This is a genomic window from Pseudomonas sp. JC1203 (assembly GCF_056175065.1).
On the sequence record NZ_JBWCAM010000028.1, the window covers coordinates 1 to 55,770 of the forward strand.

50 protein-coding genes and 1 pseudogene (1 of these 51 only partly in view) are annotated in these 55,770 nt (G+C 66.0%); 24 read left to right on the top strand and 27 right to left on the bottom strand.

Going from position 1 to position 55,770, the window contains the following annotated elements; genetic code table 11:
• The 6 genes from AC0SZ7_RS29320 to AC0SZ7_RS29345 form a co-directional block, all read right to left on the bottom strand.
• A partial coding sequence (locus tag AC0SZ7_RS29320; RefSeq protein WP_475507698.1) for a DUF1329 domain-containing protein occupies nt 1-484 on the bottom strand: 484 nt, incomplete at its 3' end.
• A gap of 24 nt (nt 485-508) precedes the next feature.
• Complete coding sequence (locus AC0SZ7_RS29325; RefSeq protein ID WP_475507479.1) at nt 509-2,182, bottom strand: DUF1302 domain-containing protein; 1,674 nt, start codon at nt 2,180-2,182, stop codon at nt 509-511.
• A 78-nt stretch (nt 2,183-2,260) separates the two neighbouring features.
• Nucleotides 2,261-3,391: an FAD-dependent oxidoreductase gene (locus AC0SZ7_RS29330; RefSeq protein ID WP_475507480.1), complete on the bottom strand. Its 1,131-nt coding sequence runs from the start codon at nt 3,389-3,391 to the stop codon at nt 2,261-2,263.
• A 34-nt stretch (nt 3,392-3,425) separates the two neighbouring features.
• Entirely contained in the window at nt 3,426-4,433 is a 1,008-nt protein-coding gene (locus AC0SZ7_RS29335; protein ID WP_475507481.1) for a fumarylacetoacetate hydrolase family protein, read from the bottom strand.
• A 108-nt stretch (nt 4,434-4,541) separates the two neighbouring features.
• Complete coding sequence (locus AC0SZ7_RS29340; RefSeq protein WP_475507482.1) at nt 4,542-4,874, bottom strand: Rieske (2Fe-2S) protein; 333 nt, start codon at nt 4,872-4,874, stop codon at nt 4,542-4,544.
• A 3-nt stretch (nt 4,875-4,877) separates the two neighbouring features.
• The gene (locus AC0SZ7_RS29345; RefSeq protein ID WP_475507483.1) at nt 4,878-5,816 is read right to left on the bottom strand and encodes a VOC family protein; all 939 of its coding nucleotides are present in this window, start codon (nt 5,814-5,816) and stop codon (nt 4,878-4,880) included.
• Between the two features lie 224 nt (nt 5,817-6,040).
• Between AC0SZ7_RS29345 and AC0SZ7_RS29350 the strand changes: the two genes are divergently transcribed.
• From AC0SZ7_RS29350 to AC0SZ7_RS29360, 3 genes are all read left to right on the top strand, one after another.
• On the top strand, nt 6,041-6,964 hold the full coding sequence (locus AC0SZ7_RS29350) for a LysR substrate-binding domain-containing protein (protein WP_473002340.1): 924 nt from the start codon (nt 6,041-6,043) through the stop codon (nt 6,962-6,964).
• A 160-nt stretch (nt 6,965-7,124) separates the two neighbouring features.
• Complete coding sequence (locus AC0SZ7_RS29355; protein ID WP_475507484.1) at nt 7,125-8,474, top strand: metal-dependent hydrolase family protein; 1,350 nt, start codon at nt 7,125-7,127, stop codon at nt 8,472-8,474.
• Nucleotides 8,471-8,914, top strand: coding sequence for a GlcG/HbpS family heme-binding protein (locus tag AC0SZ7_RS29360; protein WP_475507485.1), 444 nt, complete (start codon nt 8,471-8,473; stop codon nt 8,912-8,914). Before AC0SZ7_RS29355 ends, AC0SZ7_RS29360 begins: the two co-directional genes overlap by 4 nt.
• Here AC0SZ7_RS29360 and AC0SZ7_RS29365 read toward each other — a convergent pair.
• Together AC0SZ7_RS29365 and AC0SZ7_RS29370 are read right to left on the bottom strand one after the other, a co-directional pair.
• Entirely contained in the window at nt 8,905-9,831 is a 927-nt protein-coding gene (locus tag AC0SZ7_RS29365; protein WP_475507486.1) for a LysR family transcriptional regulator, read from the bottom strand. The two genes, AC0SZ7_RS29360 and AC0SZ7_RS29365, sit on opposite strands and share 10 nt — an antisense overlap.
• Nucleotides 9,832-10,035: 204 nt before the next feature.
• Nucleotides 10,036-10,407 carry a BRO-N domain-containing protein gene (locus AC0SZ7_RS29370; RefSeq protein WP_475507487.1) on the bottom strand — a complete coding sequence of 124 codons (372 nt, stop codon included), beginning with the start codon at nt 10,405-10,407 and terminating at the stop codon, nt 10,036-10,038.
• Between the two features lie 548 nt (nt 10,408-10,955).
• Between AC0SZ7_RS29370 and AC0SZ7_RS29375 the strand changes: the two genes are divergently transcribed.
• Nucleotides 10,956-12,005 (top strand): FUSC family protein, encoded by a 1,050-nt coding sequence (locus tag AC0SZ7_RS29375; protein ID WP_475507488.1) that lies wholly within the window; start codon nt 10,956-10,958, stop codon nt 12,003-12,005.
• Here the strand turns inward: AC0SZ7_RS29375 and AC0SZ7_RS29380 are convergent, their stop codons facing one another.
• Entirely contained in the window at nt 12,006-13,166 is a 1,161-nt protein-coding gene (locus AC0SZ7_RS29380; RefSeq protein WP_475507489.1) for an MFS transporter, read from the bottom strand.
• A gap of 112 nt (nt 13,167-13,278) precedes the next feature.
• On the opposite strand from AC0SZ7_RS29380, the gene AC0SZ7_RS29385 reads away from it, so the two are divergent.
• The 3 genes from AC0SZ7_RS29385 to AC0SZ7_RS29395 all read left to right on the top strand — a co-directional run bounded on the left by AC0SZ7_RS29385 (nt 13,279) and on the right by AC0SZ7_RS29395 (nt 16,870).
• Nucleotides 13,279-13,875: a TetR/AcrR family transcriptional regulator gene (locus AC0SZ7_RS29385; protein ID WP_475507490.1), complete on the top strand. Its 597-nt coding sequence runs from the start codon at nt 13,279-13,281 to the stop codon at nt 13,873-13,875.
• 502 nt (nt 13,876-14,377) lie between these two features.
• A complete protein-coding gene (locus tag AC0SZ7_RS29390; RefSeq protein WP_475507491.1) occupies nt 14,378-16,333 on the top strand; it encodes a DNA topoisomerase III in 1,956 nt (651 codons plus the stop codon).
• A gap of 57 nt (nt 16,334-16,390) precedes the next feature.
• Complete coding sequence (locus AC0SZ7_RS29395; protein WP_475507492.1) at nt 16,391-16,870, top strand: DUF2938 family protein; 480 nt, start codon at nt 16,391-16,393, stop codon at nt 16,868-16,870.
• 209 nt (nt 16,871-17,079) lie between these two features.
• Here AC0SZ7_RS29395 and AC0SZ7_RS29400 read toward each other — a convergent pair whose 3' ends face one another.
• From AC0SZ7_RS29400 to AC0SZ7_RS29430, 7 genes are all read right to left on the bottom strand, one after another.
• Nucleotides 17,080-17,391: an AzlD domain-containing protein gene (locus AC0SZ7_RS29400; RefSeq protein ID WP_475507493.1), complete on the bottom strand. Its 312-nt coding sequence runs from the start codon at nt 17,389-17,391 to the stop codon at nt 17,080-17,082.
• Nucleotides 17,388-18,086 (bottom strand): AzlC family ABC transporter permease, encoded by a 699-nt coding sequence (locus AC0SZ7_RS29405; RefSeq protein ID WP_475507494.1) that lies wholly within the window; start codon nt 18,084-18,086, stop codon nt 17,388-17,390. Before AC0SZ7_RS29405 ends, AC0SZ7_RS29400 begins: the two co-directional genes overlap by 4 nt.
• A 104-nt stretch (nt 18,087-18,190) precedes the next feature.
• A complete protein-coding gene (locus AC0SZ7_RS29410) occupies nt 18,191-19,543 on the bottom strand; it encodes a carbohydrate porin (protein WP_475507495.1) in 1,353 nt (450 codons plus the stop codon).
• 512 nt (nt 19,544-20,055) lie between these two features.
• Nucleotides 20,056-21,396 carry an OprD family porin gene (locus AC0SZ7_RS29415; RefSeq protein ID WP_475507496.1) on the bottom strand — a complete coding sequence of 447 codons (1,341 nt, stop codon included), beginning with the start codon at nt 21,394-21,396 and terminating at the stop codon, nt 20,056-20,058.
• 83 nt (nt 21,397-21,479) lie between these two features.
• Nucleotides 21,480-22,463 carry an ABC transporter substrate-binding protein gene (locus AC0SZ7_RS29420; protein ID WP_475507517.1) on the bottom strand — a complete coding sequence of 328 codons (984 nt, stop codon included), beginning with the start codon at nt 22,461-22,463 and terminating at the stop codon, nt 21,480-21,482.
• Nucleotides 22,464-22,537: 74 nt separating this feature from the next.
• Nucleotides 22,538-23,842: a Rieske 2Fe-2S domain-containing protein gene (locus AC0SZ7_RS29425; RefSeq protein WP_475507497.1), complete on the bottom strand. Its 1,305-nt coding sequence runs from the start codon at nt 23,840-23,842 to the stop codon at nt 22,538-22,540.
• 40 nt (nt 23,843-23,882) lie between these two features.
• The gene (locus tag AC0SZ7_RS29430; RefSeq protein ID WP_475507498.1) at nt 23,883-25,001 is read right to left on the bottom strand and encodes an FAD-dependent monooxygenase; all 1,119 of its coding nucleotides are present in this window, start codon (nt 24,999-25,001) and stop codon (nt 23,883-23,885) included.
• 214 nt (nt 25,002-25,215) lie between these two features.
• Between AC0SZ7_RS29430 and AC0SZ7_RS29435 the strand changes: the two genes are divergently transcribed.
• Entirely contained in the window at nt 25,216-25,860 is a 645-nt protein-coding gene (locus tag AC0SZ7_RS29435) for a TetR/AcrR family transcriptional regulator (protein ID WP_475507499.1), read from the top strand.
• A 142-nt stretch (nt 25,861-26,002) separates the two neighbouring features.
• Here the strand turns inward: AC0SZ7_RS29435 and AC0SZ7_RS29440 are convergent, their stop codons facing one another.
• Nucleotides 26,003-28,408 carry a membrane-bound PQQ-dependent dehydrogenase, glucose/quinate/shikimate family gene (locus tag AC0SZ7_RS29440; RefSeq protein WP_475507500.1) on the bottom strand — a complete coding sequence of 802 codons (2,406 nt, stop codon included), beginning with the start codon at nt 28,406-28,408 and terminating at the stop codon, nt 26,003-26,005.
• A gap of 377 nt (nt 28,409-28,785) precedes the next feature.
• Between AC0SZ7_RS29440 and AC0SZ7_RS29445 the strand changes: the two genes are divergently transcribed.
• Nucleotides 28,786-29,787 carry a LacI family DNA-binding transcriptional regulator gene (locus AC0SZ7_RS29445; protein ID WP_475507501.1) on the top strand — a complete coding sequence of 334 codons (1,002 nt, stop codon included), beginning with the start codon at nt 28,786-28,788 and terminating at the stop codon, nt 29,785-29,787.
• Nucleotides 29,788-29,797: 10 nt separating this feature from the next.
• Here the strand turns inward: AC0SZ7_RS29445 and AC0SZ7_RS29450 are convergent, their stop codons facing one another.
• Nucleotides 29,798-31,297 carry a CoA-acylating methylmalonate-semialdehyde dehydrogenase gene (locus tag AC0SZ7_RS29450; protein ID WP_475507502.1) on the bottom strand — a complete coding sequence of 500 codons (1,500 nt, stop codon included), beginning with the start codon at nt 31,295-31,297 and terminating at the stop codon, nt 29,798-29,800.
• Nucleotides 31,298-31,421: 124 nt separating this feature from the next.
• Between AC0SZ7_RS29450 and AC0SZ7_RS29455 the strand changes: the two genes are divergently transcribed.
• Entirely contained in the window at nt 31,422-32,357 is a 936-nt protein-coding gene (locus tag AC0SZ7_RS29455) for a LysR family transcriptional regulator (protein ID WP_475507503.1), read from the top strand.
• Between the two features lie 181 nt (nt 32,358-32,538).
• Here the strand turns inward: AC0SZ7_RS29455 and AC0SZ7_RS29460 are convergent, their stop codons facing one another.
• The 3 genes from AC0SZ7_RS29460 to AC0SZ7_RS29470 are packed head-to-tail and all read right to left on the bottom strand — an operon-like array spanning nt 32,539 to nt 35,365.
• Entirely contained in the window at nt 32,539-33,699 is a 1,161-nt protein-coding gene (locus tag AC0SZ7_RS29460; protein ID WP_475507504.1) for an L-talarate/galactarate dehydratase, read from the bottom strand.
• 14 nt (nt 33,700-33,713) lie between these two features.
• On the bottom strand, nt 33,714-35,078 hold the full coding sequence (locus AC0SZ7_RS29465; protein WP_475507505.1) for an MFS transporter: 1,365 nt from the start codon (nt 35,076-35,078) through the stop codon (nt 33,714-33,716).
• Complete coding sequence (locus AC0SZ7_RS29470) at nt 35,075-35,365, bottom strand: hypothetical protein (RefSeq protein ID WP_475507506.1); 291 nt, start codon at nt 35,363-35,365, stop codon at nt 35,075-35,077. Before AC0SZ7_RS29470 ends, AC0SZ7_RS29465 begins: the two co-directional genes overlap by 4 nt.
• Here AC0SZ7_RS29470 and AC0SZ7_RS29475 point away from each other — a divergent pair.
• The 7 genes from AC0SZ7_RS29475 to AC0SZ7_RS29505 all read left to right on the top strand — a co-directional run bounded on the left by AC0SZ7_RS29475 (nt 35,346) and on the right by AC0SZ7_RS29505 (nt 43,006).
• On the top strand, nt 35,346-36,413 hold the full coding sequence (locus AC0SZ7_RS29475; protein ID WP_475507507.1) for a LacI family DNA-binding transcriptional regulator: 1,068 nt from the start codon (nt 35,346-35,348) through the stop codon (nt 36,411-36,413). The two genes, AC0SZ7_RS29470 and AC0SZ7_RS29475, sit on opposite strands and share 20 nt — an antisense overlap.
• Nucleotides 36,414-36,526: 113 nt before the next feature.
• Nucleotides 36,527-37,447 carry an ABC transporter substrate-binding protein gene (locus AC0SZ7_RS29480; protein ID WP_475507508.1) on the top strand — a complete coding sequence of 307 codons (921 nt, stop codon included), beginning with the start codon at nt 36,527-36,529 and terminating at the stop codon, nt 37,445-37,447.
• A complete protein-coding gene (locus AC0SZ7_RS29485; protein ID WP_475507509.1) occupies nt 37,444-38,568 on the top strand; it encodes a phosphotransferase enzyme family protein in 1,125 nt (374 codons plus the stop codon). Before AC0SZ7_RS29480 ends, AC0SZ7_RS29485 begins: the two co-directional genes overlap by 4 nt.
• Nucleotides 38,565-39,434 carry a sulfurtransferase gene (locus tag AC0SZ7_RS29490; protein ID WP_475507510.1) on the top strand — a complete coding sequence of 290 codons (870 nt, stop codon included), beginning with the start codon at nt 38,565-38,567 and terminating at the stop codon, nt 39,432-39,434. The genes AC0SZ7_RS29485 and AC0SZ7_RS29490 overlap by 4 nt, the downstream gene beginning before the upstream one ends.
• Nucleotides 39,435-39,534: 100 nt before the next feature.
• Nucleotides 39,535-41,688, top strand: coding sequence for a TonB-dependent siderophore receptor (locus AC0SZ7_RS29495; protein ID WP_475507511.1), 2,154 nt, complete (start codon nt 39,535-39,537; stop codon nt 41,686-41,688).
• Nucleotides 41,689-41,699: 11 nt separating this feature from the next.
• Nucleotides 41,700-42,290, top strand: a complete 591-nt coding sequence (gene pnuC, locus AC0SZ7_RS29500) for a nicotinamide riboside transporter PnuC (RefSeq protein WP_475507512.1) — start codon at nt 41,700-41,702, stop codon at nt 42,288-42,290.
• Nucleotides 42,287-43,006: a UTRA domain-containing protein gene (locus tag AC0SZ7_RS29505; protein WP_475507513.1), complete on the top strand. Its 720-nt coding sequence runs from the start codon at nt 42,287-42,289 to the stop codon at nt 43,004-43,006. Before pnuC ends, AC0SZ7_RS29505 begins: the two co-directional genes overlap by 4 nt.
• Nucleotides 43,007-43,103: 97 nt before the next feature.
• On the opposite strand, the gene AC0SZ7_RS29510 is transcribed toward AC0SZ7_RS29505, so the two are convergent.
• Together AC0SZ7_RS29510 and AC0SZ7_RS29515 are read right to left on the bottom strand one after the other, a co-directional pair.
• Complete coding sequence (locus AC0SZ7_RS29510; protein ID WP_475507699.1) at nt 43,104-43,664, bottom strand: methyl-accepting chemotaxis protein; 561 nt, start codon at nt 43,662-43,664, stop codon at nt 43,104-43,106.
• A pseudogene (locus AC0SZ7_RS29515) lies at nt 43,644-44,423 on the bottom strand (PAS domain-containing protein); the annotation flags it as partial. The gene AC0SZ7_RS29510 and the pseudogene AC0SZ7_RS29515, both read right to left, overlap by 21 nt.
• Before the next feature lie 136 nt (nt 44,424-44,559).
• Here AC0SZ7_RS29515 and AC0SZ7_RS29520 point away from each other — a divergent pair.
• From AC0SZ7_RS29520 to AC0SZ7_RS29530, 3 genes are all read left to right on the top strand, one after another.
• Entirely contained in the window at nt 44,560-45,195 is a 636-nt protein-coding gene (locus tag AC0SZ7_RS29520) for a LysE family translocator (RefSeq protein ID WP_475507670.1), read from the top strand.
• Between the two features lie 98 nt (nt 45,196-45,293).
• Nucleotides 45,294-45,620: a hypothetical protein gene (locus AC0SZ7_RS29525; protein ID WP_475507671.1), complete on the top strand. Its 327-nt coding sequence runs from the start codon at nt 45,294-45,296 to the stop codon at nt 45,618-45,620.
• A 167-nt stretch (nt 45,621-45,787) separates the two neighbouring features.
• Nucleotides 45,788-47,710, top strand: coding sequence for a tyrosine-protein phosphatase (locus AC0SZ7_RS29530; protein WP_475507672.1), 1,923 nt, complete (start codon nt 45,788-45,790; stop codon nt 47,708-47,710).
• Nucleotides 47,711-47,732: 22 nt separating this feature from the next.
• Here AC0SZ7_RS29530 and AC0SZ7_RS29535 read toward each other — a convergent pair whose 3' ends face one another.
• Nucleotides 47,733-48,704: a helix-turn-helix transcriptional regulator gene (locus AC0SZ7_RS29535; RefSeq protein WP_475507673.1), complete on the bottom strand. Its 972-nt coding sequence runs from the start codon at nt 48,702-48,704 to the stop codon at nt 47,733-47,735.
• Nucleotides 48,705-48,912: 208 nt separating this feature from the next.
• Here AC0SZ7_RS29535 and AC0SZ7_RS29540 point away from each other — a divergent pair, with 208 nt between their 5' ends.
• The 3 genes from AC0SZ7_RS29540 (at nt 48,913) to mapR (ending at nt 51,444) form a co-directional block, all read left to right on the top strand.
• Complete coding sequence (locus AC0SZ7_RS29540) at nt 48,913-49,161, top strand: ParD-like family protein (RefSeq protein WP_475507674.1); 249 nt, start codon at nt 48,913-48,915, stop codon at nt 49,159-49,161.
• Entirely contained in the window at nt 49,158-49,949 is a 792-nt protein-coding gene (map, locus tag AC0SZ7_RS29545) for a type I methionyl aminopeptidase (RefSeq protein ID WP_475507675.1), read from the top strand. Before AC0SZ7_RS29540 ends, map begins: the two co-directional genes overlap by 4 nt.
• A gap of 85 nt (nt 49,950-50,034) precedes the next feature.
• Nucleotides 50,035-51,444, top strand: coding sequence for a GntR family transcriptional regulator MpaR (mapR, locus tag AC0SZ7_RS29550; RefSeq protein WP_475507676.1), 1,410 nt, complete (start codon nt 50,035-50,037; stop codon nt 51,442-51,444).
• Between the two features lie 66 nt (nt 51,445-51,510).
• On the opposite strand, the gene AC0SZ7_RS29555 is transcribed toward mapR, so the two are convergent.
• On the bottom strand, nt 51,511-53,235 hold the full coding sequence (locus AC0SZ7_RS29555; protein ID WP_475507677.1) for a phospholipase D-like domain-containing protein: 1,725 nt from the start codon (nt 53,233-53,235) through the stop codon (nt 51,511-51,513).
• A 101-nt stretch (nt 53,236-53,336) separates the two neighbouring features.
• Here AC0SZ7_RS29555 and AC0SZ7_RS29560 point away from each other — a divergent pair, with 101 nt between their 5' ends.
• Nucleotides 53,337-54,224 carry a hypothetical protein gene (locus tag AC0SZ7_RS29560; protein ID WP_475507678.1) on the top strand — a complete coding sequence of 296 codons (888 nt, stop codon included), beginning with the start codon at nt 53,337-53,339 and terminating at the stop codon, nt 54,222-54,224.
• A 34-nt stretch (nt 54,225-54,258) separates the two neighbouring features.
• Here the strand turns inward: AC0SZ7_RS29560 and AC0SZ7_RS29565 are convergent, their stop codons facing one another.
• Together AC0SZ7_RS29565 and AC0SZ7_RS29570 are read right to left on the bottom strand one after the other, a co-directional pair.
• Nucleotides 54,259-55,263: an alpha-xenorhabdolysin family binary toxin subunit B gene (locus tag AC0SZ7_RS29565; RefSeq protein ID WP_475507679.1), complete on the bottom strand. Its 1,005-nt coding sequence runs from the start codon at nt 55,261-55,263 to the stop codon at nt 54,259-54,261.
• A protein-coding gene (locus AC0SZ7_RS29570; RefSeq protein ID WP_475507680.1) for an alpha-xenorhabdolysin family binary toxin subunit A crosses the window boundary here: on the bottom strand, nt 55,260-55,770 show its 3' end. Its footprint extends 689 nt past the window's final position; only the last 511 of its 1,200 coding nucleotides appear in the window; its start codon lies off the right edge, out of view — the gene reads right to left on this strand; it ends in the stop codon at nt 55,260-55,262. Before AC0SZ7_RS29570 ends, AC0SZ7_RS29565 begins: the two co-directional genes overlap by 4 nt.

Consider the following 55,770-nt stretch of genomic DNA (forward strand, 5'->3'; position numbering starts at 1 on the left):
TCTTCGGAATCGGGAACGGAATACCGCCCTGGGCGTTCTGCGGCATGGGGCCGGCGGCGCCGTCCACCAGCGTGCCGTTGATGGCGTTCTTGTAGGTGGCGTCGTACACCGCTTGCGGCGCGGCGGCGGTGCGGTGCGTGGGGTACACGTCGAGGTGGTAGCTGCCGGGGTATTTCTTCAACATCGCCAGGGTGCCGGCCGAGAGCTTGTCGGCGTACTGGGCGGCGTTCTGCGCGGTGATGGTGAACAGTGGCTTTTCCGTGGCGAAGGGGTCGCCGCGCTTGCCACCGTCTTTGTAGGCCGGGTCGGCCTGGGTCAGGCCGCCGTTCCAGGCCGGGATGCTGTTGTCGGCGTTGCCGGCGCGGGTGGCGCCCAGGGGCGTGAGGGTGGTCTTCAGGGTGTCGGCTTCGCTGGCGGGAACGGCGGCCATCACGCCCTGGGCCAGCAGCAACGACGACGCCAGGGCAGTAAGCAGCAAGGTCATGGGTTTCATCGACTGATCCTCGGTTCAGAAAGTACGGCTGACGCTGAAGGCCACGAAATCCCGGTCCTTTAGCGACTGTTCGAAGGTGTAGTTGTTGTTTTCATCGAGAAAGGTGTTGGCCGGCCCGTAGTAGTGGGTGTAGGTCAGGCCCAGGTTCCAGGTGTTGAGGTAGTTGCCCTTGATACCGATGTTCATGTCACCGCCGCGGTTGCTGCCAAACTGCGTGCCCAGCGCCTCGGAGGCGCCATGGGTGTAGCTGATGCCCACGGGAATGCTCACGTCCATGCCTGGGAAGAACTGCCGGTACATGGGCTCGTACACGGTGCGCACACTCCAGGCGTCGCGGGTGGCGTTGGGGTCCACGGCGTCGGGGTTGCGGGTGACGCTGAGGGTGCGGTTCCACGCCAGCTCGCCGATAAAGCTCGACTCCAGCGCCACGAACGTCGGCCCGAAGCTGGCCAGCCACGACAGGTTGGCGTGCAGGGTGTGGCCGGTGGCGTACAGGGCGTCGTCGGCGTCGTTGGAAATGCTTTCACCGGCCAGCAGCGTGCGCTGGTTGGTGGAGGCCAGCGGCTGGTGCCAGCGGGTGGACAGCTCGCCCGCGATGTTGAACTGGTCGACGGTGGTGGAGAAGCTTGCGCCCAACGCCTCGATGCCTTCGGGGTATACCCAGTAGTACTCGCCGGCCTGGCCGGTGACCGGGTTGAGGTTGGCGAAGTCCGGGCGCACCAGCAGCTGCGGGCTCTTGTCATGGAAGCGGATGGCGTACACGCCATAGTCCACGGTTTCGGTGCGCCACTTGATCTGCACACCGCCCTGCCCGGAGTCCTGGGCGTTCTTGTTGCCGCCGCTGTAGAACGCCAGCGGCTGGCCGCCGGGTATCACTGCGTCGCCTGCGAACAGGCGCTCGTTGCCGCTGCCGATGCTGTCGAAGCTGGAGAAGTAGCTACCGGCCGCTGGCAAGCGGTTGGCCTCCCACTCGAACTGGTAGTAAGCGCCCACCGACACGTCCGGGGTCAGCTGGAACTGCCCGGACACCTGCCGCACCGGCCGAATCAGTTCCTTGAACTGGGTGTTGGGCACCGACAGGCCCTTGACCACGTCGATGGGGGCCATGCCGCCGGCGATGCCGTTCATGCCGTAGAACAGGCTTTCGCCCCACTGCATGGCGTACTGGCCGATACGCCCGGACACCGGCATGTCGCCCCAGTCGGCCTTGCCGTAGATGAAGGCGTCGAGAATCTCGCCCTCGCGGCCGTGCAGCTTACGGGTCTGGTCGGTGAAGTGGTCGTAGTCCACCGAGGTGCTGTTGTTGGTGCCCGGCGAGTTGTTGTCGTTGCTCTTGTTGTAGACATCGTCGTACCAGGCCGCGCCGCTCACCCGGGCGCCGACGTTCTTGTAGCTGATGTCGAACTCGGACAGCAGGTCCAGGCGGTCGGAGATCATGCCGCCGCTGAAGTTGCGGTCGCCGTCGTCACTGTTCACCGCGGCGGCGCCGGTGGTGAGCTTGTCGCTGCGGCCCTCGGTGCGCCAGGCGGCGCTGTACTTCAGGGTGTTGTCCCAGCGGGTGCTGATGTCGGGGTTGCCGCTGTCGAACTGAAAGGCCTGGGCGTTGCCCGCCAGCAGGCCGAACATCATCAGGCTCAAGGCGAACGGCGGGTGCGCGCGGTGCGGCACGGTTAAGTGCAGACGTACCATGGGAAAACCTCATCTGTTGTTCTTGTTATCAGGTTCGCCGCGCCCAGCGTGGGGCGCGGTCGTGTCACAAGGCGGCGGTCAGATCTCTTCGGCGGTCAACGCCAGCATCTTGCGCACCAGCCCCACGCGGTCAAAGCCGTGGTCGTGCTCGATTTCCTTGTCGCCGGCCAGGATCGAGCTTTCGCTGATGAACTTGCAGCGCTCATAACGGCGCTGCATGAATTGCTGCAGCAAGGCGTCGACACCTTGCCCGCCCTGTGCACCCAGCAGCTCGCCCAGCACCACGGCGTCCTCGATGGCCATGCCGGCGCCCTGCCCCAGGTGCGGCGTGGTGGCGTGGGCAGCGTCGCCGATCAGCAGCACGCGGCCGCGGTACCAAGGCTCGCTGACGAACACCACTTCCATGGGCTTGTAGACCACCTGGCTGCTGTCGGTGATTTGCTCGCGCAGCTCACCGATCAGGCCGGTAAAGGCGCCCAGGCGCTTGCGCATCTCGGTGGCCAGGGTGGCGCTGTCCATCCACGGGTTGCCCGGTTCGTAGCTGGTGAGGTACAGGTACATCAGGTCGTCGGCCAGCGGGCACAGGCCGGCGTTACCGTCCGGGCCCAGGTAGTTGGCCAGGTGGTCGATGGCCGGGTCGCGCTTGAAGTTGTGGCGCCATACCGACTGGCCGGTGTGGCGCGGCGTGTAGGTGTCGCCGAACAGCAGGGTGCGCACCTTGGAGAACAGGCCGTCGGCGCCCACCACCAGGTCATAGCGGCCCTGGCTTGCATCGGTGAACGTCACGTCGACCCCTTCGGCGTCCTGCACCAGCGCCTCGACGCTGGTGCCCAGGCGAATGCGCGTGCCCAGCTCCACTGCGGTGGTGCTCAGCACCTGGTGCAGCGCCAGGCGCGAAATACCGACGTTGGCCGGGTACTGCGGGCCGGCCAGGCGCTGCCCGGGAATGCGCGCCAAGGTGTGGCCGCAGGCGTTGTAAAGGGCCACGTCCTCGAACGGGAACGCCGCGCCCAGGTAGCCGTCGAGCACGCCCAGCCGAGCCATCTCGCGCACCACGTTGCACTGCTGGATGATGCCCACGCCGTACACCGTCCACTGCGCCTTCAGTTCCACCAGGTCGACGTCGATGCCCTTGCGGCGCAGGGCGATGGCCGCGCACAGGCCGCCGATGCCACCGCCCACTATCAGGACTTTGCTCACTGCTGTCATGGTTATGCTCCGTCTTGTTCTTGTTGGCGTGCTGTCAGCGTTCGTCGACGCAGGGGTTGCGCTGGGTGCCCAGCTTGGCGATGGTGCCTTCCATCAGGTCACCGGCTTGCAGGAAGCGGTTGTAGTGGGTGCCATTGCCCGAGGGCGAGCCGCTGCAGATCAGGTCGCCGGGCAGCAGTTGCACGCTCTGGGAAATGAATTCGATGATGCGCGCCACGTCGAAAATCATGTCGGCGGTGCTTTCGTCCTGCATTACCTGGCCGTTCAGGCGCAGGGTCAGTTGCAGCTCCTGGGGGTTGCCGACGTAGGCGGCAGGTACCAGGTACGGGCCCATGGGCAGGAAGGTCGGCGCGTTCTTGCTGCTCAGCCAGTCCATGCCCATTTGCGGGATGTCGGGGCGGAACACCTTGGTGCGCTCGGTGAGGTCGTTGACCACCACGTAGCCGGCCACGTGGTCCAGGGCATTTTCGCGGCTGACGCGGCGTGCCGGCTTGCCGATGACCACACCCAGTTCCAGCTCCCAGTCAGGCTTCTTGCTGCCAGCCGGAATGATGATCGGGTCGAACGGCCCGGTAACGCTGGAGGCCACCTTGTTGAACACGAACGGCTTGCCGTCGCGGGCGCGCTTGTTCATCAGTTCCACGGCGTAGGCGCGGCGCTGGGTGTTGTCCATGCCGTCGGTTTCGAACTGCGGGTCGTCGACGATCAGGTCCACCACGTGCTTGTGGTAGTTGGCACCCGAGCAGAAGATCTGCCGCGGCAGGTCCACCGGTGCGTGGTACTGCACCTGGTCAAGCGTGAGGAACTGCAGGCCCTGCGGGTCGGCGGCCAATTGCCGGGCCAGGCGGTCGAGTTGGGCGAAGTTGTGCTCCCAGTGTTCCAGCAGGCCCAGCACGCTGTGGGCGCCGCGCAGTTCGGCCAGGTGCGCCAGGGCAGCCACGGCAATCACTCGGTCGGCGACCACAAGGCCTGCGAAGCGCGGGCTGCCGGCAGCGGAAAAGGTGCCCAGGGCAAACGGTGTTTCGATCGATGGATGAGTCATTATTGTCTCCAAGGTCGTGCAATGAGCTTCGGGGCTGGCCAGGGATTTGACTAATCGCATGTTCGGATGCGATGTATCGCCGATCGCGATACCTGGCCGCCCACGTTTTCAAAATTGTTCAAGCATCAGCCAACCGTCTTCGATGCGGTGCGCCAGGGCCTCCAGATGCAAGCCCCGGCACGGCCCATGCAGGCATTCGCCGCTGTGCGGAGCGAACTGCGCGCCATGCGCATAGCAGATGATTCGCTGGCCATCGGCGGACAGGTAGCGGTCCTTGCGGTACTCCAGCGGCACGTCCAGGTGCGGGCAGCTGTTGCGGTACACCCGCACCACGCCTGCGTGGCGCAGGGCAAATACGGTGTCGCTGCCCGCCCCGTGCGGGTCGAAGCCGCGGGCCTGGCCTTCCAGCAACTGGCCGGCCGGGCACAGGGCAATGGCCATGGCTCAGCCCTGCTTGGCTGGCGGGCCGCCCGGCGCCCATTTCTCGCGGCCGGCAAACAGGAACAGCTGCGAGTTGTCGGCGGACATTGGCGCCTGGCGCGCGGCCCATTCGTCGTCGTGCTTGTCCATGTCGGCGTCGTACTCGATGTGGCAGCCCAGCGGGCTGTTGAAGTACCAGAACCAGTTGGAGCCCAGCAGGTGGCGGCCCGGGCCCCAGAAGCTGGTCCAGCCCTTGGCGGCGAAGCGGGTGCCGGCCAGCAGCACTTCGGTGCCGCTGCCCAGGTGGAAGGTGAAGTGCTCGCAGCCCTTCATGTGCGGCGGGGTCTGGATCATGAACAAACTGTGGTGGTCGTCGGAACCTGCCGGGCGCATGAACGGCCCCACGCCGACGAAACGGTCAGTGGTGCGGAAGCCCAGCCGGTGGTAGAACGCCTCGGCCTTGGCGGAATCGGGCACGAAATACACCACGTGGGACAGGCTGCGCGGCGCGGCGGGCATGTCGGGGCTGATGCCGATCTGGTTCAGCGGCCGCTGCGGCGCGCTGCCAGGGGCGTTGGTGAGGTCGGCGCTGGCGTTGTAGGGGCGCCGCACGCTGAGCTGGAAGGCGATGGCAAAGCCCATGTCGTCGACGCTGTGCAGGGTGCCATCGGCGTCCTTGTGCACCGCGCGGTCGCGGCCCAGTTCGTCTTCGATGGCATCCAGGTCGGCGGCGCTGGCCACCCCGTACACGGTTTCGCGCAGCGACGGCGCCGGGCCGATGGCCGCCGGCAGCGTCGGGTCGTCAAAGCGGCGGATCACCACCGCCGTGCCGTCCAACGCTTCAAAGCGCCCGCCCTGCTCGCTGACGCCTACCGGCACCAGGCCGTAGTCGGTGAGGCAAGCGGTGCAGGCGGGCACGTCGTCGACGCCAAAAACCACGGCATCAAGGCCAAGGATATTCATGCAGACCACTCCATTGAAATTATGATTGGGCCGCGCTCGGCGGCCGGTGGCATGCCCGGCAGCCCGGGATGCGGCACAGAGTGGCGCCGGCCTTGGCAGCTTACTAATCGTGTGTGGGGATGGCATGTATCGGCGTTCGCGATACCTGTGGCCAGGCTTGACGCGCTGATGGTTTGCCGCGAAGGTATCGAGAAAACAACTACAAGAAACCGTGAGCACAAGCCATGCGCTTCAACCACCTGGACTTGAACCTGTTGGTCGCCCTCGACATCCTGCTCGAGGAGCAAAACATCACCCGCGCCGCCGAGCGCCTGCACATGACCCAGTCCGCCACCAGCGGCGTGCTGGGGCGCCTGCGCAGCTATTTCGAAGACGAACTTTTGGTGCAGGTGGGGCGCAAGATGCAACCCACGCCCTATGCCCTGGAACTGATGGAGCCAGTACGTGACGTGCTGCTGAAAATTCGCTCGTCCATCACCAGCAAGCCGGCCTTCGACCCGTCCACCAGCAAACGCCACTTCCGCCTGGTGACCTCCGACTACCTGATCAGCGTGCTGCTGGCCCAGGTGATCGAGAAAATCAGCCAGGAAGCGCCGTTCATCACCTTCGAAATGCTCGGCCCGGGTGACAACTCCAGCGAACTGCTGGTGCGCGGCGAGGTGGACCTGATGATCGTGCCCGAGCGCTACGTGCTCGAAGACCACCCTTCCCAGCTGCTGTTCGAGGAAGAACACGTGTGCGCCGTGTGGAACGGCAACACCCAGGTCGGCGACAGCCTGACCCTGGAGCAGTACATCAACCTGGGCCATGTGTCGGTGGGCTTCGGCCGCACCCGGCACATGAGCATCGAGGAGTGGTTCATGAACCAGTACGGCGTCAGCCGCCGCCTGGAAGTCATCACCAACGACTTCAACACCCTGCCCCAGCTGATCATCGGCACCCAGCGCGTGGCCACCATGCACGGCCGCCTGGCGCGGTTGTACGCCAAACACCTGCCGCTGCGCATCTTGCCCACGCCGGTGAAAATCCCGCTGATGCGCGAGTTCATGCTGTGGCACCGCACCATGGACGGCGACCCGATGCACCGCTGGTTGCGGGAGCAGATTGGCGGGATTATCCAGGGGTTGGAGCAGCCGCTGGCGGCGTGACGCACGCCCCGTAGCAGCGGCCGCCAGGCCGCGTCCGAAAACCCCACGGCAACCCAGGTATTGAACCGCTCAATACCTGGCCATCAACCCAATCTGTTTCCCCACGCCCCCCAGGCTCGCTAGCCTCGCCCCATACTCATAACAACAGCGAGCCGCCCCGATGAGCGCCCTTCACCTGCACTGCAAGACCCTGTTCGACAGCACCAGCCTGGCCCCCCGCACCCAGCAGACGCTGATCGCCAAAGACGGCGTGCTGACCTACGTCGGCCCCACCAGCCAGGCGCCCGCCCCGCAGCCAGGCGATACCCTGGTGGACGCCGGCACGCATTTCGTGATGCCGGGGCTGGTGGACGTGCACACCCACCTTGCGTTCGGCAACGCGCAAAGCGAGGAAGACATCGACCTGTGGACCAGCGACGAATTCCGCGCCCTGCGCGGCATGTTCTTCGCCCAGCACGTGCTGGCCGCCGGCGTCACCAGCATGGTCTGCCCCGGTGACAGCGGCCAGTTGAGCATCTCGGTGCGCAACGCCATCAACGCCGGGTTGTTCGAAGGCCCGCGCGTGGCCGCCAGCAGCCGGGTCATCACCAACCGCCAAAGCCTCAACGACTGGTTCCCCAGCCGCGTCGGCGCGCCGGAGTTCTTCACCGCGCGCCTGGTCACCAGCCGCAGCGAAGCCATCGCCGAAATCCGCACCCAGGCCAAGGACGGCGTCGACCTGATCAAGATCGCCATGGACGGCACCCACCGCCGCCCCGACGGCTCGATCATCGCCGCCTTCACCGCCGATGAAACCAAAGAGATGGTCGACGAGGCCCACCGCCTGGGCTGCAAGGTGGCTACCCACGCCTATGGCCGCGAAGCCGTGCTGTATGCCGCCAAGGCCGGGGTGGACCTGGTGTTCCACGCTTTCTACATGGACGACGACTGCATCGAGGCGCTGCTGCAATCAGGCAGCATCCTGGCGCCGACCATGACCTTCCCGCAGAACACCGTGGACTTCTGCCAGCCCCACGACCCGGCCATCACCACCGGCTACGCCGGCTACTGCGCGCGCACCCTGGAGATGGGCTCGGCGGTGCTCAAGCGCGCCAAGGCGGCGGGCATTCCGTTCGCCTGCGGCAGCGATTCGGGCTTTGCCGTCACGCCATACGGCGAGTGGCATGCACGCGAACTGGAACTGCTGGTCACGCGCCTGGGCTTCACCCCTGCCGAGGCGCTGTTCGCCGCCACCAACGTGGGTTCGCGCTGCATGCCCAAGGGCAACACCCTGGGCACGCTTGAGGTGGGCAAGCAGGCTGACTTCCTGGTGCTGGACGGCTCGCCGCTGGACGACATCCGCCTGCTGCAGGACCGCAGCCGCTTCAAGGCCGTGTACAAGGGTGGCCAGCCGGTGAACCTGTCGCGCAGCCCCTACAACCCCAAGCAGGTCTCGGACTTCAACTCGCTGAAGTGGACCGACCTGTACACCCGTGACCGCGTCGCCCAACTGGGGAAATGGACCGTATGAACTACCTCGACCTGCACACCGCCACCCTGATTGCCAGCCAGGCCATTGCCAGCGGCCGCGAACTGGGCTTGCGCCCCCTCGCCGCTGCCGTGCTGGACGCCGCCGGCCACCCGCTGGCCGTGCTGCGCCACGAACAGGCCAGCTTCCTGCGCCCACAAATCGCCACCGGCAAGGCCCGCGGCTGCCTGGGCATGGGCTTGGGCGGGCGCGAACTGGCGCGCCGCGCCCAGGCCATGCCGGCGTTCTTCGACGCCATCAACAGCCTCACCGGCGGCGAGGTGGTTCCGGTGGCCGGCGGCGTGCTGATACGCAACGCCCACGGCGTGCTGCTGGGTGCCATCGGCATCAGCGGCGACACCTCCGACAACGATGAACGCTGCGCCCTGGCCGCCATCGACAGCGCGGGCCTGTTGGCCGACACCGGCGACGCTCAGGCCTGACCCAGCGCCGCGGCCTGCGCCACCAGCAGGCCGCGGAACCAAGCCAGGGCCGGGTCGTCCTGCTGATAAGGGTGCCACTGCAGCACCTGCAACGCCTGGGGGAACGCCAGCGGCGCTGGCACCACTTTCACGCCATGGGCGCTGGCAAACGGCTCGGCCTGGCGCCGAAACAGCGTGGCCACGCGCTGGCTGCCGGCCACGAACGCGGGTACCAGCGCAAAGCTTTCCACGGTGATGCCCACTTTGCGCTCGATGCCCTGCTCGGCCAGGAACGCCGCGTCCATGCCCAGAGTGCGGCCGTCGGCGAACTCGCGCACCACGTGCTCCGCCTGGCGGTAGGCGGTAAGGCTCAAACCCTGGGCATGCACCGACTGGGCGCAGACAATGCAGCACCACTGGTCCACCAGCAGCGGCGCATGGGGGTAGTCACTGTTGAGCCGGCGCTGGGGCACAATCACGCAGTCGCTGCGGCGGTAGTCCAGCGCCTCGCTGACCACGTCACCGCCGCGCGGCAGCGGCAGGTCGCGCAGGGCCAGGCGCACCTGCGGCGCCACCTGCGCCAGCACTCGGCTGACCGCCGGCATCAGCACCGCCGCCACGTAATCCGAGGCCACCACCGTGAAACGCCGCTGGCAGCTGCCGGGGTCGAACGCGGCAGGCGCTTCGATCACCTCGCGGGTCAGCGCCAGCGCCTCGCGCACCTTGGGCAACAGCGCCCGCGCCCGCGCCGTGGGTTCCAGCCGCCGCCCCACGGCCACCAGCAGCGGGTCGTTGAAGTGTTCGCGCAGCCGGCCCAGGGCCGAACTGGTGGCCGACTGCCCCAGGCTCAGCCGCTCGGCGGCGCGGGTGACGTTGCATTCGCTGAGCAGCGCTTCGAGGGCCACCAGCAGGTTGAGGTCGAGACGTTGGTAGCGCATGGGGCATCCCGGGTTTTAGGCCAGCGGATACCTTAGCGAAGGGGTGTGCTAGCGAACCAATCGAGATGGGCGGAGGCCAGGTATTGCCAAAATCGATACCCCTTTTCGCGTGGGAGCGGGCTCTGCCCGCGAAAAGAACGACGTGATAAGCCAGACACTCTGCGGTGTATTCTTCGCGGGCAGAGCCCGCTCCCACAGTCGGGGTCAGGTCCACACCCGCCACCACGGGGCTTTCTGCGGCCGGCTAAGGGGCAGCACATCGGGCATGTCACGCAACCGAACCCACGGCTCATCCTGCCAATACAACACCTTCACCTGCCCACCTTGCGTGCACATGGCCGTCACCGCCGGCACCGCGCCCGGCGCGCTGCAGCGCAGCGTGGGCACCACCTCCAGCGTGAGCCACTGGCGCAGCGCACAGTTCTCCGGCATCTGGCTGTGCATGATCAAGGTCACCGCGCCGGTCTCGCTCACCAGCAGGCGCTTGCTCCACGCGCCTTCCACCTGCACCCATGACTCGCGGTGCTGGTCTGCGTCCAGGCGGCGGATGCGCCGTTCCACGAAATGCACGCCCATCAGCCGGCCCAGGTCGTGCAGGCACAGCTAGGGTTGGTCTTCGATCATCAGCGCGCGCAGCGGGAGTTGGTGGCGGAAAAAGGTGGTGGCGACGAGTGCATCCATGGCGAAGGCTTCTTGCGGGTGAAGGGCTGCCACGGTTGTTGAGTTTTGGGGTGGCAGCTACGTGCAGGTTGACGAACCGGGCGGAACCGGCAGACCCGAAGGTCTCCCACACGCAGCTGCCATAACACTTATCTCAGGCGAAGGGGCCTGAAACGAGCGGTATGGTGCTGCAGTGTTCCGCGCAGGTCGTCAAACCTGATCCCCGAGGCTTCGGAGACGGTGCGCAGGGTAAGGGTGCACCTGGGAAGTGGCAATCAAAGGAGTGTTAAGGGTTGTGTCGACCCCGGCGTAGCAGCTGCCGAAGACTGCGTCAGCGGTGTAACAGGTGGAACGCGGGGCCCCGGACGCGGCCTCCGGCCGCTGCTACGGGGTTTGCGGTGGACCCAATCGTGCGCCAAGGGTGCATAATGGGCGCCCCGACCCACCGCCCTACACGGACCCCCATGAAGGCACTGCGCCCCAGCCGCTTACCGTTCCTGCGCCCCCTGCTCGACCCGCACCGCCGCTACCTGTACGCCCGCTACATCCACGCCGGCCGCGTGGCGGTGGGCTTGCTGGCGTCCATCTTGCTGACCACAGGGCTCAGCCTGCCCCATGGCGAATGGGCCTCGGTGACGCTGCTGATCGTGATCGGCGGGCTGCAGCACCAGGGCAATATTGGCCGCAAGTCGCTGGAGCGCGCCTACGGCACGCTGATCGGCGCAGCCATCGGCCTGGCGCTGGTGCTGCAGCAAAGCTACCTGCACGAGCAGTGGCTGACGTACGTGGCGATGTCCACGGTGTGCGGGTTCTTCGCCTACCACGCCATCGGCAAGGGCGGCTATATCGCGCTGTTGTCGGCGATTACCGTGTTCATTGTCGCCGGGCATGGCGACAATCCCATCAGCGATGGCCTGTGGCGGCTGGTGGATATTCTGATCGGCATCGTGCTGGCGCTGGCGTTTTCCTTCGCCATCCCGCTGTACGCGGTGTACTCGTGGCGTTTCAGCCTGGCCAAGGGCCTGCGCGGCTGCGCCAAGGCCTACGGGCGCATTCTCAACGGCCATTCGGTGACCGACGACGAGCACGTGAAGCTGGCCGCGCAACTCAACAGCATCATGGTACAGCTGCGCTCGCTGATGCCGTCGGTGTCCAAGGAGGTGCGCATTCCGCTCACCGAGCTTGAGGTAATACAAGGCCAATTCCGCCTGTGCCTCAGCACCCTGGAGCTGCTGTCCAACCTGCGCCCCAAGGACCACAGCGACTGGCACGCCTGGCTGCACCCCGAGCACCGGCAAATCAACCGTCAGCTGATTGCCATGGCCCGCGCCCTGGAAACCGGCGCCACCGACCGCCTCACCCGCAAGGCCGAGCGCGGCGCCGAGATCGAGCACGCCGTGGTGCCGGCCAGCCAGGACGCCCAGGGCTTCCGCCTGCTGACCCTGCAACTGGCCACCAACCTTGAAGCCATGCGCCAGCGCCTGGACAAGACGTCCAAGCGCTGGAACCTGTAGTCAGGCCTGCTGCGCCACTTGGGCGGGCGCGCGGAAGTGGTTGTAACCCACCAGCAACAGCCCCGCCAGCGCCAGCACGCCACCCGCCGGGGCTACCCATTGGTAGCCCAGGCCCAGGGCCAACACGCCGCCACCCAAGGCAGCCCCCAGGCCATTGCCGAGGTTGAACGCGCCAATGTTGACCGACGACGCCAGCCCTGGCGCGTCGTGGGCGGACTGCATCACCCGCGCCTGCACCAGCGGCACCAGCCCGAAGGCCGACGCGCCCCATACCACCATCACCAGCACCGCACTCACCTGCCCTTGCAGCAGCGCGGGCATGCCCAGCATCAGTGCCGCCATCACCAGCAGAACGCCGATCAGCGTGCCTTCCAGCGAACGGTGAGCGAGCTTGCCGGCGATATAATTGCCCGCGGTGAAACCGATCCCAATCATGACCAGCAACAGGGTCACGAAGGTCGGTGTGGCGTGGATCAGGTCCTGCATCACCGCGGCGATGTAGGTGTACAGGGTGAACATCGCGCCGGCACCCAGCACCGTGGTCAGCAAGGCCCGCAGCACGTCGCCGCGCACCAGTACCTGCAGCTCGCGGCGCACGTCAGGCTTCTGGCCGCTCTCACCGCGTGGCAGCCACAGCGCCAGGCCCAGCATGGACAGCGCGCCCAGCCCTGCGGTAGCGGCGAACGCCATGCGCCAGCCGATGTTCTGCCCCAGCCAGGTGGCCGCCGGTACCCCGCCGATGTTGGCGATGGTCAGGCCGAGGAACATGGTGGCCACGGCGCTGGCGCGCTTCTCGGCCGGCACCAGGCTGGCCGCCACCACCGAACCGATGCCGAAGAACGCCCCGTGCGCCAGGCTTGTGACCACCCGCGACAGCACCAGCAGGTCGTAGCCCGGCGCCACCGCCGAGAGCAGGTTGCCGACGGTGAAAATCGCCATCAGCAGCAACAGCGCGGCCTTGCGCCGGTACGGTGCCAGCAGCAGGGTCATCAGCGGTGCCCCCACCATCACGCCAATGGCGTAGGCGCTGATCAGCAACCCGGCGGTGGGAATGGACACGTGCACGCCATCGGCGATCACCGGCAGCAGGCCCATGGGCGCAAACTCTGTGGTGCCGATGGCGAAGGCCGCCAGGGCCAGGGCGAACAGGATCAACTTCATGGGTGGACCTCCAGGTCACAGGGGCGAAAACATACTCGCCAGTAGCATTTGATCAAAAAGGCTACTCTTGAGTAACATTACTCACAAGTAAAATTTCCCTGCCGGAACCGCCATGTCCACCCCTACCCTCACCAAGGGCGAACAGACCCACGCCCGCCTGCGCAGTGCCGCCGCCGCCGAGTTCGCCCGGCGTGGCTTTCACGAAACCAAGGTCAGCGACATCGTCAAGGCCAGCGGCCTGACCCAGCCCACCTTCTATAGTTATTTCGACAGCAAGGAAGCCGCCTACGAAGAACTGGTCGGCGAGTTCCGCCGCCGCCTGGAAGCGCTGATCAGCACCATGCTGATCAAGACCGCCCTGCACCCCGCCGAGCTGCTGGACAGCGTGGCCACCAGTTTCCTGCGCTTCTTCGACTTCCTGGCCCAGGACCCCGACCTGACCCAGATCGGCTTCTTCCAGCCGCCCGGCTGCACCCTCACCAAGGCCGGCATGGCCAGCTGGATCGGCAGCAACATCGCCAAGGAACAGCAGATAGGCCTGTTCCGCACCGATATTCCGGCGGACATGATCGGCAAGTGTTTTGTCGGCATGGTCGACCAGATGGCGCGCGAGACGGTGGACGCCGATACGCGCCGCGCCAATGCGCGGTATTGCGCGGGGTTGTTGTGCGAGGGGTTGTGGGTGAAGGGGTTGTGGGTGAAGGGGTGACGCCTATCCTTCAGGCCATGGCACGGTGCAACAAATGTAGCACCGGCCGCAGGCCGGGTCGCGCCGCGCGGGCGGCGCTCGATCCCACGAGCGCCAAACCTCTCCAGACATGCGCTCGCGAGCCCCGACGCTATCTCGCGCCGAACCCATCGAATTCACCCCACAATCCCCGTAGCCGCTGCCGCAAGGCTGCGCTGGCCCGGGTGTGCGCAGAAGATCCTCGGTGTGGATGCGAGGTGCACAGCCGGGGATGGTGGGGTGGCTTGCCGGTGGATGTCGGGAGTCTTTCGGCGCGTCCGAAATCGAGCGCCGCCCGCGCGGCGCGACCCGGCCTATGGGCCGGTGCTACATTTGTTGCACCGTGCCATGGCCTGACGGATTCGCGTCGCCTGCTCAGCGGCACGGCAACAAGATGCTGTATATCCATACAGATTTTGCTTGCCTGACGCGCAGGGTTTCCCCATCCTATGCAACTCGACCGCCACTGAAGACAGCCACGGCCATGCGCCTCTACCTCTGCGAAAAACCCTCCCAGGCCAAGGATATCGCCAAGGTGCTCGGCGCCAACCGGCGCGGGGACGGTTGCTGGGTGGGGACCGACGTGACGGTGACCTGGTGCATCGGCCACCTGCTGGAAACCGCGCCGCCCGACGCCTACGACGAGCGCTACAAGCGCTGGGTGCTGGCCGACCTGCCCATCGTGCCGGAAAAGTGGAAGATGCTGGTCAAGCCCAAGACCGCCAGCCAGTTCAAGGCGGTCAAGCGCCTGCTGGGCGAGGCACGCGAGCTGGTCATTGCCACCGACGCCGACCGCGAGGGCGAGATGATCGCCCGCGAGCTGCTGGAGCACTGCCGCTACCGGGGCCCGGTGCAGCGCCTGTGGCTGTCGGCGCTGGACGACGCCTCCATCCGCAAGGCCCTGGCAGCGTTGAAGCCGGGCGCCGAAACCTTCAGCCTGTACCACTCGGCCCTGGGCCGTTCGCGTGCCGACTGGCTGATTGGCATGAACATGAGCCGCCTGTTCACCTTGCTCGGCCGCCAGTCCGGCTACCAGGGCGTGCTGCCCGTGGGCCGGGTGCAAACCCCCACCCTGCGGCTGGTGGTGGACCGTGACCGCAGCATTGCCGCGTTCGTGCCGGCGCCGTTCTGGGCCATCGACGTGCAGCTCGACCCGCGCGGCCTGCCCTTCACCGCCCAGTGGTGCCCACCAGAAGACGCCTGCGACGACCAGGGCCGCTGCCTGCAGCAACCCCTGGCACAGGCCGCCGCCACGGCGCTGCGCAGCGGTGCCCCGGCGCGGCTGGTCAAACTGCGTACCGAACGCATGCGCGAAGTGGCGCCCCTGCCCTTCGACCTGGGCACGCTGCAGGAGGTGTGTTCGAAAAAGCTGGGCCTGGGTGCCCAGGAAACCCTGGACATCGCCCAGGCGCTGTATGAACAGTACAAGGTCATCACCTACCCACGCAGCGACTGCGGCTACCTGCCCAACAGCCAGCACGGCGAGGCGCCGGGCATCATCGCCGCCCTGGGCCGCGCGGACCCGGCGCTGGCCGAACTCATGAAGCACATCGACCCCAGCCGCCGCTCGCGGGCCTGGAACGACGCCAAGGTCAGCGCCCACCACGGCATCATCCCCACCGCCGCCGGCACCGACCTCGGCCGCCTGGCCGGCAAGCAGCGCGCGGTGTACACGCTGATTCGCGCGCGCTACCTGGCGCAGTTCCTGCCCAACCACGAGTTCGACCGCACCCAGGCCGACTTCGACTGCGCCGGCCAGCGCCTGCGCGCGGTGGGCAAGCGCATCGTCGAGCCGGGCTGGCGCCGCGCCCTGCCCGAAGCGCTTGCGCCCAGCAAGGGCCGCGAGGCACCGGCGCCCCAGGCCCTGCCGGCGCTGCGCGAAGGCGCCGACTACGAAGTGGGCGACGTGACACTGAAAGACCTGTGGACCCAGCCGCCCAAGCCGTTCACCGAAGGCGACCTGATCAAGGCCATGAAGAACGTCGCCAAGCTGGTGGAAGACCCGCGCCTGAAGCAGAAGCTCAAGGACACCACCGGCATAGGCACCGAAGCCACCCGCGCCGGCATCATCCAGGGCCTGATCGACCGCGGCTACCTGAACAAGAACGGCAAGGCGCTGAACGCCACGCCCGCTGCCTTCAGCCTGATCGACGCCGTGCCCCGGGCCATCGCCGACCCGGGCACCACGGCCATCTGGGAGCAGGCACTGGACATGGTGCAAAGCGGCGAGATGAGCCTGGAGGAGTTCGTGGCCAAGCAGTCGGCCTGGATGAGCCGCCAGGTTGAGCGCTGCGCCGGGTTGAGCCTGACCATCAGCGGCCCGGCCAGCCCACCCGGGCGCGGTGCGCCGTGGAAGAAAAAACGCAAGGGCGCGCCGCGTAAACCGGCCGCCAAGGGCGCTGCACCGCGTACGCGCAAACCCAAGGCCGCAGCCACCTGAAACGACGTAAAACTGCTATTGTCGGGGGCCTTCGACTCTTGGAAAGGATACCCCCTGATGCTCGCTTTTCTAGCGCTGTCGGTAGTCATCGGCGCCGGCGCCACCGCCCTGCTGGACCTGTGGAACCTGCTGTTGAACAAAACCCTGGGGCTGCCGATTCCTGCGTGGCACTTTGTTGGCCGCTGGTTCGCCGGCTTGCCGCGCGGCCACTTCGTGCACCGGCAAGGCATCGCGAAATCAACGCCGGTGCCCAATGAGCTGGCCATCGGCTGGGCCATGCACTACGTCACCGGCATGGTCTTCGCCGCCGCCCTGTTACTGATCTGGGGCGTGCAGTGGGCGGCGCAACCTACGTTCGCCCCGGCGCTGGTCGTCGGCCTGGTCACCGTGGGCGCCGGCTGGTTCATCCTGCAACCGGGCATGGGCGTGGGCATCGCCTGCTCCGGCGCGCCGAAACCGGCGCTGGCGCGTTTGCTGAACGTGGTGGGCCATGTAGTGTTCGCCATCGGTCTGTATGGCACGGCGCTGTTGGTGTAATCCTTGTAACGTTTGCAGGCCCGTCGCGGACGCCGCCTGGCGGCAGTTGCTACATCCTGTGGGAGCGACCCGTGGCCGCGAAGGCCTCACCGCGCAGGGCCTGAAATACTGCGGCGTCTGCTTCGCGGGCACGGCCCGCTCCTACAGGTGCCCAACAGACAGTTACTGCTACGTCGGCTCCTTGCGCGACATCGACCGGGGTTTAGCGCTTAAAGCCACCAGCGCAGGGCAAAGAAAAACGCCATGCTGACGATCATGCTCAGCAAGGTGTTGCGGGTGAACAGCACCAGCGCCACCGCTACCACCGAGCTGATCAGGTACGGGTTGTCCAGCTGCAGGTTCAGCTGTTTGTCCGGCATGAATACAATGGGCCCGCAAATGGCGGTGAGCATGCCCGGCACCGCAAAGCCCAGGAACTGCCGGGCGTTGCTGCTCAGGCGCACCGGCAGGCGCGGCTCCAGGAACACGTAGCGGTTGAGAAACACCAACACACCCATGCCGATGATGACGACCCAGATCATGAACGGCTCCCCCACAGTTTGTTGCAGACAAAGCCGGCGCTCATGCCCGCCAGCCCCGACAGCACCAGCGCCGAGCCCCAATGCCAGTAGCTGAACAGCACCGAGCAGAACAGCGAGACGGCCACGCACACCAGCGTCGGCACGTTGCGCACCACTGGCGTGATCAGCGCAATGAAGGTGGCGGCAATGGAAAAGTCCAGGCCCAGATGCTCGATGCCCGGAATGCTGCTGCCCAGCACGATGCCAGCCAGGGTGAACAGGTTCCACGCCACGTAGAACGTCAGGCCCACGCCCAGGGCGTACCAGCGGCTGAAGGTCTGCTGGTCGTAGCGGCTGGTCAGGGCGAACAGCTCGTCAGTGAGCAGGAAACCCAGGCCTGCGCGCCAGCGCCCCGGCAGGCCGGCGATCATCGGGCGCATGCTCATGCCGTATAGCAGGTGCTGGGAAGTCAGCAGCAAGGTGGTCAGCAGGATCGACACCACCCCGGCGCCGCCCTTGAGCATGCCGATGGCCACCAATTGCGCGGCGCCAGCGAAGACGATGCTCGACAGGCCCTGGCCTTGCCAGGGAGTGAGGTTGGCCTCGATGGCCATGGAACCGGCCAGCAGCCCCCAGGGCGCGGTGGCCAGGGACAGCGGCATGATGGCAGCGGCGCCGCGCAGGAACGCCTGGCGCGGCAAAAGGGTATTGGGCATGTTCTTATTGAAAGTGGCAGGAAACGGACAGCGACTGTGCCAGAGGGCGGCGGGGTTGTCTTGAACGATATTGCGCACTTGCACTTGAACATGCCACCACCGGCTCAGAACGTGGACTGCACCTGCAACCCGGCAACCACGGCGTTCTGCACTTCACGCACACCGCCCGGGTGCACGATGTACTGCAGGTTGGGCCGCACGTTCAGCCAAGGGGTCACCTGCACGCCGTAGTTCAGTTCCACGTCGTATTCGGTGTGCTGCTCGGGCACGTAGTCGGCGTCTTCATAGGCCAGCCCGCTGGCCTGGTTGGCGGCCTTGGCGTTTTTCAGGTACTGGTTGCTGGCGTGCAGCCGGGCCACGCCCAGGCCCAGGGTGTCGGTGGGCCGCGCGGCAAACGGGCCTTTGTACACCAGCGCAAGTTTCTGGTAGCTGTCCACCGCCGTGGTCGCCGCGTCAAAGGCGCTGATGTTGCCATACAGCACCAGCCCACGGGCGGCGTCGCCATCGGCGGTGGTCAGTTGCTGCTTGCCGGTAAGCCACCAGCCATGCTGGCTGTCGTCCCGGCGGTAGTCGTTGCCGGTCAGCGCCGCAGGTTGGTCGTTGGCGTCCTTGTACAGGTCGTCGGCCTTGGCGGTGCTGTAGTAGTAACCTACGTGGTATTCGCCCGGCAGTTGCCCCAGGGTGGGCGTCCACACCACTTCCACCGGGATCATCGCGCCGGTGGTGCCGGCGCCGTTGAGTTTGAAGCCGTTGCCGTTGTCGCCGTAGGAGTCGTTGACGTCGAACACGCCCACTTGGGCGTAGACCTGGTCGTTCAGCCTGTATTTGACCCGCGCCGCCCAGGTGCTGACCGGGCCCTGGGTGATGCTGTCGACGTAGTTGCCCGGCTGCGAACCGCAGAATGCCAGGTTCTCGAACAGGCAATCTTCCACGGCGAAGTCGTCGCCGAAGGCGAAGCGGCCCGCCTTGATGTTCAGGGCGTTGTCGAGGAAGCCCTTGCTGAACCACAGTTCGGCCAGGCGGGTGGTGCTGCCGTTGCCGGAAATTTCCTGGGCCGCCGACAGGCTGCCGGCGCGCGGGTCGCTGATGCGGTCGTCGTTGATGCTGCTGCCGTTGGTATTGGACAGCTGCACCATGAACTGCGCGTCTTGCCAGCCCAGCAGTTTCTGCAGGTCGATGGCCGCGCCCAGGGTGAACTGGTCGGCGTAACGGGTGGCATGGCTCTTGTTATAGCCGCCATGCAGGTTGCTGGCTGCCTCGCCCAGGTAGGCCATCTGAATGTCGACGCCCTTGTTGAGCAGGTCGGTGCGGGTGCCGCCCCAGTCGCCGGTCATCCATTGCGAATCGGCGCCGAAGGCAGCGTCGGCGTGGGCGCCCAGGCTCCAGGTACAGGCGGCGGCCAAGGTGAACAGCAGAGTTGAAGGGCGGGCAAGCAGGTGCGTTTTAAATCGAGGCATGCTGAAAATCCGTTCAAGATGACGTGTCGTTGGTGCACGTTGCAAATGCGAATCTAACTCACCCATACACTTCAAGTACGGAAACTAAACTAACTTTCATCGAGTAATAAGGCATTGAATTGCAACAACTAACAGACATCAAAAAGATGTAAACGAGCCGTGAATAAACCAATAAAAAAATGAAAGATGCGTGGTGACCGCGGACGCGGCCTGCGGCCGCTGCTACGGGTGTGGCGTGTGCAATTGCTGTAGCCGTCCCGGCGTGCACTGAACATTCTCAGCGTGGAGAAGGGCCAGCGCAGCCTGCGGCAGCGGCTACGAATCCGCGTAGCAGCTGCCGCCAGGCTGCGTCCGGCCTCTACGCGGTGCGCCCGCCAATGCGCGGCGGCTGCGGACGCGGCCTACGGCGGATGGCCGCCCCGCCGCTGCTACGAGGCCCCGTGTACCTCGTCGAACGCGATGCAGGCGACGCGGTTTCAGGACAGTTGCTGCTACGAGGCCGCGCCCGGGGGTCAGAACACCGAGATGGGGTAATCCAGCACCAGCCGGAACTCGTTGGCGTCGCCGTCCGGGTCGCCCGCCGTGGCGCTGTGCCAGGCTTGGCGCACACGGATGGACAGGTCCCGCGCCGGCCCGGACTGAATCACGTACCTGGCCTCGATGTTGGTTTCATGGTGGCGCTCGTCGGCACCGTACATGCCGTAGTAGGCACTGGACGGCGACAGGTGCGTGCCGTCAATGTCGTAGCCGTACACATAGCGGGTCATGAAGGTCAGCCCCGGCACGCCATAGGCCGCCATGTTCAGGTCGTATTGCACTTTCCAGGACTTTTCCCCCGGGCCGTTGAAGTCGGAATATTGCACCGAGTTGGCGATGAAACAGGAGTCGCCAGGCTTGTTGTCGTCGCCCGTGCCCACGTAGTCGAACGGCGTGTCGCCGTTGATTTTCTGGAAACTCAGGGTCAGGGTGTGGGCCGCCAGGAAGGTGTAGCCGGCCGACAGCGAGAAAGTGTTGTTGTCGATAGTGCCAGCCCGCGCCGCGCCCTGGTCGGTGGTGCGGTAGTAATTGAAGTCCACCACGAGTGATTGTGAGTCGGACAACGCCTGGGTGTAGTTGAGGTTGGCGTAGTACTGGTCCCAAATGTCCTGCAACCTGGCGCCGTACAGGCCCAGGCTCCACGGCGTGTCGGCCAGCGCATAACGGCCGCCGGCGAAGTCCATGGCGTCGGAGGGCCGGTTGGCGTAGGCGGCCCAGAGGCTGCCGTTGCGGTTGGTCTGGTCCTGGCTGGTGGCCGAGTAGAAGTGCCCAGCCTCGAGGTCCAGGTTGGTGATTTCGCTGCTCATCAGCTGGATGCCACTGGCGGTGACGGGCGTCAGGCGGCTGCCGCCCACGGCGAACACCGGGCTGGTGCTGGGCTGCATGTCGCCGATTTTCAGCAGGGTTTTCGACACCCGCACCTTCAGCGCCGCGCCGGCCTTGCCGTAGCTGTCATCAGGGTGGCCGTCGGCGCCTTCAGTCAGGTTGCCCGAGGTGTACCCCGGCACCGCGTATTTATCCGGCGCCCATAGCTTCAGGCCCAGGTAGCCGAAGGCGTCCACCCCTACCCCCACCGTGCCCTGGGTGAACCCCGAGGTGAACACCCCTTGCAGTCCCTGGGTCCAGTCGCGGGCATCGGGGGCGCCGTTCTGGTTGTCACGGTTCCAGTAGTAGTTGCGCAGCAGCAGGTTCAGCGACGCATCCTCGACAAAACCCTTGGCCTGCGCCTGGTCGCTGACAAACGCTGCGCCCATCACCGCGGGGGTGTTTACCAGGCCCATGCCCACGGCCACCATCGTCCACTTGAATAAAGCCATCGCCCACACCTCTGCCTGGCCTGCGGCGCGCCGCAGGCCCAATGATTGAATTGATACGGTTTGAATGGAGAACGCGGTGACGCTCAGGGCTGTTGCGTTGGCAGCGCCCCGATGAAGCGGTTGGTGAAGTAGTCATCGGTGGGCAGCGTTGCCTTGACGATGCCTTCGCTGCTGAAGAAATCCACCGCCTGGGCCACCCGCGCCGGCTCGATCTCCCCCAGCTGCTGCTGCTGGCCGTAGACGTACTGGGTGTACAGCGCCAGGATCTGCTCCACCTTGTGCTCCTTGCCCTGGTACGCCGGCACCGCAGCCGCGAAGGTTTTCGCCGCCTGGGCCGGGTCCTGGAGAATGTCGCGCAGGCCCATCAGGGTGGCGGTGACCATCTTCTGCACCAGCTCGGGGTGCTGGGCGATGGCGGCATCGGAGGCCAGGATCGACTGGGCCATGCCGTCGAACATCTGCGCCTGGGGAATCAGCTGCAGCGTGCGCCCGGCCTCCTCGGCGTTCACCACCCAGTCCGGCGAGCCGGCCATGGCATCGGCCTTGCCTTCGGCCAGCAACTGCCACACGCCGGCCGGCCCTGCCGCCTGGATGTTGACCTCGTCTTTGTTGATGCCGGCCTTGCGCAACGACGCCAGCAAGGCGTAGTACAGCGAGTCGGAATAGGACATGACCGTGACCGTCTTGCCGCGCAGTTGCTCGATGCCGCCGATGTGCTGCGCGGCATCGGTGGCCAGCAATGTGTAGCCGTGGGTGCCCAGCACCGCGACGTTGCGCACCGGCACGCCGTTGGCGCGCACCACAATGGGCACGTCACCGCTGGCGGCGCCAAACAGGGCATTGCCGGCGCCCACCTGCTTGGCCACGTCGACGCCGCCCTTGGCGGTCACCCAATTGACCCGCAGGCCAAGCTGGGCATAGTAGCCCTTCTGTTGGGCGATGATCCACGGCGCGAAACCGGGCAGGTTCGGCGGCGCGGGCATCAGGAAGGTGACGTCCTGCACCTCGGCCTGGGCCATGGGCAAGAGCACAGGGGATATCAGCAACGCAGACAGACACCAACGCATCAGACGCTTCATGAAGTACACCTTTGGTTGAGGAAGTTGGAGGGTTCCCGGGGCGGCCCGGGAACCTGCAGGCATTAGCGGCGGCTGCCATGCACGACGAAGAATTCCGCGCCCTGCATGGGCTGCCCCACCGCCGCTTCATAGGCGGCGCGCACGTGCGGCGGCTGGCCGGCCTGGCCGAAGAAGTCCTTGAGGTACGGCCCCAGCAACGGGTGCGCGGCCAGCTGCTCGCGCGGCAGGCCCTTGATCAGTTCGTCGCGGCAGGCCGAGGGCAGGAACACGTTGCGGTTCTGCGCAGGGTCGAGGATCAGGCCCTTGGGCACGTGCGCAGGGTCTTCGCGCAGCGCGTCCAGTTCCTCGAAGAACCGCCGGCGCATCATCACGATGCCGCGGTCGCTCTGGCCCAGGTGTTCGCGGGTGCGGTCGGTGATCTCGCCCTGCCCCACCCACACCACGAAGTCCTGGTTGGCCACATGGCTGGTGATCCAGCGGCCGGTGACCGGGTCCTTGATGGGCCCGTACCAGGTGGGGATTTTTTCCTGGACGTAGGGTTCCTGTTCGCTGGGCACGCGGCTGAACACCCACAGGATGCTGAGGGTGCGGTAGTCATCGATGGGCACGCGCCATTCGAAGTGGTGGCCCAGGTAGAAGCCATTGGGCCACAGGGTCACGCGGCCGACGTTCCACATCACGTCGTCCTGGGCCTCGCCCTCGCGCAGGCGGCGGTAGACGAAACCGTGTTCGAATTCGTCGAACGCCAATTGCAGGTGGGTGGGCACGTAGTCGACGTCATCGCTCTGCTGGCGCAACGTCCAGTTGTTGTGGGTCCATTCGAAGTGCACCGGGTCGATGGAGTTTTCCTGGCACTGGAACCAGTTGCACGGGATCTCGGCGCAGACAACCTGGGCAAAGCCGTTCTTGTAGTTGAACAGCTCCCAATCGGGCAGCTGCGGCGCCGGTGCCGGGCCCAGGTAGGCCCACAACAGGCCGGCCTTGGCCACCACCGGGTAGGCCTTGATTCTGGTCTTGTTGCGCATGCGCCCGCTGGGGTCGCAGGTGTCCTCGTAGGGCTGGTGCAGGCAGCCGCCGCCCTGGTCGAATTGCCAGCCATGGTAACTGCAGCGCAGGCCCGTCTGCTCCACGTAGCCGTAGGACATATCGGCGTTGCGGTGCGGGCAGCGGCGGTCCATCAGGCCGTAGGTGCCGCTCAGGTCCTTGTACAGCACCAGGTCTTCGCCCATCAGGGTGAGGGTCTTGATGGCCTTGTCGTCGAACTCGCTTTCGCCGGCGATGGGTTGCCAGTAGCGGCGCAGGTAATCGCCCATGGGGGTGCCCGGGCCGACCTGGGTCAGGGTCTTGTTCTTTTCTTCACTGAGCATGGGAATGCCTCATCAGGGGGTGCAGGTGGATGGCCGTGGTTCAACCCAGCGCAACGTTCCAGGCGTCGTAGCCGTAGACCCAGTCGGCGTTGCCGCCGGCCTTGAGCCACTGGTTGCCGCGCGAGCCGATCTGGATCTGGCTGGCGCGTTGCAGCCGCGCCTGCTGGTAGGTGTGCAGCGCGCTGGCAAGGTCTGTGTCCGGCAGGCTCAAGGCGCGGGCCAGCACCACCGCATCCTCGATGGCCTGGCCGGCGCCCTGGGCCATGAACGGCATCATCGGGTGGCAGGCGTCGCCCAGCAGCGCCAGGCGGCCCTGGGTCCAGTGCGGTAGCGGGTCGCGCTCGTACAGGGCGGTCTTGAGCACTTCGTCGCAGGCCGTGAGCAAGGCCACGGCATCGGGGTGGAAACCTTCGTAGGCGCTTTGCAGTTCGCTGACACTGCCGCGGGTGGTCCAGCTTTCCAGGTGCCAGGTGGCCTGGGCGGTGGTGGCGAAAATGAAGATGTCGCGGCCACGGTTCAGCGGGAAGGTGACGATCTGGCTTTCGGGGTTGGGGCCCCACCATTTGGTGAAGGCCTGCAGGTCCGGCACGTGGGCCAGCTTGTGCGCGGGCACCACGGCGCGGTAAGCCACCACGCCGGTGAAGCGCGGCTGCTCGGCGCCGAACATCGCCGTGCGCACCGCCGAATGAATGCCGTCGGCGCCAATCACCAGGTCGACCTGGGCCTGGGTGCCGTCGACAAAGGTCAGGGTCACGCCGGCGGCATCCTGCGCGATGGTTTCGCAGCGCTTGGCGAACTGTACGTGCTCAAGCGGAAAGGCACCGGCCAGGGCGGCCAGCAGGTCGGCGCGGTGGATGGTCAGTTGCGGTGCGCCGTACTGCTGCTCGGCGCTGTCGCCCATGGCCAGGCGCGAGGTTTCCTCGCCGCTGTCCCACAGGCGGCTGATACGGTGGCTGGGGCGCGCGGCCGGCTCACGCACGGCGGCGCCCACGCCCAGGCCGTCGAGAGCGCGCACGGCGTTGGGGGTCAGGTTGATGTCGGCGCCCACGCGCATGAAGGCCTGGGCCTGTTCGTAGACGCTGACGTGGTGGCCGGCGCGCTGCAGGGCTATGGCGGCGCACAGGCCGCCGATGCCGGCACCGATGATGGCAATTTTCATGGGTACTGCTCCTTTCTGGTTGACGGGAGCAGCAATGCAGAATGAATGCCATTAATTCCTTTTTTAAGGAATTAATGTAAATACGTTATTTTTCAATCGATTAACCGGTTCCACGGGCGAAACATCCACCGGTGAAACACGGCATGCACCACGATGCTGCGCGTTGTCACTGCGCTACCCAAAAAGGTGTTCCCACGGGGTATGATTGCCGCCCATGGACACTTCACCTGAAAAGAAACGACGCGGGCGCCCTGCCCACACCGCCGCCATCGGCCGGGAAGGCCTGATCGAAGCCACCCTTGGCCTGTTGCGCACTATCGCCCCCACCGACCTGACACTGCTGGACATTGCCCGGCAGGTGAATGTCGACCCGGCGCTGATCCGCTACTACTTCGGTGGCAAGGACGGCCTGCTGCGCGCCGCCACCCTGCACCTGATGGACGTGACGCAGCTGGGCGCCCAGGCGTTGGCCGAAGGCCAGGGCATCGAGACCATGCTGTACGGGCGCATTCGGCTGATCATCGACATCGGCCGGCAGAACCCGCACTTCGTGCAGATGGTGCTGCGCGAGATCTACCAGGGCGACGACCCCGAGCCCGGCGCGGTGCTGGACCTGATTGCCCAGCGCGGTGTGGCGCTGAGCGCGGCGATCCTTGAGGCCCGCCCGCCTGCACCGGGCTTGCCGGTGATTGACGCGCGCATGCTGCACGTCGCCCTGGTGGGCGCGTGCACCTTCTTCGCCACGGCCCAGCCGTTGTTCGGGGTGCTGTTTACCGGCAGCAGCGATGAAGCGTTGGCCGAGCAGTATTCGCGGTTTCTGACGGGGTTGTTGTTGCGCGGTATCGGCGCGGCCCCGTAGCAGCGGTGTCTTTGTGGGAGCTGGCTTGCCAGCGAGCTGTTGGGGCCATAAAAGCTCGCTGGCAAGCCAGCTCCCACAAGAAGCAAAAAAAGGGAGGCGACCTTGCGGTGCCTCCCTGTTCTGGTGCTTGCAACTATAAGGGTTACTGCCCTTTCACCGCCCCCGGCAACGCGTAGGCAATAATGTAGTCGCCACGGTTGTCGTTGGTGCCGGTACGCGTAGCGCCGCCGACGGTGATTACCACGTACTGCTTGCCGTCACGTGCCACATAGGACATCGGTGCGCCCTGCCCGCCTACGGGCAGGCGGCCGCGCCACAGTTCCTTGCCGCTGTCGTTGTCCAGCGCGCGGATGTAGTAGTCCAGGGTGCCATGGAAGAAGGTCAGGCCGCCCTTGGTCACCAGCGGGCCACCCATGGTCGGCATGCCCAGCGGCATGTTCACGCCCGGCACGATGCCGTGCACCGGCGCGTCCTGGATGCTGCCCATCGGCACTTGCCACTTGGTCTTGCCGGTGGTGAGGTCGATGGCGGTCATGGTGCCGAACGGCGGCTTGAAGCACGGCACGCCCAACGGCGAGACGAACATCGAGCGCTCGACGCCCCATGGCGTGCCCAGCTGTTCGGAGTACTCACCCTCGGTGCTCGGCTTCAGGCCGACGCGGGCGGCTTCTTCACGCTTGATGAAGCGGCCCCACTGCGCCATGCGGATGTCGTTGACGATCAGCGTGCCGGTGGAGGCGTCGATGGCGCCGCCGCCCCAGTTGATGCCACCGTAGTAGCCTGGGTAGATCAGCGTGCGCTGGCCGTCGGTGATTGGCGTGAACTCGCCTTCCCAACGCATTTCCTTGAAGTCGATGCGGCACATCAGCTGGTCAAACACGGTGGCGCCCCACATGTCCGACTCTTTCAGGCGCTCGGCGCCTACCGACAGTTGCGAGTACGGCTGGGTGGGCGAGATGTGCATGCCCGGCATGCCATCGGTGGCCACCGCGCGCTCTTCCACCGAGAACACCGGTTTGCCGTCGCGGCGGTCGAGCACGAAGATCTGCCCGCGCTTGGTCATGGCGATGATCACCGGCGTGGTGGTGCCATCCTTGCCCGGCAGGTCGTAGAGGATCGGTTGCGCCGACACGTCGTAGTCGAACATGTCGTGGTTGGCGGTGCGGAAGTGCCACTTGTCGACGCCGGTTTTCACGTCGATGGCCACGATGGAGTCGTTGTATTCGTCCGAGCCTTCGTGACGGTTGCCGTTCCAGAAGTCGGGGGTCTGGTTGCCGGTGGGGATGTACACCAGGCCCAGTTTGTCGTCATAGGCGGCGGTGCCCCAGAAGTTCGGCGACTCCTTGGGGTACAGCTCGCCATCAGGCAGCGGCACGCCGCGCTTGGGGTTGCGTGCATCCCAGGCCCACAGCAGCTCGCCGGTGCGCACGTCGAAGCCGCGGGTCACGCCCGAAGGCTCGTCGGTCTTCAGGTTGTCGTTGATCTTGCCGCCTACCACTACCACATCACCGGCCACCAGCGGCGCCGAAGTCAGGTAGTAGGAGCCGTCGGTGTTGGGGCCGATGCCTTTCAACAGGTCGACCACGCCGTGGTCACCAAAGCTGTCGCACAGCTTGCCGGTGTCGGCGTCCAGCTCCAGCAGGCGCGCGTCGACGGTGGTGGTGACGATGCGGCGGCGGCACTCGGCGGGCTGCGCGGGGGCCGCGGCAGGCGCGGCCTGGGCAGCGCTGGCGGTGGCCTTGTCGGCGTCGTAGTAACCCACGCCGCGGCAACGTTTCCACCCCTTGTTGGACGGGGTTTCCTTGATGTGGGCGTCGAACTTCCACTTCTGCTGGCCGGTGACCGGGTCCAGCGCGAACACGTTGTTCAGCGGCGAGCACAGGTACACGGTGTCGTCGACCTTCAGCGGCGTGCCCTGGTACTCGGCGCCGTTGATGGCCATGTCGCCGGTGTGGAAGGTCCAGGCCACCTGCAAGTCCTTGACGTTGGCCTTGTTGATCTGCTCGAACGGGGCAAAGCGCTCGCCATGGGTGTTGCGCCCGTAGGCGGTCCAGTCATTGCCGTCGGCCTTGCCGGCGTCCGGCGCGATGACCTTGGCGGTGGCGCCAGGCTCGGCCACCACGGTGGGGTGCGGCTGGAACATGCCGTAGGCGATGCCGGCGACGCTGGCGAACAGCGCCAGCGAGATGCCGGTGCGCGGGCCAGCGGTGAGCAGGCGGCGGTTGCCGTCCAGCAGTGGCACCAGCAGGGTAACCACCAGGGCAATGACGATGAAGGTCATCAGCCGCGGCACCAGCTGCCAGAAGTCGAAGCCCACTTCCCACAGCGACCACACCAGGGTCACGGCCAGCAACGCCAGGCCCAGCCAGGCGGCCACCACCTTGCGGCGTACCAGCGCCACGCCGCACGCCACCATCAGCGCACCGGCCAGCAGGTAGTACCAACTGCCGCCCAGGGACGCCAGCTTGCCGCCGCCTGCCAACACCGCCAGCCCCAGCACCGCCAGTATCAGGCCGATGGCGATGGGCACGATTTGTCTCGCTCGCATAAATATTCCCGTTTCGAGGTTCAAGAGGCGCAGCCGCGCCCACGGCGCCTGCGGACAACCCCGCCGCACCCTTGAAGAATTGATTTTCCCGAAGGCCCTGAACCAAGCATCTCAAGGCCGAAATTTATGGAAGCGCTTCCATTTTTTGTCGCAAAAAAATCAGCTCGCCGGCGATAACCACATGAAAAATATGGCTGTTTGCCAGCTGCTGAATGGCGGCGAGTCTATGGGCGGGCATTCACTGCGTCAATACGCCACATAACAAAAGAGAACAATTATCATCATTCATGAATCCTGCTTCGCCCTGCCCTGGCATCCGCAGAGCCCGTGGAAATAGGTATCATGCCCGCGACAATGACCGTGAAGCCCCCTGCCCCATGAGTAAGAATTTCTTCACCCTGGACGACGTCGCCGCCGCTGCCGGCCTGAGCCGCGCGCAAGTGTCCCGGGCCCTGAGCGGCGGCCAGGGCGTGCGCGCCGAAACCCGCAAGCACGTCGACGCCATCGCCGCCCAGCTCAACTACCAGCCTAACCTGGCGGCGCGCAGCCTGGCCTCGGCGCGCTCCTCCATCGTCGGCCTGGTGATTGGCGACCTGAAGAACCCCTTCCACATCCAGCTGGCCGAAGCCGTGGACCGCGAATTGACCGACGCCGGTTTTGACCCGGTGACGTCCCTGCGCGCCGCCGAAAACCCCAACGTCATCGCCGACCGCCTGCTGCGCCTGCGCGCCACCGGCGTGGTGATGATCGGCACGCACCACACCACCAGGGCCATCGCCGACATTGCCGAGCAGATGCCCTGCGTGTACATCGGCAGCAAACGCATCAACCACCCCCGCGTCACCACCATTGCCGTGGACGACGAGTCCGGCGTGCGCCAGGCCATGGCGCACCTGCTGGCGCTGGGGCACCGGCGTATCGTCAACCTGGGCGGCAGCAGCATCGAAGCCTCGGCGCGCCAGCGCACCAAGGTCTACAGCGAAGTAATGGAAGCCGCCGGGCTGGTGCCGGTGTCGTTTCCCGGCTTCCATGACGCCGCCTCCGGGCGACGTGGCGTGGACCTGGCGTTCGCCGAGGGCCAGCGGCCCACGGCTATTTTCGCCTCCAACGACTGCATCGCCCTGGGCGCCATCGACCGCCTGAAAAGCATGGGGCTGTCGGTGCCGGAGGACGTGTCGGTGATCGGTTTCGATGATATTCCCGATGCCGGGACAGAGGTGTTCTCGCTGTCCACCATCCGCCAGGACTGCGACCAGCAGGCCAAGGCCTCGGTGGCGGCGCTGAAGGCCATTCTGCAAGGCGGCAAGGGGGTGGCGCGCCAACGCATCATGCCGGTGACCATGGTGGTGCGCAGATCCACCACGGCCCCGGCCGCCTGACGCTAGTGGCTCATTTGGAGACGGGCATGGCGAACTCGGCGCCCTGCTCGATGCTTTCCGACCAGCGCTGCATGATCGACTTCTGCTTGGTGTAGAAGCGCACGCCTTCGGTGCCGTAGGCGTGCATGTCGCCGAACAGGCTCTTCTTCCAGCCGCCGAAACCATGCCAGGCCATGGGCACCGGGATAGGCACGTTGATGCCGACCATGCCGACCTCGATGCGCCGGGCAAACTCGCGGGCGATGTTGCCGTCACGGGTGAAGCAGCTGACGCCGTTGCCGAACTCGTGGGCGTTGACCAGTTGCAGCGCCTCGGCGAAATCGCGCACGCGCACGCAGGCCAGCACCGGGCCGAAGATTTCCTCGCGGTAGATGCTCATCTCCGGGGTCACGTGGTCGAACAGCGTGGCGCCCAGCCAGAAGCCGTTCTCCAGCCCCGACTCGCTCGGCGTGTAGTCGCGGCCGTCGAGCAGCAGTTGCGCGCCCGCCTCCACGCCCTGGCCGATGTAGCCCTTGATGCGTTCCAGGGCGGCGCGGGAAACGATGGGGCCCATCTCGGCCTTGAGGTCGCGGCCGTCGGTAATGCGCAGCTCGCGCGCACGCTGGGTCAAGGCGGCGACCACCTTGTCACCGACGTCACCCACCAGCACCGCCACGGAAATTGCCATGCAACGCTCGCCGGCACTGCCGTAGGCGGCGCCCATCAGCGCGTCGACCGTGCGGTCTATATCGGCATCAGGCATCACCACCATGTGGTTCTTGGCGCCGCCCAGGCCCTGCACGCGCTTGCCGTGGCGGGCGCCGGTCTCGTAGATGTACTGGGCGATGGGGGTGGAGCCGACGAAGCTGATGGCGCGCACGTCAGGGTTTTCCAGCAGCGCGTCGACCGCTTCCTTGTCGCCCTGCACCACGTTGAACACGCCCTTGGGCAGCCCCGCTTCACGCAGCAGCTCGGCCATGAACAACGAGGCGCTCGGGTCGGTGGGGCTGGGCTTGAGAATGAAGGTATTGCCGGCGGCGATGGCGATCGGGTACATCCACATGGGCACCATCACCGGGAAGTTGAACGGCGTGATGCCGGCCACCACGCCCAGCGCCTGGCGCATGGTCCAGTTGTCCATGCCGCGCGAGACCTGGTCGGAGTGCTCGCCCTTGAGCAGGTGCGGGATGCCGCAGGCGAATTCGAGGATGTCGATGCCGCGGTCCACTTCGCCCTGGGCGTCAGTGAACACCTTGCCGTGTTCGGCGACGATGATCTGCGCCAGTTCGTCCTTGCGCTCGCGCAGCAGGTGCAGGTACTGGAACAGCACGCGGGCGCGGCGGATAGGCGCGGTCTCGCTCCAGTCACTGAAAGCTGCCTGGGCAGCGGCGACGGCTTCGTCGACGGTCTGCCGGCTGGCCAGCGCCACGCGGCCGGTGACAGCGCCGGTGGCCGGGTTGTAGACGTCCTGGTAGCGGTCATCGCGCGACACGCGCTGGTCGTTGATGTAGTGCTCGATAGTGGTGGTCATGGCAGTTGATCCTGGGTGAGGGACAAGGCTGGCAGCCCGCGTTGAACACACGATAGGCTTTCACTTTGTTCCAGACCAGAGCAGAATCCAGAACTTATTGTCCACACAGGCGAACAATAACCCCATGGAAAAGTCCGAGATCGAAGGCTTGTGGACGCACATCCACTGGCTGTCGGTGCTGGAGGAACACGGCACCTACACCGCCGCTGCCGCGCGGTTGGGCGTGAGCAAGTCGGCCGTCAGCCAGCGCATCAGCGACCTGGAAAAGGCCACCGGCACCCGCCTGGTCACCCGCACCACGCGCAGCGTACGCCTGACTGACGCTGGCCAGTCGCTTACCCGTGAGGTGCGCAGCGCCTACGAGCACATTGCCCGCAGCTTTTCCTCGGTACGTGACTCAGCCGGCGAGATTCGCGGCCTGGTGCGCCTGACCGCGCCGGTGGCATTCGCCCGCCAGCAATTGGTGCCGCACCTGTCGGGGTTCCTGCGCCAGTACCCGCAGGTGCGCATTCAACTGGACGTGTCCGACGCCCTGAGTTCGTTGGCCGCCGAAGGCTACGACCTGGCCGTGCGTCACGGCTTCCAGGTGCCCGAGACCCATGTGGCGTGGAAGCTGTGCGACACCCATTCGGTGCTGGTGGCCACCCGCGATTACCTGCAGCGCGAAGGCCAGCCCCGCGATCCCGAAGCGCTGGCCGGGCACAATTGCCTGTACTACCCGCGCGGCAGCGACCAGCCGGCCTGGACCTTTGAACACAACAAGGGCGGCGAGCGCATGACCGTGCCGATTGCCGGCAGCTTCGCCACCAACAACAGCGAGGCCCTGCGCGACGCCGCCCTCAACCATTTGGGCATCGCCCTGCTGCCCGACTTCAGCGCCCAGGCGGCCCTGAACGCCGGGACGCTGGTGCACGTGCTCAAGGACTGGACGCTGAAAGGTGCCTTCGCCAACGAGATCTACCTGATACGGCCGTATTCGCCGCATGTGCCGAAGTCGGTGACGGCGTTGGTGGCGTACCTCAAGGCGCGGCTGGCGGGCGGGTTCACCGCCAGCCCGTAGCAGCGACTGTCTTGTGGGAGCTGGCTTGCCAGCGAGTTTTTAGGGCCCCAACAGCTCGCTGGCAAGCCAGCTCCCACAGTATGTAGCAGCAACTGTCTTGAAACCGCGATGCAGGCAACGCGGTTTCAAGACCTGAGAACGCGTTACAGGCGCCACGCTTCAGCAGGCACGGCACAGGCACTCAGGGCCGCTTGCCGACCTCCACCTGCTGGGCGGTCCAGGCCTTGACCTGCTCGCTCAGGCTCAGCCCCAGGCCCGGGCGCTTGGGCACCAGCATGCGGCCGTCGCGGGTTTCCAGGCGCTCGTTGAACAGCGGTTCCAGCCACTCGAAATGCTCCACCCACGGCTCGGTCGGGTAGGCGGCGGCCAGGTGCACGTGCAGCTCCATGGCGAAATGCGGCGCCAGCATCAGCCCGGCCTGCTCGGCCATGGCGGCCACCTTCAAGTACGGGGTTATGCCGCCCACGCGCGGCGCATCGGGCATCAGGAAGTCGGCGCCGCGCAGCTTGATGAACTCGGCGTGCTCGGCCACGCTGGTCAGCATCTCGCCGGTGGCGATGGGCGTGTCGAACTGCTGCGCCAGGGCGGCATGGCCTTCGGCGTCGTAGCAGTCCAGCGGCTCCTCGATCCAGATCAGGTTGTACTGCTCGAACTGCCGGCACATGCGCTGGGCGGTGGGCCGGTCCCACTGCTGGTTGGCGTCGACCATCAGCGGAAATTTGTCGCCCAGGTGGCGGCGCACGGTGCTGACGCGCTCGATATCGATGGCGCAGTCCGGCTGGCCGACCTTGAGCTTGATGCCGCCGATGCCCTTTTCACGCGACAGGTCGGTGTTCTTCAGCAACTGGTCCAGCGGCGTGTGCAGGAAGCCGCCCGAAGTGTTGTAGCAGCGCACGCTGTCGCGCTGGGCACCCAGCAGGCGCGCCAGCGACAGGTTGGCGCGCTTGGCCTTGAGGTCCCACAGGGCCACGTCGAAAGCGCCGATGGCTTGCGTGGACAGGCCGCTGCGGCCCACCGAAGCGCCGGCCCAGCACAGCTTGGTCCACAGCTTGGCGATGTCACTGGGGTTTTCACCGAGCAGCGCCGGGGCGATCTCCTGGGCGTGGGCAAACTGGCCCGGCCCCCCTGCCCGCTTCGAATAGCTGAAGCCCAGGCCGCGGTGGCCATCCCTGGTCTCGATCTCGGCGAACAGCATGGCGATCTCGGTCATCGGCTTCTGCCGGCCGGTGAGCACCTTGGCGTCGCTGATGGGATTGGCCAGCGGCAGGAACACCGAGGACACGCGCACCCAGGCAATGGCGTCGTCATCACCCGTGGGCAGGTCTTGTTGTTGTGTGAGCATGAACGCTCTCCTTGTTAGCGGGACAGGAAGGAATCGGGAGTTGCCACAGGCGTGGCCTGGGCCTGCGGTTCGGCACAATCGTCGAGCTCCAGGCGTTTGAGCGGCCCGACGATGAACAGGTAGGCAAAGGCCCCCAGCAGGCCCATGGCGGCCACGTACATCAGCGCCACGTCGAAGGAGCCCAGCTGGTTGATCATCACGCCGATGGCAATGGGCGTGACAATGCTGGCCAGGTTGCCGCAGAAGTTGAACATGGCGCCGCTGATGCCCATGGCCCGCGCCGGTGACACGTCGCCGACGATGCACCAGCCCAGGTTGCCGACACCCTTGGCGAAGAACGCCAGGGACATCACTGCAATCACCACGGTGAGCGAGGCGCTGTAGTTGGCGACGACGATGCTGCTGGACAGCAGCAGGCCGCAAATGATCGGGGTCTTGCGCGCGGCGGTGAGGCTGAAGCCCTTGCGCAGCATCCAGTCAGACCACACGCCGCCCACCACCCCGCCCAGGCAGCCTGCGACGGGCGGGATGGCCGCCACCAGGCCGACCTTGAGCAGGGTCATGCCCTTGGCTTCGATCAGGTAGGTGGGGAACCAGGTCAGGAAGAACCAGGTGATGGAGGTGAGGCAGAACTGGCCCAGGTAGATGCCGGCCATCATGCGGTTGGCGCCGATGGCCTTGACGCGCCGCCAGCTGAACGGGGTTTTCACGTCGCCGATGGTGGGCAGGCCGCCGCCGGCCTCGATGTAGTCGATTTCGGCCTGGTTGACGCGGTGGTCCTTGCGCGGCTCGCGCACCAGGCGGAACCACAGCAGGCCGATGAAAATACCCGCAAGCCCGGTGACCCAGAACACATGCTGCCAGCCCCAGGTGCTGACCAGCCACACCATCAATGGCGTGAACGCGGCCAGGGCAAAGTATTGCGCCGACTGGAACACTGCCGTGGCCAGGCCACGCTCCTGGCGCGGGAACCACATCACCGTGAGGCGGTTGTTGGCCGGGAACGCCGGGGCCTCAGCCACGCCCATCAAAAAGCGCAGGCCGAACAGCACCAGGAACGCCGAGGCGAAATAGTCCACGTAGCCCTGCAGGAAGGTCAGTGTGGACCACAGGATCAGGCTGGCGCCCAGCACCACCCGCGAGCCGTAGCGGTCGAGGATCACCCCGCCCGGCAGTTGCATGGAGGTGTAGGCCCACCCGAAGGCGGAAAAGGCGATGCCCATGGTCATGGCGTCGAAGCCCAGGTCGCCGCGCATGCTCGGGGCGGCGATGGACAGCGTGGCGCGGTCGACGTAGTTGAACACCGTGACGATGAAAATCAGGCTCAGGATCAGGTAGCGGACGCGAGTCCTGGCGATGGGGGGCGTGGCTGGGTTCACTTGTTATTTTCCTTGTTGTGAGTGGTGCGGTGGATCGGTGCAAGCTCCTTTGATACATCAATGATTGCGCAATCATTTCCATCGATAAAAACGGCCACCTGCACCGGGGTGCCTGTAGCCACTGCACCTGAGCTTACACTGATTGCGCAATCATTCAAGCCATTCCGACGAAGAGGTATGATGACCTTCAACGCCTGTGCAGCCCATACAAACCTGTCGCCACAAGGTAAGATAGCGGCCTCTCCCACGCTGGAACCCGCCCCCTCGATGGCCAAGAAGTCGAACAAGGACCTTTCACTTTCCGCCAGCGGCGCCGCCGGCGTGCCCGGCTACACCCTGATCGACGTGGCGCGTGTGGCCGGGGTCTCGCCCATCACCGTGTCACGCGCCCTGCACCGCCCCGAGCTGGTCAGCGAGCGTACCCGCGACAAGGTGCGCGAGGCCGCGCGGGCCATGGGCTATGTGCCGAACATGCTGGCCGGCGGGCTGGCCACCAACAAGAGCCGCCTGGTGGCGATTTTCCTGCCCACCATCGCCAACTCGATCTTTGCCGACACGGTGCAGGCGGTGATGGACCGCCTCACCACCGCCGGCTACCAGACCTTGATCGGCCTCACCGGTTATAGCGCCGAGCAGGAAGAGGCGCTGCTGGAAGCCGTGCTGGGGCGGCGCCCCGACGGCATCGTGCTGACCGGCACCCTGCACACCGAGGCCAGCCGCCAGCGCCTGGCTTCGGCGCGCATTCCGGTGGTGGAAGCCTGGGACCTGGGTGAGGCGCCCATCGACATGCTGGTGGGTTTCTCTCACGAACAGGTGGGCGTGGGCATTGCCCGCAACCTGCTGGGCAAAGGCTACCAGCGCTTCGCCGTGGTGACCCTCGACGACCCGCGCGGGCTGCGTCGTGTGGCCAGCCTGAAGGCGGAGTTGCAGGCCCACGGCATCACTCACACCCCCACCCAGATACTGCCCGCCCCCGCCACCCTGGCCTCCGGCCGCCTGGGCCTGCAGGGCCTGCTGGACCAGGGCCACACCCCACAGGTGGTGGTGTGCAGCTCGGACACCATCGCTCAGGGCGTGCTGGCCGAAGCAGCCAGCCGTGGCATCCGTGTGCCGGAGGATTTGGCGGTGATGGGCTTCGGCGACCTGAGCAGCGCCGCCCACGTGCACCCGCCATTGTCCACCGTACAAGTGAACGGCGCGTTGATCGGCCAGCAGGTGGCCGACGCCCTGTTGGCACGGCTGCGCGCCACGCCCGGCGCCGAAGCAGTGGCGCCGGTGTGCATTGATACCGGGTTCAGCATTATCGACCGGCAGAGCACGCGCGATATCAGGTAGAGGCCGAAGGTTGCGTCCGACGACCTAAGCATAGACCCATTCGGTATTTGGTATATACCAAATACCCGATTATAAAAGGCCATCACTTCACACCGAACAAGGCCTTCCCCTTCATGCTGCCACTGCGGATCATGCTCGAATACTTCCACCCCTGGCCGAACTCGGCGGGTTTCTACCTGGCGCGCGAACGCGGTTGGTACGCCGACGCCGGCCTGGACGTGGAGCTGTGCGTGCCCGACCCCGAGCGTGGCGACAGCCTGCAGCACCTGCTGGACGGCGCGGTACAGTTGAGCGTGTTCCCCAGCAACCGCCTGCTGGTGCGCCGCGACCAGGGCCAGCCGTTGAAGGGCGTGGCGGCCATCAACCATGACGGTTTGGAAGCTTTCCAGACCCTGCGCGAATTCGCCATCCAGCGCCCCCGCGACCTGATGGGCAAGCGCCTGGCCATGAACCCTACCCCGCGCGGGCTGGCCATGGTGCGCGACCTGGTGCGCCAGGACGGTGGCGACCCGGATGCGGTCATCATCGTCGATGCCGGCGCCCGCGAGCTGCGCCCCGAGGAACTGGCTGCCGGCGTGGCCGATGCCAGCTTCGGTGGCTACTGGGCCTGGGAGGCGCTGATGGACAGCCCGGTGGCAGCCGAACGCCGGGTGGTGCACCGCGTCAGCCACTGGGGCGCACCGGCCTACCACAGCTACCTGCTGGGCGCCCGCGAGGACTGGATCGACGCCAACCCGCAGGTGCTGCGCGCCTTCCTCGCCACCACCGCGCGCGGCTTCGAAAGCGTGGCTGCCGAACCGCAACTGGCGCGCCAGGCGTACGAGCGGGTGATTCCCTATTTCCCCGGCGCCCTGATCGAGCATTCGCTGAGCCACATTGCCCCCACCTGGCTGCACCAGGGCCGGTTTGGCCAGCAGCGCCAGGCGCTGCTGGAACCCTATGCCCACTGGCTGCACCAGCATGGCATCCTGACGCAGCCCGATGCCTGGGCCAACGCCACCACCAACGACTACCTGCCCGGGGAGGCGCGATGAGCCAACTGCTGCACAGCCACGGCCTGGCCGGCGAGGTGGTGGCGCCGGTATGGGCGCCGTTGACCGAGGCCGAGTTGCAGCCACTGCTGGCCCAGTACCCGCAGCTGGGCACCTTGCAGCACATCGACTGGCACAGCCCGCGGCCCTTCTCCGCCGCCGCGCTGATCAGCACCGCGCACGGCGAGTGGTTCGTCAAACGCCACTTCCATCAGGTACGCTCGCAGCCTTGGCTTGCGGAGGAACACCGTTTCATCCAGCACCTGCGCCGCCATGGCGTACCCGCCCCGGACGTGCAGGTGAACAGCCACGGCGCCACGGCTGTCGCCCACGGGCAGTGGACCTACGAGGTGCACGCGCGCTCACCGGGTGACGACCTGTACCGCGACGCGCAGTCCTGGTCGCCGTTCCACAGCCTGGCCCATGCCCACGCCGCCGGCACGGCGCTGGCCCGTCTGCACCTGGCAGCGGCAGGTTTCGACGCTGCGCCGCGCCAGGCCTGCGTGCTCACCAGCCGCTGCCACGCCTTCACCCAGCCCGAGCCATTGGCCGTGCTGGCGCAGCAGGTAGCCAACAGCGCCGCGCTGAGCGGCTACCTGGCCGGCCGCGACTGGCGCAGCGAACTGGCCCACGCCTTGCTGCCCGCCCATGCCGCCCTGTTGCCGCACCTGGCCACGCAAGCGCCGCTGTGGACCCACAACGACTGGCACGCCTCGAACCTGCTGTGGGCCGACGGCGAGGTGCGCAGCGTGCTCGACTTCGGCCTGTGCGACCGCACGTTCGCGCTGTACGACCTGGCCACCGCGCTGGAACGCAACGCCATCCCCTGGCTGGACCTGGACGCAGGCGGCGTGGCCCGCGCCGACCTGGCCACGGTAGATGCGCTGCTGGCCGGCTACGCCAGCGTGCGCCCGCTGTCCAGGGCCGACCTGCAGGCACTGGTGGCCTGGTTGCCGCTGGTGCACGCCGATTTCGCCATATCCGAAACCGAATACTTCGCCGGCATCCTCGACGACCGCGCCAGCGCCGACATCGCCTGGGACGCCTACCTGTTGCGCCATGCGCTGTGGTTCCAGGGCAGCGAAGGCCAGCGCCTGATCGAACATTTGCGGAGCGGGTCATGAACACCTTGCTGGTAGACCCTGCCTGGCTGGCAGAACACCTGCACGCCGGTGACCTGGTGGTGCTGGACGCCACCGTGGACCTGCGCGCGCCGCGTTTCGACGGTGATTACCAGGCCTGCAGCGGCGAGCCCGGCTGGCGCGCCGAGCACATTCCCGGCGCCCGCCACGCCGACCTGCTTGAACGCCTGCACGACGCCCAGGCCAGCTATAGCTTTGCCATGCCGCCGCTGCCGCAACTGGCTAGCCAGTTGCAGGCCCTTGGCATCGGCCCGCAGCGCCGCGTGGTGATCTACGACCGCACTGACGGTTTCTGGGCGGCGCGGTTGTGGTGGATGCTGCGCAGCGTGGGCCTGGCAGCGGCGGTTCTGGACGGTGGCCTGAATGCCTGGCGCCAGGCCGGCCTGCCATTGGCCAGCGGCGCTACCAGCAGCCCCGGGGCCGCAGCGCCAGTGACCTTGCACGCGCAACCCGGCTACTGGGCCAGCCTTGCGCAGGTGCGCGCGGTAAGCGATGGCAGCCTGCCCGGGCACCTGATCTGCGCGCTGGGCCAGGCCGTGTTCGAAGGCACCGCCGCCACCCGCTACAGCCGCCGTGGGCACATTCCCAACAGCCGCAACCGGCCCGCGCGGCAGCTATTCGACGCCAGCGGGCGCTACCACCCGGCCCCGCTGCTACGCCAGGCGCTGGCGGTGGATGCCCTGCCCGACCCCTTGCTGTTGTACTGCGGCGGCGGTATTTCCGCCGCGGCCACAGCCTTTGCCCTGGCGTTGCTGAGGCGCCACGATGTCACCCTGTTTGACGGCTCGCTGCAGCAATGGAGCGCCGACCCCGCCTTGCCAATGACTACCGGAGCAGCTCCGGCCTGAAAAACCAATAGGTCAGGTAATGACCCATGCGCGTGGCTTTACGGCCCCGCGCAGGGTAGCCTGCACCCAAAAAAAATCATGTGCGACAAGGAGCTGCCCCATGTTTCCCCCTATTCCCTTCCGGGCCCGCGTGCTGGCGACGAGTATTGCACTCGCCTCGCCGTGGGTGGCCGCGGAAGAACCCACCACGCTGAGCGCCGTTACCGTGGTCGGTGATGCGCCTGACAGCTACCGGGCCAACCACGCCTCGGTCACGGGCTTGGGCGACACCCCGCTGCTGGACACGCCTGCCGCGGTGTCGGTGTTCAACACGCAATTGCTGCAAGACCAGCAAGCGCGCCTGCTCAGCGAAGTACTGCGCAACGACGCCGCCGTGGGCGACAGCTACGCGCCCATCGGCTACTACGAGAACTTCGTGGTGCGCGGTTTTTCCCTGAACGCTGCCAGCAGCTACAAGATCAACGGCCGCACCATCACCGGCGAGCAGAACGTGGCCCTGGAAAACAAGGAGCAGGTGGAAGTGCTCAAGGGCCTGGCCGGCCTGCAAAGCGGTGTCAGCGAGCCGGGCGGCGTCATCAATTACCAGACCAAGCGCCCCACCGACGTGCGCGCTGTCACCGTGTCCACCGACGAGCAAGGCGGCCGTTACCTGGCCACCGACCTGGGCACCTGGTTCGGCAGCGAGCAGCAGTTCGGCATTCGTACCAACCTCGCCCACGAGGACATTCGTTCCTACGTCGACCACGCCGACGGCAGCCGCGACTTCGGCTCGGTGGCCTTCGACTGGAACATCGACCCGCGCTCCAGCCTGCAACTGGACATCGAATACCAGCACCGCGAACAACGCTCGGTGCCCGGCTACCAGTTGCTGGGCGGCACCGAGGTGCCCCACCACGCCGACCCGCACGACCTGCTGGGCTACCAGAGCTGGTCGAACCCGGTGGGCATCACCTCGCTGAACATGGAAGGCCGCTACCGCTACCAATTGACCGATGACTGGAGCGCGCAACTGAGCCTGTCGCGCAGCCGCGTGATCATCGACGACTACAGCGCCTTCCCCTATGGCTGCTCTGGCAACAACTGCGACAACGGCTCTGTGCTCAGCCATTTCAGTAGCACCGGCGACTACGACATCTACGACTACCGCAACCCCGACGACACCCGCCGCAACGACGAGGCCGAGGCCTCGCTGAGCGGCGAGTTCAACACCTTCGGCCTGCGCAACGAATTGGACGTGGGCGTCAGCGCGTTCCGCCGCACGGTGGACCAGCGCGACGCCGTCAATGACCCGGTGGGCAGCGGTAATATCTACTCCGGCCCCCAAGCCTCGGCCCCCTCTTCAAGCGAGCCAAGCCACACCTACCGCCACCTGGACAGCCGCCAGTACGGCCTGTTCATCAACGACCGCCTGCACCTCAACGAGCAGTGGCAGCTGGTGCTGGGTGGCCGCGAGGTGCGCCTGGATGAAAAGGCCTTCGACGCCGACGGCGACACCACGCGCCACACGCAAATGTGGGAGTTCCTGCCCAACCTGGCGGTGGTCTACAAGCCCACCGACGACCTGTCGCTGTACACCCGCTACAGCAAGGGCCTGTCCCTGGGTAGCGAGGCGTCGTGGTTTGCCAGCAACGCCGGCGAGACCCTGGCGCCGACCCTGTCTCGGCAACTGGAAGTGGGCATCAAGCAGGACTGGCAACGCCTGAGCCTGGGCGCGGCATTGTTCCAGATCACCCAGGGCTACCAGTTCTCGCGGCCCAACGGCGACGGCACCTTCACCTACGTGCAGCAGGGCAAGCAGAAGAACATCGGCCTTGAGCTCACCGCCAGCGGCCGCGCCACCGACCGCCTGCAGCTCAACGCCAGCGTCGCCGCCACCCGCGCGCGGGTTGTCGACAGCGGCGTCGACGCCTATGAAGGCCACCAGGCGATCAACGTGCCCACCCTGCGCGCCAGTTTCTACGGTGACTACAGCGTGCCGGGCATCGACGGCCTGGCACTGTTGGGCGGCGTGCAGTACAGCGGCAAGAAGTACGCGAACCGCGAAGGCACGGTGCAGGTCGGCGATTACGCGGTATTCAACGCCGGCAGCCGCTACACCACGCGCATCGAAGGGTACGATACGGTCTTTCGCCTGAGCATCGACAACCTGTTCGACAAGCGTTACTGGCGCGACGTGGGCGAATACGCCGGCGACGACTACCTGTTCCTGGGCGCCCCGCGCACCGCGCGGCTGTCCGCCACCGTCAACTTCTAAGGGCAATAACCATGTCGAACCTGGAAATACTCGCGGTCATCGTCAACGTCATCGGCGTGTGGCTGACCGCCCGCCGCACCCCCTGGTGCTGGCCCGTGGGCGTGGTGGCCGTGCTGCTGTACGTGTGGATTTTCTACGACGTGAAGCTGTACTCGGACATGCTGCTGCAGCTGCTGTTCGCCGGCCTGCAGGGTTACGGCTGGTGGCGCTGGCGCACCGGGCGCCTGGCCCAGGGCAAGGTGCGCATCGAGCCGTTGCCGGCGCGCGTGGCGCTGCTGAGCCTGGCCGCAGGCGCCGTGCTGTCGGTGCTGCTGGGCACCGCCATGGCGCACTTCACCGACGCCGCCGTGCCGTGGCTGGACGCTACCCTCACCGGCTACAGCCTGGTGGCCAGCTACTGGGCGGCGCGCAAGTTCGTCGCCAACTGGTGGCTGTGGATCGCCCTGGATGTGGTGTACACCGGCCTGTATTACTACAAGGGCCTGCCGTTGACGGCGGTGCTGTACGCCGGCTTCATCGTGCTGGCGGTTTACGGCCTGCGCGCCTGGCAGCGTGACCTGGCGCAGCAGCCCCATGAAGCCGCGCTACAGGCTGTGGCATGAGCATCCGCCCTGCCCAGTCCCAGTATTTGCGCATTGGCGACCAGTTGGCCGAGGACATCGCCAGCGGCCGCCTGGCGCCGGGCGCGCGCCTGGCCACCGAGCGCGACATGGCCGAGCAGTTCGGCTGCACCCGCGTCACGTTGCGCCAGGCGCTGCAGCGCCTGGAAGCCCAGGGTGCGTTGTACCGCGGCCATCGGCGTGGCTGGTTCGTGTCCCCCGTGCCCATCCGCTACGACCCCACGCGCATTACCAGTTTCATGGAGTACGTCAGCGCCCAGGGCCGCGAGCCGCGCACCGAGTGCCTGCTGGCCGAACTGCGCCCAGCCGATGCCTGGCTGGCCCAGCGCATGCAACTGGCGCCCGGCGAGCCGGTGTTCCAGTTGCAGCGACGGCGCTGGGTAGACGGCCGCCCGGTGTTGCTGGAGACCAACGTGCTGAACCCCAGCTGGTGCCCAGGTTTACTCGACCACCGCCTGGACGGCTCGCTGACCACCCTGCTGCGCGAGCACTACGGCCGCCGGCAGGCGCGCAGCCAGATCAGCCTCAAGCCTTGCCTGCTGGACGAGCAGCAAAGCGAGCGGCTGGAAATCGCCAGCGGCTCCAGCGGTTTGTACCTGGAGCGGCTGTGCTATGACGAGGACGGCAGCGTGGTGGAGCTGGACCGCGAGTTCTGGCGCCCCGACGCGGTGGAAGTGACGTTGGCGGTGGGGGGGTGAGCCCACCGGACGCGGCCTGCGGCCGCTGCTACGGGTTCGGGGCGCACCACAACCCTGTAGCAGCGGCCGCAGGCCGCGTCCGGGCCCCGTGCGGTAATCAGTGGCTCAACTGACTGCTGAACTGCCCCACCGCATCCACCACCTTGCGCGCGCCATCCTGGATCTCGGCAATCACCTCGCCCGACTGCGCCGCCAGGGCCAGGCCCTGTTCGGCCTGGCGCTTGCCCTGCTCGATGACCTGCACCGCTTGCGCCGCCAGCTGCTGGTTCTGCAGCACCACCGTGACAATCTCGTCGGTGGCGGTGCTGGTGCGTGAGGCCAGCTGGCGCACTTCATCGGCCACCACGGCAAAACCACGGCCCTGCTCACCCGCCCGCGCCGCCTCGATGGCGGCGTTCAGCGCCAGCAGGTTGGTCTGGTCGGCAATGCTGCTGATGCTCTTGATGATGGTGCCAATCACCTGGGACTGCTGGTCCAGGGCGGCGATGCCGTCTGCGGCCGCCTGCATCTGCGTCGCCAGCTGGCGCATCACCTCGACGGTGTCCTGCACCACGCCGCTGCCCCGGCGCGCGGCCGCGTCGGTGTCTTCCGAGGTGCTGTAGGCGATGTCCGCCGCCTGCGCCACGGCCTGCTCACGGTTGACCAGGTCGGTGATCACCGTGGCGAACTTCACCACTTTGTACAGGCGGCCCTGCACGTCGGCGATGGGGTTGTAGGAGGCTTCCAGCCACACCACGCGGCCGGCGCTGTCGATACGCTTGAAGCGGTCGGCGACGAATTCGCCACGGCGCAGGGTGTCCCAGAACGCCTGGTACTGGGCCGAGTTGTACTCTTCAGGCTCGCAGAACATGCGGTGGTGCTTGCCCTGCACCTGCTCCAGGCGGTACCCCATGCCGCTGAGGAAGCGGCTGTTGGCCACCTGCACATTGCCGTCCAGGTCGAATTCGATCACTGCGGTGGAACGCTGCAAGGCGTCGATCAGGTTCTGGTGCTCGCGGGAAGTCTCGATGGTACGCGTGAGGTCATTGGCGTACACCTCGCAATGAATGACTTTGCCTTCGCTGTTGCGCACCGGCTGCACGATCGCGCGCAACCAGGCTTCGCCACTGTCGCCGCGCATCAGCTGCAAGGCCCCGGCCCAGTGGGCGCCGGACTGGATGGCCGCTTTCATGCGGTTGAAATGCTCGGTGGCGCGGGCGTCGTTGGGCACCAGGTCCACCAGGGCGCGGCCGCTGAGCTGCTCGCGGCGGTGGCCCAGTTCCTTGTCGAAATTGGCGTTGGTGTAAAGAACCCTGCCTTGGGGGTCAAGCGTCAGCACCAGCATCTCGCTGTCCAGGCTACGTTGCACCTGCTCCATGGAGGACAGCTTCTCGCGCAGGCGCGCCAACTCTTCTTTCAACCGCTTGTTAAACATCATGATGACCGGGTTCCAGGGCTCATTTGCTCGTGGCACCACTATCGGCTTGAAAATGAACCGCTTGAGTTAAAATAGTGGCATTGTCCGACAATAAATCGGATCCTTTCCGCCCGCCCTTTTCCCGTTGGAGTGCAGCGTGCCCGAACTCACCCATTGGCTGGCCTTCGCCCTGATTTCATTGGGCATGGTGCTCACCCCCGGGCCCAACATGGTCTACCTGATTTCGCGCTCCATCTGCCAGGGCCGCAAGGCCGGGCTGATCTCGCTGGGCGGCGTGGCGCTGGGGTTCGTGGTGTACATGCTGTGCGCCGCGCTGGGCATCACCGCCCTGCTGATGGCCGTGCCGTTCGCCTACGACACCCTGCGCCTGGGCGGTGCCCTGTACCTGCTGTACCTGGCCTGGCAGGCGGTGAAACCGGGCGGCCGCTCGCCGTTCCAGGTGCGCGACCTGCACGCCGACAGCCCACGCCGGCTGTTCGCCATGGGCCTTGTGACCAACCTGCTGAACCCCAAGATCGCGGTGATGTACCTGTCGCTGCTGCCGCAGTTCATCAGCCCCGTGGGGCATGGCAGCGTGCTGGGCCAGTCGCTGGTGCTGGGCGCCACGCAGATCGTCATCAGCGTCAGCGTCAACGGCCTGATCGCGTTGACGGCAGGCAGCATCGCGGTATTCCTGGGTGGCCGGCCGCTGTGGCAGACGCTGCAGCGCTGGCTGATGGGCACCGTGCTGGCGGGGCTGGCGGTACGCATGGCACTGGAAAGCCGCCGTTGAGAGGTTTACGTAACCTTTACGAAATGTAGACGTCCGCTGACACGAATCCGTTGTTTCATAGCTCCATGGCGAACCCATATCCGCCTGAGGAGACACCCATGATTTCGAAGATGACCCAAGCCCTGATCCTGTCCGGTTGCCTGATTGCCGCCGGTACCGCCAGCGCAGGTGAGCGCAACGTGGTCGTGCCCGTCATCGCCGGGGCCGTGGTAGGCGCAGTCGTCGCCGGCGCGCTGAGTGGCCCGTCGTACCATGAACACTATTACCGCCCGGCGTACCAGCAGGGTTATTACCAGCCGGTGTACCAGCCAGTGACGTATGTACCGGTGGCCCCGCGTCCTTACTACTATGGTTATGGCGGTCACTACCGCCATGACGGTTACGGCTACGGTTACGACCATGGCCGGGGTTATGGCCGCTGGTAAGCGACGCGCCTGACGCGGCCAAAAGCCGCGTCCGGGCTCCCCACAGACACTTCGCGCACGCCACGGACACATCGCGCTGCCATTCGCAACGTACCTGAACTTGTCACAATCGCGTCCCCGGCGATACCGATAGTAGCCACCTTGACTTGTATCCAAGGAGCTACACCGTGTTGCACCGCATTGTGTTTTCGCTGTCTGTGTTGAGTCTGTCCATCTCCGCCGCGCAGGCCGCCGAGACCTACGCCCTCGATACGCCGATCCTGTCGACCATCGACAACTTCCGCGACATCGCCGGCACCACCACCGCCTACACCACCGCCAACGACGGCACCATGCGCTCGGGGGTGTTCTACCGTTCCAACGCGCTGTCGGGCTCGGCGGCCGACATCGCCACCCTCAACACCCTGGGCATTACCGCGGTGTATGACCTGCGCACCGCCAGCGAGATCGCCGCCACCCCGGACTCGCCACTGACCGGCGCCACCTACACCAACATCGACATCATCGGCAGCGCCACCTCCGGCGCCGACATCACCACCGTGTCGGTCACCAGCGCCGCCGCAGCCGTGGCCATGATGCAGGACACCAACCGTGCGTTCGTCAGCGATGCCGGCATGCGCAGCCAGTTCGCGACGCTGTTCAACGACCTGGCGTCCACCGACGGCGCCGCGCTGTTCAACTGCACCGCCGGCAAGGACCGCACCGGCTGGACCGCCGCCGTGCTGCTGAGCATCGCCGGCGTCGACAGCGCCACCATCATGGCCAACTACCTGGCCACCAACGACTACACCGCCACCCGCGTGGCCGCGACCCTGGCGGCGCTGCCGTCAAGCATGGCGGCCATCTACGAGCCGCTGCTGACCGTGGACGCCAGCTACCTGCAGGCAGGCCTCGACGAGATCACCGCGCTGTACGGCAGCATGGACAATTACCTCAAGGAAGGCCTGGGCCTGTCGCAGGCCACCATCTACGTGCTGCGCGGCAAGATGGTGTACTACAACAGCCTGCCCGGCCAGGACGCCATGGTGGGCAACGCCGCCGCTGGCGCGCTGCTGCTGCAACGCCTGCAGAACGGCAGCCTGTCGGGCGCCTACACCGACTACAACTACTACCTGCAGGCAGCCATCGACGCCGGCACCCTGAGCGGCGTGCAGAACACCATCGGCGGCCAGGTGCACGCCGATGCCGCTGCCTACCTGCTGCGCCAGAACGCCTTGATCGACGCCGCCGCAGCGCCCTACACCAGCGGCACCGACCTCAAGGTCGGCCAGCGCAGCCTGTGGACCGCAGGCCTGGCCGGCTACCTGGGCACCGACGGCTCGGCCCACGCCGACAGCAGCAACGAGCACACCCAGGGCACCATGGTCGGCCTCACCCAACGCTTCAGCGAGCAGCTCAGCGGCCACGCCAGCTTCGGCTACAGCCACGGTAGCGTAGGTGGCGCGGGCGGCGACGTGACCACCGACTACACCTTCCTCTCCGCCGGCGCGCGCCTGGCCGCCGACAGCCTGGACCACGGCCTGTTCGTGGCCGCCGACGCCAGCACCGGCTATGTCGACTACGACAGCAAGCGCCAACTGGGCGGCGGCCTGGGCTCGACCAAGGGCGACACCCACGGCACCCTCAGCGCCGCCAGCCTGGCCCTGGGCTACCGCCTGCCGATCAGCGCGGTCACCCTGGAACCCAGCGCCGGGGTGCGCATCAGCCACCTGAACCTGGCCGGTTTCGACGAGAAAGGCAGCGACCTGGCGCTGGACGTCGACAGCAACCAGCAAACCCGCCGCAGCGCCTTCGCCAACCTCAAGGCAGCGTTGACGCCAATCGGCATCAGCGGCGGCTGGAGCCTGGTGCCGGGTGTGCAGGTGGGCTACGAGCATGTGCTGGGCAACGCCCATGTCGACAGTTCGGCGAGCATCCTCGGCTTTGACGTAGACCAGCGCGCCGCGTTCGCCACTCGCGACCTGTACAGCGGCGCCGTGAACCTGACCGCCAGCCTGGGCAACGTCAGCCTCGGCGCCGAAGTGGGCGCCGTCAGCGGTGGCGACAGCCAGGGGGCCAGCGGCAGCCTGAAGGCCAGTTACCGCTTCTGATGCAAGGGGCCGGTAGCCAGCGCTACCGGCCTTTGCGCACGTCCTGGGGGGTAACGCCGTAGGCGCTCTGGAAGTACTGGCAGAAGCGCCCGACGTTGGAGAAACCCAGCCCCAGGGCAAGTTCGGTCACCGATGCCACCGGCCCTTGGCGCAACGCCTGGTACGCCCGCTCCAACCGCACCTGGCGCTGATAGGCGACGATCGAGGTGCCCATGAACCGCCGAAACCCTTCCTGCAACGCGCGCAGGCTGACGTTGCTCAGCTGCGCCAATTCCGTGCCGCTGACCAGGCAGTGCGGGTGCTCCTGAATGTACTCCATGGCCAGGCGCACGTGGCGGGGTGCAATGCTCGGCCCCGGCCGCTGCAGCGCTTCGCTGTAGGTGTGCGGCCAACCTTCCAGCAGCGCGTCCACCAGCATTTCCTGCAAGCGCGTGGGCATCAGCACACTGGCGCTCATCAGTGCGTCCAGCTCGGCGCCGGTGGCGAAATCCACCAGCGCGCGAATGCCCTTGAAGGCGGGGCGGTTGAGGTCCACCACCGGTTCGAACTGGATTTTCTGCTGCACGGGCCGCCCCAGCAACGTCGTCAGGCGCTGGGTGAACAGCCCGCGCCGCACCGAGATGCCGTGCTGGCCATGGCCGTCGACAAAGGTCACCGAGCGCACCGCACTTTTTTCCACCGCCAGGCCCACCTCGGGCCGGCCCACGGCGTCATCACCAATGTTGAAGATGATCTTCCCGGCGGTGGGGATGACAAAGGTGATCTCGTCGTTCAGGTCGGGTATCTGCACGGTGAAGTCGCCGCGGTAGCTCATGCGCCGGAAGCTCACGCCTTCGTAGCGGCCATACACCCCGGCCACGCCCATCAGCTGGCCGAAACGCGGGACGTCGGCGTACAGGTCGCCGAACACCCGGCTGAACAGCGCGCCAAATTCGTCGCTGCCCATGGCGTCCGAGCGGATGATGAACTGCTTGCGCGCAAGGGTGGGGTGCATGGCGGGCTTCCTGATGTTTCATTGTTGTATTGGCGGCGGTACAGACGGCCGCGCGCAACGCTAGCAATGAAACATGACAGGTACATGACCGGCATTGGGGCCAGGACGCGGCCTGGCGGCCGCTGCTACAGGGCGTGGGCGCTGGCATTTCCTGGGCGAGGCAGATACCATACGTTCCATATGCACTTCATATACGGACCCTTTCCCCATGGGCATCGTGAAAATCTCTGACGTGATGCACGAGAACCTGCGCATTACCTCCAACGCCCTGAGCCGCTCCATCAACGCCCAGGCCGAACACTGGATGCGCATCGGCATGCTGGCCGAACTGCACCCACACCTGCCCCACAATGAACTCACGCAATTGCTGATCCGCGCCGAACAGGCCGGCGGCTTCGACCTGCAGACGGTCGCGACCTGCATGGACCAACGCCAACTGGCCGGGAACGCACAATGAGCAAGAAAGTCACCCTCAACACCGCCGCCGATATCGAACAATCGCGCATCGCCGGCAAGCTGGCAGCCGATGTACTGCACATGATCGCCCCGCACGTGAAGCCGGGCGTGACCACCGATGAGCTGGACCGCATCTGCCACGACTACATCGTCAACGTGCAGAAGGCCAAGCCGGCCAACATCGGTTACCACGGTTTCCCCAAGACCATCTGTGCCTCGCCCAACGAGGTGATCTGCCACGGCATTCCCAACGGCAAGGTGCTGGCCGACGGCGATATCCTCAATATCGACGTGGCGGTGATCAAGGATGGCTGGTTTGGCGACACCAGCCGCATGTACCTGGTAGGCAATGTCGATGCCGAGGCCCAGCGCCTGGTACGTATTACGTATGAAGCCATGTGCGCCGGCATTCGCCAGGTGCGCCCGGGTGCGCACCTGGGCGACATCGGCCATGCCATCCAGACCGTGGCCGAAGGCGCCGGCTTCAGCGTCGTGCGCGAGTACTGCGGGCATGGCATCGGCAAGGTCTACCACGACGAGCCGCAGGTGCTGCACTACGGCATGAAGGGCCAGGGCATGAAGCTGGTGAAGGGCATGATCTTCACCGTCGAGCCGATGCTCAACGCCGGCAAGCGCGGCACCCACACCCTGGCCGATGGCTGGACGGTGCTGACCCGCGACCGCTCCTGGTCGGCGCAGTGGGAACACATGGTGGTGGTGACCGATGACGGCTTCGAGATCCTGACGCCGTGGCCGGAACCCTTCGGCGACTACGACGCTATCGTCTGAGCCGCTGTTTTGCGCCGAATCTGCCGCTGGTATGCGAGCAGATTTGGCGCCATGCTGGTGCCCCTCTCCCCCGCACCGGCCCGCCATGAAACGCTACGAACAGCTTGCTGACGAAATTGCCCTGATGATCCGCACAGGCGTACTCAAGGCCGGTGAGAAAGTGCCGTCGGTGCGCACCGCCAGCCGTACGTTCGTGGTCAGCCCTTCAACCGTGTTTCAAGCCTATTACCTGCTGGAAGACCGCGGCCTGATCCAGGCGCGGCCGCGTTCGGGGTATTTTGTGCGCGAGCAGCAGGCGCGGCCGCTGACCGAACCCGCGATTGCCAACCGCCAGGCTGACAGCACCGATGTCGACGTCAGCGAACTGGTGTTCTCGGTGCTGGGCTCGCTCAAGGACCCGAACACCGTGCCATTTGGCTCGGCCTTCCCCAGCCCGCACCTGTACCCCCTGCAACGCCTGGCCCGCTCCATGGCCCGCACCGTGCGCGACATGGCGCCCCAGGCGGTGATCGCCGACATGACCGCCGGCAACCCCGACCTGCGCCGGCAAATTGCCCTGCGCTACATGCTCAGTGGGGTGCACCTGGCCATGGATGAACTGGTGATCACCAACGGCGCCATGGAAGCGCTGAACCTGTGCCTGCAATCGGTGACCCAGCCCGGCGACCTGGTGGCCATTGAGTCGCCGGCGTTCTACGCCACCTTGCAGGTGCTGGAGCGCTTGAAGCTGAAAGCGGTCGAGATCCCGGTGCATCCGCGTGAAGGCGTCGACCTGGCCGTGCTGGAAGACCGCCTGCAACGCCTGCCCATCAAGGCCTGCTGGTTCATGAGCAGCCTGCAGAACCCGCTGGGCGCGAGCCTGCCGGGGCCGGCCAAGGAGGCCTTGTATGGCCTGCTGCAGCGCCACCAGGTGCCGCTGATCGAGGACGACGTGTACAGCGAACTGCACTATGGCCCGCAGCCGCAGCAGCCGGTGAAGCGCCTGGACCGCGAAGGCCTGGTGATGCACTGCGGCTCGTTTTCCAAGAGCCTTGCGCCTGGCTACCGGGTGGGCTGGGTGGCCGGCGGGCGCTTCGCCCAGCAGATCAGCCGGCTGAAACTGATGACCACGATTTCCCCCTCGGTGCCGGCACAGGCGGCCATCGCCGACTACTTGCAGCATGGCGGCTACGACCGCCACCTGCGCAAGCTGCGGCACAACCTGGAGATGCAGCAGAGCGCGATGCTGGCCTCGGCGGCGCGGCACTTCCCCGAAAGCACGCGCGTGACGCGGCCCGATGGCGGGTATTTCCTGTGGTTCGAGTTTCCCGAGAAAGTGGACGCGCTGCAGTTGTTCCAACTGGCGTTGGCCCAGGGCATCAGCATTGCCCCGGGGCCGATATTTTCCGCCACGCGCGGGTTCAGCCACTGCGCACGCTTGAACCATGGGCAGCCGTGGGACAAGCGCAACGAGGACGCGATGGCGATGCTGGGCCGCATCATAGCGTCCTTCTGACGCCCCGGACGCCGCGAATCCCCATAGCAGCGGCCAAAGGCCGCGTCCCGCCCCCCCCACGACGCATCAGGCAAACACCTCGCGGTCCTGGATCTTGCGGGCGTCACTGTAATCTTCCTGCCACCACGCAGCTTCACCGGCCAGCCGTGGCGGGCGCTGCAAGGTCAGCGCCTTGCGCGTGCCGGCGGCGGCGCCTTCCTGGGCCACGCGAAAATGGTAGTGGTCCAGCAACCGCACGGCCTCCACCATGTAGGCCACGGCCACACGGCGGTCGCGGATCACCAGCAGGTTCTCACCATTACTGCGGTCGGCCGCATCGGCAAAGTTGTAGGAGCCCATGTACACCCGCGCGCTGGGCTTGTCGAAGTCGATGACCACGAACTTGTGGTGCAAGCGCACCCCGGCGCCACCGATCAGCCCGGTGGGCTCGGACTGGAACGGCGCGGGAATGTTCTTGTTCAGCGCCGCCGCGTGCAGAATCGCGCTCTCGCCGCCCGGTAGCAGCACGTCCAGGCCTTGCTGCATGCGCCGGTCGGAGATGCCGTAGACGAACACCCGGGGGTTGGCCGCCACCTGCTTGATCGCCGCCTGGATGGGCCCGTTGGTCTGGTACAGGAAGGCCAGCGAGAACAGCAGGCTGGAGCCGGTGCTGGCGATGTCGCTGCCCACCCCGGCCAGCGCGGCGTTGTCCAGGGCGTGGGGCGAGAACGTCACCTGGGCGTCGATGTTATCCAGGCCCAGGCTGTGCCACTGGGCTGGCGCCTGGGCGCCGAAGTCCTTGGCCGAACTGCTGGCCCAATATTGCGCGAAGGCGGCCTGGAACAAGCCCAAGGCGGTCTGCCCTTGCAGCACCAGGGCGTTGTTGGCCTGCACGTACAGCCCGCGCCAGCTGAAATTGGTGGAACCGCACACCACGGTTTGCTGCGCCGTGCCGTCCAGCAGAATGACCTTGTTGTGCTGCAGGCTGGCCATGTGTTCACGCCTAACCGTGGCGCCCGCCTGGGTGAGCCGCGTGGCCGCCAGGGTTTCGGCGGAATCGCCGGCACCGTGGTCGCTGCTGTCGTCGATGATGATCTGCAGGCGGCTGCCCAGCTTTTCCAGGCGTTCCACTATGTTGGGCTCGTTGAGGTCGTAGGCAATCACCTGCACCTTGGCGCCGCTGTCGGCGACCGCCTGGTCCAGCACCGCCAAAATCGCCTCGCGCGCCTCGAAGCCCATCCACGCAAGCGCAGCGCTTGCGTCAGGGTTGCTGGGTACGAATGCCAGGCCGTCGTCAGCCTTGCGCGGCAGCAACGTGGTCAGGTTGCGATCGTTCTTGCCGTAGCGCTCGGCAAACGCCTGGGACGACACGTAGCCACGGGTAAAGGTAACGTTGAGCTGGCCCGGCCAGGTGTCGCGCTGCAGTTCGATGTCGCCACTTTGAGCTTCGCCGTAGCTGAGCTGGTCCTGGGCGTTCATGAACACCGGGGTCACCCGGTAGGTGAAGGCGCCGGCCAGCCCGGCGTTGCGCGGGAAATGCACCCAGCGAAATTTCTGGATCGGCGACAACAGGCTCGACAGCGCCGTGGTGGGCACGCTGCTGTCGGCGGTGGGGAATGTCAGGCGGTTGTTGAGGGCGTAGAAACGGTCGCCGCCCGGCTCCTTGTATTCAATGCCGAAGCCGACGAAGTCCGCCGGTGGCGGGCCATTTTTCCAGTTCATGGCCAACAGCAGCATGCCTTCGCTGCGGTGCAGTTTGAGGCTGAACAGGGCGGCGTCATTGGCGCCGCTGACTTGAAAATCCGTGGGCATGGCCTGCGTTCCTTCGGCTGCGGGGCCTGCAGGTTGCCAGATTCATCCAGCGCGGCATAGCCAGGTGATAACCTGCGCACGCCCCTCGACGAGTGCCCACCATGCGCCACTGGCTCGCCCTGCTGTTCGCCCTGCCCGCCTTTGCCCACGCCAGCCAATGGCTCAGCGTGACGCCCGTGCCCGGCCAGGGCCAGTTGCACTACTACGCCTCGCAGGCAGCCAACGCCCAGGCGCGTTCGGCGCTGATTGTGGTGCATGGCTTTCACCATGATGCCAAGGCGACCTTTGACGCCGGCACGGCGGCAAGCCCCGACGGGTTGGTGATTGCGCCGTTGTTCGCGGCGCGTTCGGGCAAATGCCGGGGCGATGAGCCTGATGCGCAACCCGGCGACCTGGTGTGGAGCTGCGGCGGTTGGGCCCAGGGCGAGCCGGCGCTGAATGCGCCGCAGGTCACGGCGTTCAAGGCCATGGACGCGCTGATCGCGCAGGTGCACCAGCAGTGGCCGCAGGTGCAGATCATCACGGTGGCGGGCTTTTCCGCAGGGGCGCAGTTGGTGCAGCACTACATCGGTTTCGCCGCGCCACAGCCGGGGCTGCGGTACGTGGTGGCCGACCCGGGAAGTTGGCTGTACTTCACCGCCGAACGGCCTTTCCCGACAAAGGATTGCCCCGCGCTGAACCAGTGGAAATATGGCACTGACGCCTTGCCCGGCTGGTTGCCCGGGAATGCCGCCAGCGCGCAACGGCAGTATGCGGCTGCCGAAGTGCATTACCTGGTCGGCGGCCTGGACACCGGCACCGGCAAGGGCACCGCCTACTCAGTGCTGGACCGCTCCTGCGCGGCCCAGGCCCAGGGCCCGTACCGGCTGGAGCGCGCACAAGCCTATGCCCGCAGCCAACAGGCACCGTTGGTGGTGGTGCCTGGCTGCGGGCATGACGTGAGCTGCGTGTTCGGGGCGGAGCCGGCGCGGCGGCTGTTGGCGCCCTGATGCGACCAGCGCACCGTTCATCGCCCACTTGCAATCAGCGTAGCTGCGCGTACGCTGAACTCACAAAAGCAGCGCACTCGTCTGCCACCTTGACCAGCGCGGCGAAATCACGTGCGTCCTGGTTCAGCATCATCTGCAGGCCGAAGTGCTCGAGCACCGCGGGCACTCGTAGCAGTTCGCGGCGCAAGGCCTGCTTCTGGTAATGCAGGTTCAGCACCGCACGCACGCAGCCCTCACGCCGCACATGTTCTTGCTGGGTTGTAGCCTGGTATTGAATGGTGGCCTCCAGCCTGTCGCGATCCATCCGCAGCTCATCGCGCTTGCGAATCGCGTCTCGAAACGCCATGGCGCCGCCAACTATTTCAAGCAGTTTTCCAAGCCGATTGATGCCCACCATGATCGCCGCTACCTTGGTGGGGTCGGCGACCACAACTGCCAGCTCTGCTTCGGTGGGCAGGATCATGCGCAAGTCTGTCCAACCTAATTTGTCCAACGCATCGATTGTCTCATCCAGCAACGCGATATCGGCGAGCAACTGCGCCTGTTCGACTATTTTCTTCGCACTGGTTTCACCGAGGGTGCTGATGTCCGCTTTCAGCCGCACGCTCAACACGTTGGCCCGCGCGCTGAGGTTCACACGCTCCAGGTTGCCAGCACATTCGGTTACCAAAGCGGACAGGTGCTCCATTGAGGCCCGGTAGTTATTGACCTCCCGGTTTATGTGCTGCCAGACCACCTCAACCGCACGCTCACGTTTTTCCGGGGTGCTGCGCGCATGCGCCTGGTCCAGCCACGATTGCAGGGTGGTTTTAAGGCTGTTGCTCTGCAACAAGGCCAGCAGCGTCACCAGCCCCGAGCGAAGTTCATCGCCTGACGAAACACTGCTGATAAACAACGATTCCACCGACTCGTGCAAGTTCAAATCAAACTCGACATCCAACGAGCCAGAGCCTTCGCGAATGGACTTGAACAGGTCCTTTATTTTTCCAACATCAATATCGGGTGCCGACTCAACCGTTGTGATAAAAGAGACGTTCATATTTTAGCCCCGCTGTTCCAGTCATTGATGGCGCGATTGAAGGTGACGGCCAGTTCATTCGATTGCTGCTTGATCTGTTTCCAGGGGTCAAGTACCAACGACAACTCCAGCGCAAACTCCGCCATGGATGTTCGGTTTTTGATCGACTTCAATTTCGTGTCGGCGTTATCCATCCAGGCGTCCAAGACATCCCATAGGCTGCGCAGGTTTTGCGCACCCGACAAGGCGTCGGACAACGTCAACTCCAAATGTTCCAGATAACCCAGCAGGCTGCCGACCGCCTGGATCATGGGCGCCTTTTGTCTAGTCTCGGCAATTTTCCCGTCGCGTTCCTCAATCAGGCTATTGCGTTCCGCGCGGACTTTTTCCGCATCCGCGCCGAAAATGGCGCCCATGACCGCGGCACCAAAACCGCCTGCCACGAAGCCTGCCAAAATGTAGATAACCAGTTGTTGATACTCTTCCCGCTTAGCCTGGATATCGACAGCAAGGCGCTTGATGTCCTTA

What these genes read in the sequence shown, in the direction of transcription:
- AC0SZ7_RS29325 (WP_475507479.1), bottom strand. Translation starts at nt 2,182, where the DNA reads ATGGTACGTCTGCACTTAACCGTGCCGCACCGCGCGCACCCGCCGTTC.
- AC0SZ7_RS29330 (WP_475507480.1), bottom strand. Translation starts at nt 3,391, where the DNA reads ATGACAGCAGTGAGCAAAGTCCTGATAGTGGGCGGTGGCATCGGCGGC.
- AC0SZ7_RS29335 (WP_475507481.1), bottom strand. Translation starts at nt 4,433, where the DNA reads ATGACTCATCCATCGATCGAAACACCGTTTGCCCTGGGCACCTTTTCC.
- AC0SZ7_RS29340 (WP_475507482.1), bottom strand. Translation starts at nt 4,874, where the DNA reads ATGGCCATTGCCCTGTGCCCGGCCGGCCAGTTGCTGGAAGGCCAGGCC.
- AC0SZ7_RS29345 (WP_475507483.1), bottom strand. Translation starts at nt 5,816, where the DNA reads ATGAATATCCTTGGCCTTGATGCCGTGGTTTTTGGCGTCGACGACGTG.
- AC0SZ7_RS29350 (WP_473002340.1), top strand. Translation starts at nt 6,041, where the DNA reads ATGCGCTTCAACCACCTGGACTTGAACCTGTTGGTCGCCCTCGACATC.
- AC0SZ7_RS29355 (WP_475507484.1), top strand. Translation starts at nt 7,125, where the DNA reads ATGAGCGCCCTTCACCTGCACTGCAAGACCCTGTTCGACAGCACCAGC.
- AC0SZ7_RS29360 (WP_475507485.1), top strand. Translation starts at nt 8,471, where the DNA reads ATGAACTACCTCGACCTGCACACCGCCACCCTGATTGCCAGCCAGGCC.
- AC0SZ7_RS29365 (WP_475507486.1), bottom strand. Translation starts at nt 9,831, where the DNA reads ATGCGCTACCAACGTCTCGACCTCAACCTGCTGGTGGCCCTCGAAGCG.
- AC0SZ7_RS29370 (WP_475507487.1), bottom strand. Translation starts at nt 10,407, where the DNA reads ATGGGCGTGCATTTCGTGGAACGGCGCATCCGCCGCCTGGACGCAGAC.
- AC0SZ7_RS29375 (WP_475507488.1), top strand. Translation starts at nt 10,956, where the DNA reads ATGAAGGCACTGCGCCCCAGCCGCTTACCGTTCCTGCGCCCCCTGCTC.
- AC0SZ7_RS29380 (WP_475507489.1), bottom strand. Translation starts at nt 13,166, where the DNA reads ATGAAGTTGATCCTGTTCGCCCTGGCCCTGGCGGCCTTCGCCATCGGC.
- AC0SZ7_RS29385 (WP_475507490.1), top strand. Translation starts at nt 13,279, where the DNA reads ATGTCCACCCCTACCCTCACCAAGGGCGAACAGACCCACGCCCGCCTG.
- AC0SZ7_RS29390 (WP_475507491.1), top strand. Translation starts at nt 14,378, where the DNA reads ATGCGCCTCTACCTCTGCGAAAAACCCTCCCAGGCCAAGGATATCGCC.
- AC0SZ7_RS29395 (WP_475507492.1), top strand. Translation starts at nt 16,391, where the DNA reads ATGCTCGCTTTTCTAGCGCTGTCGGTAGTCATCGGCGCCGGCGCCACC.
- AC0SZ7_RS29400 (WP_475507493.1), bottom strand. Translation starts at nt 17,391, where the DNA reads ATGATCTGGGTCGTCATCATCGGCATGGGTGTGTTGGTGTTTCTCAAC.
- AC0SZ7_RS29405 (WP_475507494.1), bottom strand. Translation starts at nt 18,086, where the DNA reads ATGCCCAATACCCTTTTGCCGCGCCAGGCGTTCCTGCGCGGCGCCGCT.
- AC0SZ7_RS29410 (WP_475507495.1), bottom strand. Translation starts at nt 19,543, where the DNA reads ATGCCTCGATTTAAAACGCACCTGCTTGCCCGCCCTTCAACTCTGCTG.
- AC0SZ7_RS29415 (WP_475507496.1), bottom strand. Translation starts at nt 21,396, where the DNA reads ATGGCTTTATTCAAGTGGACGATGGTGGCCGTGGGCATGGGCCTGGTA.
- AC0SZ7_RS29420 (WP_475507517.1), bottom strand. Translation starts at nt 22,463, where the DNA reads ATGCGTTGGTGTCTGTCTGCGTTGCTGATATCCCCTGTGCTCTTGCCC.
- AC0SZ7_RS29425 (WP_475507497.1), bottom strand. Translation starts at nt 23,842, where the DNA reads ATGCTCAGTGAAGAAAAGAACAAGACCCTGACCCAGGTCGGCCCGGGC.
- AC0SZ7_RS29430 (WP_475507498.1), bottom strand. Translation starts at nt 25,001, where the DNA reads ATGAAAATTGCCATCATCGGTGCCGGCATCGGCGGCCTGTGCGCCGCC.
- AC0SZ7_RS29435 (WP_475507499.1), top strand. Translation starts at nt 25,216, where the DNA reads ATGGACACTTCACCTGAAAAGAAACGACGCGGGCGCCCTGCCCACACC.
- AC0SZ7_RS29440 (WP_475507500.1), bottom strand. Translation starts at nt 28,408, where the DNA reads ATGCGAGCGAGACAAATCGTGCCCATCGCCATCGGCCTGATACTGGCG.
- AC0SZ7_RS29445 (WP_475507501.1), top strand. Translation starts at nt 28,786, where the DNA reads ATGAGTAAGAATTTCTTCACCCTGGACGACGTCGCCGCCGCTGCCGGC.
- AC0SZ7_RS29450 (WP_475507502.1), bottom strand. Translation starts at nt 31,297, where the DNA reads ATGACCACCACTATCGAGCACTACATCAACGACCAGCGCGTGTCGCGC.
- AC0SZ7_RS29455 (WP_475507503.1), top strand. Translation starts at nt 31,422, where the DNA reads ATGGAAAAGTCCGAGATCGAAGGCTTGTGGACGCACATCCACTGGCTG.
- AC0SZ7_RS29460 (WP_475507504.1), bottom strand. Translation starts at nt 33,699, where the DNA reads ATGCTCACACAACAACAAGACCTGCCCACGGGTGATGACGACGCCATT.
- AC0SZ7_RS29475 (WP_475507507.1), top strand. Translation starts at nt 35,346, where the DNA reads ATGGCCAAGAAGTCGAACAAGGACCTTTCACTTTCCGCCAGCGGCGCC.
- AC0SZ7_RS29480 (WP_475507508.1), top strand. Translation starts at nt 36,527, where the DNA reads ATGCTGCCACTGCGGATCATGCTCGAATACTTCCACCCCTGGCCGAAC.
- AC0SZ7_RS29485 (WP_475507509.1), top strand. Translation starts at nt 37,444, where the DNA reads ATGAGCCAACTGCTGCACAGCCACGGCCTGGCCGGCGAGGTGGTGGCG.
- AC0SZ7_RS29490 (WP_475507510.1), top strand. Translation starts at nt 38,565, where the DNA reads ATGAACACCTTGCTGGTAGACCCTGCCTGGCTGGCAGAACACCTGCAC.
- AC0SZ7_RS29495 (WP_475507511.1), top strand. Translation starts at nt 39,535, where the DNA reads ATGTTTCCCCCTATTCCCTTCCGGGCCCGCGTGCTGGCGACGAGTATT.
- pnuC (WP_475507512.1), top strand. Translation starts at nt 41,700, where the DNA reads ATGTCGAACCTGGAAATACTCGCGGTCATCGTCAACGTCATCGGCGTG.
- AC0SZ7_RS29505 (WP_475507513.1), top strand. Translation starts at nt 42,287, where the DNA reads ATGAGCATCCGCCCTGCCCAGTCCCAGTATTTGCGCATTGGCGACCAG.
- AC0SZ7_RS29525 (WP_475507671.1), top strand. Translation starts at nt 45,294, where the DNA reads ATGATTTCGAAGATGACCCAAGCCCTGATCCTGTCCGGTTGCCTGATT.
- AC0SZ7_RS29535 (WP_475507673.1), bottom strand. Translation starts at nt 48,704, where the DNA reads ATGCACCCCACCCTTGCGCGCAAGCAGTTCATCATCCGCTCGGACGCC.
- AC0SZ7_RS29540 (WP_475507674.1), top strand. Translation starts at nt 48,913, where the DNA reads ATGGGCATCGTGAAAATCTCTGACGTGATGCACGAGAACCTGCGCATT.
- map (WP_475507675.1), top strand. Translation starts at nt 49,158, where the DNA reads ATGAGCAAGAAAGTCACCCTCAACACCGCCGCCGATATCGAACAATCG.
- mapR (WP_475507676.1), top strand. Translation starts at nt 50,035, where the DNA reads ATGAAACGCTACGAACAGCTTGCTGACGAAATTGCCCTGATGATCCGC.
- AC0SZ7_RS29555 (WP_475507677.1), bottom strand. Translation starts at nt 53,235, where the DNA reads ATGCCCACGGATTTTCAAGTCAGCGGCGCCAATGACGCCGCCCTGTTC.
- AC0SZ7_RS29560 (WP_475507678.1), top strand. Translation starts at nt 53,337, where the DNA reads ATGCGCCACTGGCTCGCCCTGCTGTTCGCCCTGCCCGCCTTTGCCCAC.
- AC0SZ7_RS29565 (WP_475507679.1), bottom strand. Translation starts at nt 55,263, where the DNA reads ATGAACGTCTCTTTTATCACAACGGTTGAGTCGGCACCCGATATTGAT.